The organism is Chitinophaga pendula, assembly GCF_020386615.1.
Classification (GTDB): Bacteria; Bacteroidota; Bacteroidia; order Chitinophagales; family Chitinophagaceae; genus Chitinophaga; species Chitinophaga pendula.
This window is the reverse complement of the sequence record NZ_CP077769.1, coordinates 6836271-6893941: the sequence shown is the minus strand read 5'-3', so window position 1 is coordinate 6893941 and position 57671 is coordinate 6836271. Positions and strand designations below refer to the sequence as shown.

48 protein-coding genes and 1 pseudogene (2 of these 49 cut by a window edge) are annotated in these 57671 nt (G+C 46.2%); 17 read left to right on the top strand and 32 right to left on the bottom strand.

The genetic code is table 11. The features are described from left to right. The 7 genes from KTO58_RS25975 to KTO58_RS25945 all read right to left on the bottom strand — a co-directional run. Positions 1–416: the 5' portion of a Dps family protein gene (locus tag KTO58_RS25975; RefSeq protein WP_095836610.1), read on the bottom strand. Its footprint begins 55 nt before the window's first position; 416 of the gene's 471 nt are visible here — the first part of the coding sequence; the start codon lies at positions 414–416; its stop codon lies beyond the left edge, outside the window. 39 nt (positions 417–455) lie between these two features. Next, positions 456–1166 (bottom strand): pirin family protein, encoded by a 711-nt coding sequence (locus tag KTO58_RS25970; RefSeq protein ID WP_198315107.1) that lies wholly within the window; start codon positions 1164–1166, stop codon positions 456–458. Between the two features lie 141 nt (positions 1167–1307). Further along, entirely contained in the window at positions 1308–1718 is a 411-nt protein-coding gene (locus KTO58_RS25965; protein WP_095836611.1) for an OsmC family protein, read from the bottom strand. A gap of 150 nt (positions 1719–1868) precedes the next feature. Next, the gene (locus KTO58_RS25960) at positions 1869–2498 is read right to left on the bottom strand and encodes an NAD(P)H-dependent oxidoreductase (protein WP_095836612.1); all 630 of its coding nucleotides are present in this window, start codon (positions 2496–2498) and stop codon (positions 1869–1871) included. Positions 2499–2524: 26 nt separating this feature from the next. Beyond that, a complete protein-coding gene (locus KTO58_RS25955; RefSeq protein ID WP_198315108.1) occupies positions 2525–3052 on the bottom strand; it encodes a YceI family protein in 528 nt (175 codons plus the stop codon). 53 nt (positions 3053–3105) lie between these two features. Next, positions 3106–3963 (bottom strand): pirin family protein, encoded by an 858-nt coding sequence (locus tag KTO58_RS25950; protein ID WP_095836613.1) that lies wholly within the window; start codon positions 3961–3963, stop codon positions 3106–3108. Between the two features lie 833 nt (positions 3964–4796). Further along, positions 4797–5972, bottom strand: coding sequence for a lanthionine synthetase LanC family protein (locus tag KTO58_RS25945; protein ID WP_095836614.1), 1176 nt, complete (start codon positions 5970–5972; stop codon positions 4797–4799). 922 nt (positions 5973–6894) lie between these two features. Between KTO58_RS25945 and KTO58_RS25940 the strand changes: the two genes are divergently transcribed. From KTO58_RS25940 to KTO58_RS25930, 3 genes are all read left to right on the top strand, one after another. After that, complete coding sequence (locus KTO58_RS25940; RefSeq protein WP_157752731.1) at positions 6895–7683, top strand: sensor histidine kinase; 789 nt, start codon at positions 6895–6897, stop codon at positions 7681–7683. Positions 7684–7687: 4 nt separating this feature from the next. After that, positions 7688–8419, top strand: coding sequence for a LytR/AlgR family response regulator transcription factor (locus tag KTO58_RS25935; RefSeq protein WP_225859924.1), 732 nt, complete (start codon positions 7688–7690; stop codon positions 8417–8419). 144 nt (positions 8420–8563) lie between these two features. Beyond that, complete coding sequence (locus KTO58_RS25930; protein ID WP_095836619.1) at positions 8564–11671, top strand: lantibiotic dehydratase; 3108 nt, start codon at positions 8564–8566, stop codon at positions 11669–11671. Here the strand turns inward: KTO58_RS25930 and KTO58_RS25925 are convergent, their stop codons facing one another. The 5 genes from KTO58_RS25925 to KTO58_RS25905 all read right to left on the bottom strand — a co-directional run bounded on the left by KTO58_RS25925 (position 11672) and on the right by KTO58_RS25905 (position 15830). Next, positions 11672–12589, bottom strand: coding sequence for a helix-turn-helix domain-containing protein (locus KTO58_RS25925; RefSeq protein WP_095836620.1), 918 nt, complete (start codon positions 12587–12589; stop codon positions 11672–11674). Between the two features lie 6 nt (positions 12590–12595). Next, positions 12596–13378 carry a segregation and condensation protein A gene (locus tag KTO58_RS25920; protein ID WP_095836621.1) on the bottom strand — a complete coding sequence of 261 codons (783 nt, stop codon included), beginning with the start codon at positions 13376–13378 and terminating at the stop codon, positions 12596–12598. Between the two features lie 96 nt (positions 13379–13474). Continuing rightward, positions 13475–14419 carry a DUF3078 domain-containing protein gene (locus KTO58_RS25915; protein WP_095836622.1) on the bottom strand — a complete coding sequence of 315 codons (945 nt, stop codon included), beginning with the start codon at positions 14417–14419 and terminating at the stop codon, positions 13475–13477. A gap of 154 nt (positions 14420–14573) precedes the next feature. Continuing rightward, complete coding sequence (mscL, locus tag KTO58_RS25910; protein WP_095836623.1) at positions 14574–15005, bottom strand: large conductance mechanosensitive channel protein MscL; 432 nt, start codon at positions 15003–15005, stop codon at positions 14574–14576. A gap of 75 nt (positions 15006–15080) precedes the next feature. Next, complete coding sequence (locus KTO58_RS25905; protein ID WP_095836624.1) at positions 15081–15830, bottom strand: PPK2 family polyphosphate kinase; 750 nt, start codon at positions 15828–15830, stop codon at positions 15081–15083. A 149-nt stretch (positions 15831–15979) separates the two neighbouring features. Here KTO58_RS25905 and KTO58_RS25900 point away from each other — a divergent pair, with 149 nt between their 5' ends. Further along, complete coding sequence (locus KTO58_RS25900; protein ID WP_198315109.1) at positions 15980–16846, top strand: DMT family transporter; 867 nt, start codon at positions 15980–15982, stop codon at positions 16844–16846. A gap of 65 nt (positions 16847–16911) precedes the next feature. On the opposite strand, the gene frr is transcribed toward KTO58_RS25900, so the two are convergent. Beyond that, positions 16912–17475 carry a ribosome recycling factor gene (gene frr, locus KTO58_RS25895; protein WP_095836626.1) on the bottom strand — a complete coding sequence of 188 codons (564 nt, stop codon included), beginning with the start codon at positions 17473–17475 and terminating at the stop codon, positions 16912–16914. 147 nt (positions 17476–17622) lie between these two features. Next, a complete protein-coding gene (locus KTO58_RS25890) occupies positions 17623–18792 on the bottom strand; it encodes a glycosyltransferase family 4 protein (RefSeq protein ID WP_095836627.1) in 1170 nt (389 codons plus the stop codon). A 162-nt stretch (positions 18793–18954) separates the two neighbouring features. On the opposite strand from KTO58_RS25890, the gene KTO58_RS25885 reads away from it, so the two are divergent. Continuing rightward, the gene (locus KTO58_RS25885) at positions 18955–19794 is read left to right on the top strand and encodes a transketolase (RefSeq protein ID WP_095836628.1); all 840 of its coding nucleotides are present in this window, start codon (positions 18955–18957) and stop codon (positions 19792–19794) included. A gap of 94 nt (positions 19795–19888) precedes the next feature. Here KTO58_RS25885 and KTO58_RS25880 read toward each other — a convergent pair whose 3' ends face one another. Together KTO58_RS25880 and rbfA are read right to left on the bottom strand one after the other, a co-directional pair. Beyond that, positions 19889–21112, bottom strand: a complete 1224-nt coding sequence (locus tag KTO58_RS25880; protein WP_095836629.1) for an FtsX-like permease family protein — start codon at positions 21110–21112, stop codon at positions 19889–19891. 35 nt (positions 21113–21147) lie between these two features. Next, complete coding sequence (rbfA, locus tag KTO58_RS25875; protein WP_095836630.1) at positions 21148–21522, bottom strand: 30S ribosome-binding factor RbfA; 375 nt, start codon at positions 21520–21522, stop codon at positions 21148–21150. Positions 21523–21738: 216 nt separating this feature from the next. Between rbfA and KTO58_RS25870 the strand changes: the two genes are divergently transcribed. After that, positions 21739–23565 carry an ABC transporter ATP-binding protein gene (locus KTO58_RS25870; RefSeq protein ID WP_095836631.1) on the top strand — a complete coding sequence of 609 codons (1827 nt, stop codon included), beginning with the start codon at positions 21739–21741 and terminating at the stop codon, positions 23563–23565. A 227-nt stretch (positions 23566–23792) separates the two neighbouring features. Here KTO58_RS25870 and KTO58_RS25865 read toward each other — a convergent pair whose 3' ends face one another. The 3 genes from KTO58_RS25865 to KTO58_RS25855 form a co-directional block, all read right to left on the bottom strand. Further along, complete coding sequence (locus KTO58_RS25865; RefSeq protein ID WP_157752732.1) at positions 23793–23954, bottom strand: hypothetical protein; 162 nt, start codon at positions 23952–23954, stop codon at positions 23793–23795. Positions 23955–25064: 1110 nt separating this feature from the next. Next, a complete protein-coding gene (locus KTO58_RS25860; RefSeq protein ID WP_095836633.1) occupies positions 25065–25526 on the bottom strand; it encodes a spermine/spermidine synthase domain-containing protein in 462 nt (153 codons plus the stop codon). Then, positions 25505–25663, bottom strand: a complete 159-nt coding sequence (locus KTO58_RS25855) for a hypothetical protein (protein WP_157752733.1) — start codon at positions 25661–25663, stop codon at positions 25505–25507. The genes KTO58_RS25860 and KTO58_RS25855 overlap by 22 nt, the downstream gene beginning before the upstream one ends. Positions 25664–26040: 377 nt before the next feature. On the opposite strand from KTO58_RS25855, the gene KTO58_RS25850 reads away from it, so the two are divergent. Next, the gene (locus KTO58_RS25850; RefSeq protein ID WP_095836634.1) at positions 26041–27591 is read left to right on the top strand and encodes a glycosyltransferase; all 1551 of its coding nucleotides are present in this window, start codon (positions 26041–26043) and stop codon (positions 27589–27591) included. Between the two features lie 278 nt (positions 27592–27869). Here KTO58_RS25850 and KTO58_RS28830 read toward each other — a convergent pair whose 3' ends face one another. Then, positions 27870–28913 carry a TraR/DksA C4-type zinc finger protein gene (locus KTO58_RS28830; RefSeq protein ID WP_157752734.1) on the bottom strand — a complete coding sequence of 348 codons (1044 nt, stop codon included), beginning with the start codon at positions 28911–28913 and terminating at the stop codon, positions 27870–27872. A 5-nt stretch (positions 28914–28918) separates the two neighbouring features. After that, the gene (gene ileS, locus KTO58_RS25840; RefSeq protein WP_095836635.1) at positions 28919–32245 is read right to left on the bottom strand and encodes an isoleucine--tRNA ligase; all 3327 of its coding nucleotides are present in this window, start codon (positions 32243–32245) and stop codon (positions 28919–28921) included. A 248-nt stretch (positions 32246–32493) separates the two neighbouring features. Between ileS and KTO58_RS25835 the strand changes: the two genes are divergently transcribed. After that, positions 32494–32955, top strand: a complete 462-nt coding sequence (locus KTO58_RS25835; protein ID WP_225859923.1) for a PepSY-like domain-containing protein — start codon at positions 32494–32496, stop codon at positions 32953–32955. A 528-nt stretch (positions 32956–33483) separates the two neighbouring features. Here the strand turns inward: KTO58_RS25835 and KTO58_RS25830 are convergent. Beyond that, a complete protein-coding gene (locus tag KTO58_RS25830) occupies positions 33484–34401 on the bottom strand; it encodes a helix-turn-helix domain-containing protein (protein WP_095836637.1) in 918 nt (305 codons plus the stop codon). A gap of 199 nt (positions 34402–34600) precedes the next feature. Here KTO58_RS25830 and KTO58_RS25825 point away from each other — a divergent pair, with 199 nt between their 5' ends. The 3 genes from KTO58_RS25825 to KTO58_RS25815 all read left to right on the top strand — a co-directional run bounded on the left by KTO58_RS25825 (position 34601) and on the right by KTO58_RS25815 (position 39249). Beyond that, on the top strand, positions 34601–36277 hold the full coding sequence (locus KTO58_RS25825; protein WP_157752736.1) for a hypothetical protein: 1677 nt from the start codon (positions 34601–34603) through the stop codon (positions 36275–36277). A gap of 170 nt (positions 36278–36447) precedes the next feature. Beyond that, a complete protein-coding gene (gene gyrB / locus KTO58_RS25820) occupies positions 36448–38430 on the top strand; it encodes a DNA topoisomerase (ATP-hydrolyzing) subunit B (protein WP_095836639.1) in 1983 nt (660 codons plus the stop codon). A 369-nt stretch (positions 38431–38799) separates the two neighbouring features. Then, on the top strand, positions 38800–39249 hold the full coding sequence (locus tag KTO58_RS25815) for a hypothetical protein (protein ID WP_095836640.1): 450 nt from the start codon (positions 38800–38802) through the stop codon (positions 39247–39249). 84 nt (positions 39250–39333) lie between these two features. Here the strand turns inward: KTO58_RS25815 and KTO58_RS25810 are convergent, their stop codons facing one another. From KTO58_RS25810 to mfd, 3 genes are all read right to left on the bottom strand, one after another. Continuing rightward, a complete protein-coding gene (locus KTO58_RS25810) occupies positions 39334–39519 on the bottom strand; it encodes a hypothetical protein (RefSeq protein ID WP_157752737.1) in 186 nt (61 codons plus the stop codon). Between the two features lie 120 nt (positions 39520–39639). Beyond that, entirely contained in the window at positions 39640–40359 is a 720-nt protein-coding gene (locus KTO58_RS25805) for an SIMPL domain-containing protein (RefSeq protein WP_225859922.1), read from the bottom strand. Positions 40360–40618: 259 nt separating this feature from the next. Continuing rightward, positions 40619–43990: a transcription-repair coupling factor gene (gene mfd, locus KTO58_RS25800; protein WP_095836642.1), complete on the bottom strand. Its 3372-nt coding sequence runs from the start codon at positions 43988–43990 to the stop codon at positions 40619–40621. Between the two features lie 150 nt (positions 43991–44140). Between mfd and KTO58_RS25795 the strand changes: the two genes are divergently transcribed. After that, entirely contained in the window at positions 44141–44866 is a 726-nt protein-coding gene (locus KTO58_RS25795; protein WP_225859921.1) for a ferredoxin--NADP reductase, read from the top strand. Positions 44867–44940: 74 nt separating this feature from the next. Here the strand turns inward: KTO58_RS25795 and KTO58_RS25790 are convergent, their stop codons facing one another. After that, the gene (locus KTO58_RS25790) at positions 44941–46371 is read right to left on the bottom strand and encodes a glycine--tRNA ligase (RefSeq protein WP_095836643.1); all 1431 of its coding nucleotides are present in this window, start codon (positions 46369–46371) and stop codon (positions 44941–44943) included. A 178-nt stretch (positions 46372–46549) separates the two neighbouring features. Beyond that, the gene (locus tag KTO58_RS25785; protein WP_225859920.1) at positions 46550–47485 is read right to left on the bottom strand and encodes a YihY/virulence factor BrkB family protein; all 936 of its coding nucleotides are present in this window, start codon (positions 47483–47485) and stop codon (positions 46550–46552) included. Between the two features lie 141 nt (positions 47486–47626). Between KTO58_RS25785 and dtd the strand changes: the two genes are divergently transcribed. Both dtd and KTO58_RS25775 read left to right on the top strand, forming a co-directional pair. Beyond that, positions 47627–48079, top strand: a complete 453-nt coding sequence (gene dtd, locus KTO58_RS25780) for a D-aminoacyl-tRNA deacylase (protein ID WP_225859919.1) — start codon at positions 47627–47629, stop codon at positions 48077–48079. A gap of 10 nt (positions 48080–48089) precedes the next feature. Then, on the top strand, positions 48090–48419 hold the full coding sequence (locus KTO58_RS25775) for a nucleotide pyrophosphohydrolase (protein ID WP_095836646.1): 330 nt from the start codon (positions 48090–48092) through the stop codon (positions 48417–48419). 3 nt (positions 48420–48422) lie between these two features. Here KTO58_RS25775 and KTO58_RS25770 read toward each other — a convergent pair whose 3' ends face one another. Further along, entirely contained in the window at positions 48423–49700 is a 1278-nt protein-coding gene (locus KTO58_RS25770; RefSeq protein WP_157752738.1) for a hypothetical protein, read from the bottom strand. Between the two features lie 163 nt (positions 49701–49863). Between KTO58_RS25770 and arfB the strand changes: the two are divergent. Then, positions 49864–50241 (top strand): annotated as a pseudogene (gene arfB / locus KTO58_RS25765) (alternative ribosome rescue aminoacyl-tRNA hydrolase ArfB); the annotation flags it as partial. An 83-nt stretch (positions 50242–50324) separates the two neighbouring features. Next, a complete protein-coding gene (locus KTO58_RS25760; protein WP_095836649.1) occupies positions 50325–51857 on the top strand; it encodes an oligosaccharide flippase family protein in 1533 nt (510 codons plus the stop codon). A gap of 34 nt (positions 51858–51891) precedes the next feature. Here the strand turns inward: KTO58_RS25760 and KTO58_RS25755 are convergent, their stop codons facing one another. Then, on the bottom strand, positions 51892–52530 hold the full coding sequence (locus tag KTO58_RS25755) for an MBL fold metallo-hydrolase (protein WP_095836650.1): 639 nt from the start codon (positions 52528–52530) through the stop codon (positions 51892–51894). A 57-nt stretch (positions 52531–52587) separates the two neighbouring features. Here KTO58_RS25755 and KTO58_RS25750 point away from each other — a divergent pair, with 57 nt between their 5' ends. Further along, entirely contained in the window at positions 52588–55962 is a 3375-nt protein-coding gene (locus KTO58_RS25750; protein WP_095836651.1) for a hypothetical protein, read from the top strand. A gap of 91 nt (positions 55963–56053) precedes the next feature. On the opposite strand, the gene KTO58_RS25745 is transcribed toward KTO58_RS25750, so the two are convergent. The 3 genes in view from KTO58_RS25745 to creD are tightly spaced (at most 52 nt apart) and all read right to left on the bottom strand, a layout consistent with a single transcriptional unit that may run on beyond the window. Beyond that, positions 56054–56737: a DUF1361 domain-containing protein gene (locus KTO58_RS25745; protein ID WP_095836652.1), complete on the bottom strand. Its 684-nt coding sequence runs from the start codon at positions 56735–56737 to the stop codon at positions 56054–56056. A 52-nt stretch (positions 56738–56789) separates the two neighbouring features. Then, positions 56790–57158 carry a diacylglycerol kinase family protein gene (locus KTO58_RS25740; RefSeq protein ID WP_095836653.1) on the bottom strand — a complete coding sequence of 123 codons (369 nt, stop codon included), beginning with the start codon at positions 57156–57158 and terminating at the stop codon, positions 56790–56792. Positions 57159–57205: 47 nt separating this feature from the next. Then, positions 57206–57671, bottom strand: partial view of a cell envelope integrity protein CreD gene (gene creD / locus KTO58_RS25735; protein WP_095836654.1) — the 3' portion only. 878 nt of this gene lie beyond the right edge of the window; 466 of the gene's 1344 nt are visible here — the last part of the coding sequence; its start codon lies off the right edge, out of view — the gene reads right to left on this strand; it ends in the stop codon at positions 57206–57208.

Sequence of the window (57671 nt, the reverse complement as noted above, 5' to 3'; positions counted from 1 at the left end):
GTAGTGATAAGGTCATTTGTGCCATCATCTCCTACTTCATTACTCAATGCTGACACTTCTCTTTCTATTTCTATCAATGTCTGTAAACCTGCTACTATAGCCTGGACACAAGCAGTGTCCTTCCCTTCGTTTTTTATCTCACGTATAGACGAATGACTAACATAGTCTGAAAATGTATGTGTTGGAGTGAACCCAAGTGTAAGGATACGTTCTGCGATCTCATCTATTTTTGCGAGTGCATCTGTGTATATCTCTTCAAACTTTACATGCAGAGTGAAAAATTTGTCTCCTTTTATATTCCAATGAAATCCGCGCGTATTCATATAAAACACCTGATAAGCAGAAAGTAGTACATTCAATTTTTCTGCTAATTCCTTAGAAGTTTTTTTCTCCAATCCAATAGTGGTAGTACTCATATATCACGATATTTATTGGTGATAGTAATGTTTTTTCTATTAATTCAAAGGAACATCAATGATCAAAAACTCTGCCGCTTTTGTTGCTGTAATATTAGCTTGTGTATAGTCTGAAAGGCCTATTGCATCACGCCGTTTGAGGGTTTCGCCACCAACCTGCAGCTCTCCTTCCAACACAAAAATATAGCTACCATGTCCTGTTAATTTAGGTGTTATGCTCAGCGAACCATCCTGATCTAATTGTCCAAGAGAGAACCACGCATCCTGATTGATCCATAACGCGTCGGTATCTTTATCAGGAGATACTACTACTTGTAATGTATTTTTCCGGGCAGCAGGATCAAATGTCAACTGTTGATATCGTGGGGCGATATTCCTCACTTTGGGGAACACCCATATCTGCAGAAAACTAACCGGATCTGTTTTAGAAGCATTATACTCTGCATGTGTGATACCAGTTCCGGCGCTCATGATCTGTACATCATTACTTCGGATGATTTCGTTACGTCCTGTGTTATCCTTGTGTTCTAATGCACCACTGAGTGGAATAGAAACGATCTCCATATTTTCATGGGGATGTGCGCCAAAGCCCATACCACCTTTTACCCAGTCATCATTCAGCACACGTAGTGCGCCGAACTGCATAGCTTCCGGGTTATAATAACCTGCAAAACTAAAAGTATGATAACTCTGTAACCAGCCATGATTTGCATAGCCTCTGCTGTTTGCCCGATGAATGATCTTGTTCATAATATTTACTCCTTTTGTAACACAAAGGTCCGTCAACAGCGGGGGATATACAATGGATGGAATAAAGGAAAACGTGGACTAAAAAACAATGCCGGTGTATCCATTCAGAACACACCGGCATTGTGTATTATGCGAAGTCATTTATACTAGTTGCGCATCAAGTGTAATTGTCGTATTAAGCAATTTGGAGATAGGACAATTAGCCCGGGCATCTTCTGCCAGCTTCGTGAATCTATCACTTTCTATTCCTGGTATATTGGCTCTTAATTCCAGATGGCTCTCGGTTACTGCACCATTCTCAAACTTCACCGTGGCTTTGGTATCTAGCGAACCTGGTGTAAACCCGGCATCTGTAATGAGAAAGCTTAACTTCATAGTAAAGCAACCTGCATGCGCGGCAGCAATAAGCTCTTCCGGGTTAGTACCTGCCCCATCTTCAAAACGGCTGCTGAAAGAATAGGGTGTACTTTGCAATACACCTGTTTCTGTAGTCAGCGTACCTTTACCTTCTTTACCGGTACCCTGCCAATTAGCGCTAGCAAATCTTTTCATAGTGTATCTTTTTGTATGATTATAATTAGTATGTGATATCAGTAAGCTACAAAATTCTGGCCAGTTCACACCTGGCCCCCACAAGGATATAAAACAGAAAAGCCAACAGATAATTATCTGCTGGCTTTTACATTCCTGACAACCTGATACTTAAATTACTTCAACTAATTCATCTAATGATTTCCTTACTTTCTTTGCATGTTGCATTTCGTCCTCCGCCGATCTATAACCTAGTGCAACGATTACTACGGAAGCCAGGTTCCTATCTTTTAGTCCCAATATCTCATCGTATTGAGCTGGATCAAATCCTTCCATAGGAGCAGCATCTACACCTTCCGCCGCAGCAGCTGTCAATAGTGTACCCAGTGCTAAGTAAGCCTGTTTTGATGTCCATATTCCTGCTTTTGTTTCATCCAGGTTTGATACGACCTGTTTCATAAGGCCGGCGTATCCAGCCAACGTTTCCACTCCTATACTGCGGGTCGTTGCGATATTATTGATGTATTGATCCACATGATTCTCCGACAGATCCCTATATCTTACAAATACGATTAGCTGAGATGCATCTGTAACCTGCGGTTGCCCATAAGAAGCCGCTTTTAATTTCTCACGTACTTCAGCATCCTCTATCACCAATACCTTATATGGTTGCAAACCGTAAGAAGAAGCAGAGAGACTTGTAGCACGGAGGATACGATTCAGTTTATCTTTATCTAACTTTTTAGTAGCGTCGAATTTCTTGGTCGCGTAACGCCACTCCAGTTTTTCTAAAATGTCCATTGTTATATCGCGTTATTAGTATCTGATTATTGTTTTATCATCTGTACGTTTGCCAACAGTTTCACTTCATCTCCCAGCACTACACCACCTGTATCGGTAGTGGCATTAAAGGAAAGACCAAAGTCTTTTCTGCTGATCTTACCAGTAAGTTCAAAACCAGCCTTAGTCTGCCCCCATGGGTCTTTCATGGTACCACCATACTCTACTTTCAGTTCTACCGGTTTAGTATGTTCACGGATGGTAAGATCGCCGGTGAGGGTGTAGGTCTCGTCATCTACTTTTTTGAATTCTTTTGATCTGAAGGAAAGTTTAGGATATTTAGCAGCATCAAAGAAATCTTCCGCGAGCAGGTGTTGATCGCGTTGCTCATTCTTTGTGCTTACGCTATTAATATCTGCTTCGAAATTGATCTGTGCTCCGGCAAATCCGTCTTCTGTGGTTGTTTGCATGGTTGCGTCAAAAGCTGCGAATTGTCCGGTAACCGTGGTGATCATCAGGTGTTTTACCTTAAACTGTATGTCGCTATGTGCGGAATCTATTTTCCAGGTTGTCATTGTTATCAATTTTAGTTTTATAAATGTATATTGTCAGTGAATTTATTCAAGGATTAAAGGAAGCCCATCTTACCGCTATTATAATCTTCGATGGCTTCGGCGATCTCTTCCTGAGAGTTCATTACAAAAGGTCCATAAGCAAATACAGGCTCATTGATAGGTTCGCCGCTTAAAAGGATTAAACTGGTATCTGTCGTAGCTTTTATGGCGATCTCTTCGCCGTTAGGATCAAATACTACCAATTGTATTCCTTTTGCTGTTTCAGCTTCGTTGAAACTTGCGTCACCTTTCAATACTACGATACCTGTATTATGTCCTTCCGGAAGAGAAATAGTTGTTGCTTGTCCAGCCTTTAGCTGTATATCCCAAAGATTAAGCGGAGAGAATGTTTGGGCCGCCCCGGCCTGTTGTTGGTATTGACCGGCTATAATACGTATATAGCTCTCGTCTCCGACTGGTACTACCGGTATCTGGTCTTTCAGCAAGGTTTGATATCCAGGTGCGGACATTTTATATGCTTTGGGAAGGTTCACCCAGATTTGGGCCATTTCCACTTTACCCCCCGTCTTGCTGAATGCTTCACTATGTTTTTCTTCGTGTACAACTCCCGACGCAGCAGTCATCCATTGTACGTCGCCGGGGCCGATCTTTCCGTGTCCGCCATTAGAATCCCGGTGCTCCAGTTCGCCCTGGTATACTACCGTTACCGTTTCAAAGCCCCGGTGCGGGTGTTGATCTACGCCTCTGGGTCTATTAGTAGGAGGGAAGTACGCGGGCGCTGCATAATCCATCAGGAAAAAAGGGCTCAGCTTTTTCGTACTGTGAAATATACTGCTTACCCTGAATCCGTCGCCGACCATGTGAGGGGCGGCTACATTTGCTACTTCTATGACTTTTTTACGTGTTTTCATATTAACCTCCGAAATACAACACAAAAATAGTTGTTGCAACATATTTTGTGAATGGATTAATTGTTGTAAGTGATGGACTTTTTTTCGCCAGTAGGAGAGGGGGGAGGCAATTCGCGCTACATCTTATTGTTTATGAAATAGTTATAAAAAAAGGGCCGCCCTCTTCATCAGAAAGGCGGCCCTTGGGGGTCTTCGTTGGACATAAGTACGAACACCAGGGCACTCTTTTTGGGGTGGGGGGACAGAGGTACTGTGAGTGCCCTGGTAATGTTTTTTATAGGAAAATGGCTCAAATTTTGTCGTATCCTTCAACGCGTCAAAAGCGCGGAGCCAGGTTCCAATGCGTTTTTATGAAGTAATGTTTTATTAGCTGATATCGTACAGCCTGGCCTATTCGTTCTGTTAGCATAGCATTTCTGCAGGCAACTGTTGGCAAATCTTACACGCAATAGTCAGTCTATCATATTTACTACTATGCCACTACCTTTCTTTAATCGTCCTAACTGTTATCATTTTGACAATGTAAGCGGAATAATCTTACGGGATTATATATTCCTCTTACGTCAGGAGGCCGGCTGATGCCCCCTTGTTGTATATAATGAAATGGATGAAAGCCATGACTGTCCTCAGTCATTTGGGTTACTGACCTGATACTTGGCACCTAAAAACAGCTTTGAAAGTTGTAAAAGGGCTTTGGGTATCGAGGTTTGGTCTAAAATATCTTTGAAACTTGGTATTTACACGTTGATTCTGGCTGATAAAATGTTAGGCCTACACTGCCAATACAAACACGATGAATAAAAGTGGTCACACGCACACGCTACTCTTTTATCTCATATTAGCAAAACGTCACTCCAGGAAGTTGTCATTCCGTATTCGCTGAAGGCAAGTGTCAAGCCAATACCGGTTAGTCCATCCAGGACACCGACCCCTCTCGAATACCAACGGCCTTCGGAAACCTCCTTTTCCAGCAATCGCTCTGTTTCGGATATCCAATAATGGTATCCATCCAGCAATTGGGTATTTCCCATCAGGTGAAAAAGCTTGCGGTATAACTCTGCTACGCCAGCTGCTCCTTCTTCTATTGTGGCATTTTCGATATTCGTATGTTGCGGCACTTTGCGCATTAGCGTGTTCAGGGCTACGAGGAGCGCTGTACGGGCTTGATGATCATTATGTTGCAGCTGTCCATTCCGGTAGAGTAACAGTACCTGTCCTAGGTCTCCACTTTTCCACCATAGGCGATTATCGTAATGGGCCTCTCTTTTCGTTCTGTCAATCATGAAAGGAAAGAAAGAACATTTTGAAGCGGTCTGATCTACCTCTTGGCGCCATTGTAGCAGCTGTCGAACATTTTCTTCCAGCAAAGTAGCTAATAAAGGATTACCAGTTGCTGTTGCCAGTCGCTCCAATACTGTTAAGATGCCAGTGATGCCACTTCCAAGACCAACTTCCACCAGGGGTCTTTGCCGGAACGGTAAACCTGGGTATTGTCCGAAACTTGTTAATATCCACTCGTCAGGTACCTGGTCCAGTCGCTTCAGGAAAGCGGCTCTAGAGGAGAACTCCTTGGGCAATTCCAGATAATAGTTGGCCATTCCTGCCCATCCATCCAGATACCCCCAGTTGGACCATTCTTTCGTGATCCAACCTTCGTTGAGTAACTCGTGGCTAAATTGGTTTACACTGTCATAAAGAGCGGGGGAGTTTTCTTCATTACGATACATCCCCTTTATTACATTAGCCAGGCAATTCATCAGGAACGGCCCTTGTGGGGTTCCCATTATACCTGCTAATCCTTCCACTTTTATCTTCCGCACTATTTGCTCCAATATCTGATCCCTTTTTCCCTTATATATCACGTTCTCTTCCAAATAGAAAAGGTGATGATAAAAGAGTGCCAAAGAGAGATCTTCCAACGAAAACGTTGACTTCCGGCCAAAATACCTATTGATAGTTGTGATAATGTTGGCTAACTGTCTACGATGGATGATATTGGCATTTATCATGAAGTTATTTTCTTAAAGTATCATGGCCGGCCGGTGACAGATATAGTACAAAGTGCATCCATTGATTTTTCACCACCAGTAGGATCGACAAATGTAGGAATCCCCATACCCTTGACAGGTATCTGATTATTCACTACTTTTAATATAATTTTTTTCTTGAGTTGCAATCTGTTGTTAGCATTTACTAAATTGGGATAATTCATTTCTATGACGTTTATTTTCAATAAAACATTTTCAACACCGTGGAAAACCAATATCAATTTTCGACAGGTAACGCTCCACTAGTTGTAAGTGTAATTATCGTCGTGATTGGATCTGTCACAGTCGTCGGTTGAGTTGGCATTTTCGCGTAAATCTTAAAAGAAGTATTTGCAACGTCAACTTTCATTATAACTTTCTTTCCAAGTTGCAAACAACCTAAATGATTAATAGTAAATTTATTCATATATAAAAAATTACCGAATTCCAAGTGATCCATTCATGTAAAAACTAAGAAACTTATTCCAGACCTAGTAAAATTCGAAATCCTAACTAACTTATAGAAATTCATTACACGAAATGGGCTAATCAATACACAAAAGCTGTTTTTTCCATGAAAAAAAATTCTCCTTACCATGCCTTCCAAATTAAAAGTATACTAGCTGACAGAAAAAATGGGTATTTGCAGAAATTTTACATACATCTGTTAATATGGGTAATTTATTTTCTATATGAAAACGGAGTTATCATTATTATAGATCCGGCTCGACTAACACTCACCTCCACATTATTATTCTTCTTATTAAATGCACTGATATTTTATATCAACAGTTTTCTATTAATACCATTGTTTGCTTTCACAAGAAAGTATAATCAACTAGCCATAGCAACATTACTGCTAATTGTCTTTTATATGCTTTTGAATTATTCTCTAACAGAATACATGAAGGTTGCTAAGATTCCAACAATGTATTCTTTTCTCACTTTAAAACATTTTTTAGCAATAAGAGGTACACGCTTTCTCTATTTTGCCTCTCTCAGTTATGCTTATTCTTTTACAACCCATACTATTCAAATTAATAAGGAATTAGTACACCTTGAGAAATTGAGGAACGAGGAATTGCAAAAAAGGAATCAGCTCGAAAAAGAAATACTTATTTCAAATCTAAACTATCTAAGATACCAAATTCAACCGCATTTTTTATTCAATACACTCAGCTTTATCTATACGCAGGTAATGAAATGCTCTCAAAGTGCATCCCGCAGTGTCATGCTATTATCAGATATCATGCGCTATGCATTACATGATCATGACGATGGCAAAACCGCGCTGGAAACCGAAGTTCAACATATTCACAATCTGATAGAAATACACCAATTGCGATTCAATAACAGTCTTTATATTGAATTTGAGCCCGAAAATGACTATGCTTTTAAATACAGACGTATAGTCCCTATGCTCCTGATCACTTTTGTAGAGAATCTCTTTAAGTACGGAGATGTCAATGATCCTGAGCACCCCGCCACGATAAAAATCGATGTTTTAGATGATGAGCTCCATTTTCATACCTTTAATAAAAAGAAAACGAGCGCTACCAATATGATCAGTAGCGGAATTGGCCTGGTCAATGTCAAAAAGCGACTGGATCTTGCTTATGGCAATAATAAGTATCAACTGCTAATAGACGATAAAGATGAATTTTATACAGTAGACCTAACCTTAAAACTATGAACCTATGTTAACGTGTGTAATAATAGACGACGAGCAGCACGCCCTTGACCTATTACGCGATTACGTCTCACAAGTATCCTTTCTGGATTTGAAAGGTGCTTTCAACAATCCACTGGAAGCATTACACTATGTTAATGAGCAAGCTATCGATCTTATTTTCGTAGATATCCAGATGCCGCAACTAACCGGACTGGATTTTATCAAATTAGTCAAACGCAAGACAAACATCATCATTACCTCCGCATTTAAGGAATATGCCTTGGAAGGTTTTGAATACGAAGTCGTAGACTATCTCCTAAAACCTATTTCTTATGACCGCTTCTTCAGAGCCGTACAAAAAGTCATGAACCAATTGGCCTTTGAAGAAGAAAAGCAACAGGAAAAACAAACTGACTTTATAGTTGTAAAAACCGATGCAAAAAATAAATTACAAAAGATAGAACTGAATGAGATCTCACATATTGAAGGTCTCAAAAACTATGTAGCCATCCATACTGACCAACAGAGAATCGTTACCTTGTTAAATATGAACGATTTGGAGGAAGGCCTTCCAAGGGATCAGTTTATCAGAGTTCACAAATCATATATCATCGCGATTGAACGTATCAAATCCATAGATGGGAATCAAATTTACCTGAAAAATGTAAAAGATGGTATTCAATTAAGCGATACTTATAAAACAGCATTTTTTAACATCCTTAAACAAAGTTTAGTAGGTAACAAACGTAAGATATAATTATTCCAATCCGCAAGTAGCAAAAATTCCGTTTATATTAGAGATACAGCCAGGTTAATTGTCATGTGATATTCCACAAGGAATCCATCTGTCACGCACTATAAATATAATTGATGACATGTCATCAATTTTCAAATTGTCTAAATGAATGTATCATTTTTCCCTAAGCTAATGCTCAGGCTGCCTACTTTGCCATTCATCCGGGATCATGAGCAACTACCGGAGATGAGCGCACTACTGGAAAATTCAACCTTTCTCGAAGCTCTCCGTATAGCATCCGCTAACCTTTATGAAGAATGCCAACGATGGAAAGCAGGAGATATCCAGGATATCAGGAAAATCAAAAAATTAAAGCTGACAGTCAGCAAATACTATAATCGGATGCGCAGCCGGGCAACCCCCTTTGGCGCCTTCTCTGGTTATTCGCTAGCGACCTGGGCAGATCAAACTGATATTAATATTAACGAGAAGCAAAGACAAGTCCGCTTGGATATGGACTTCCTCTGTATCCTGGTACAACATATACAGCAGGATCCCGCCATCCGTCGTTGCCTCTATTATCATGTTAATACTTCGCTTTATGATCTGGGAGGAGAATATCGGTATTATGAATGTTACTTCGAGGAATTGCATAAAAAATACCAGGTTAGTGCCATCACCGGTTCTGTATTATTGGAAAAGATACTTGACGGCTGTAGCCAACATCAAAACGGTTTGAGTTTCACTACAATATCAACTTTCATTCGCGATAGTGGACAGGTCGAAATAGAAGAAGCTACCGCCTTCACAGAGGAACTGATACAACATCAAATATTGGTAAGCAACCTCACTGTACAGATTACAGGAAGAGATTATTTACATCAAATCATTGAGGCACTGAGCAATGTTCCGACATCTTACGCCCCAGGACAAACACTACTAAAAACGCTACAGCAAATACATCATATCTGTAGTGTTTCAACAGCAAACATCTTTGCCACAATCGATGAAATCACCACGCTGATAACAGCCACAGGAATTCCATTTGATCACAACAAATTAATACAAGTAGATACACGCATAACTTTACACAACACCTCCGTAAGCCAAGGGCTTCAGCAAGACATCGCTGAAGCTATCCAAGTACTACATATTCTCTGTGGTAAGACCAAGCAGTTACTTTGGCTAGCATCTTTTAAAGAACAATTTGCTGAAAGATATGAATCACGTCCAGTGCCACTACCACAGGTTATTGATCCGGATACCGGTATTCCTGATGCTAATGGTCCTTATCACCTGGACTACGATGATCCATTCTTAAATCAACTTAATAATTACAATACCTCCATTCCTCCGATGACCGCACCACGGGAAGAGCATCCAGTCAAAGATTTACTTGCGGCTAAGCTACTGCAAGCCTATAAAGACGATACATATACTGTACAGGTCACTGCTGATGAATTGGGAAAACTAAAAGGTACTGAAAGCAAAGTGCCCATGACAGATACCTTCCCGGTTATCTTCCAGTTAATAGACGATGAAGATGCTTCTCTTTATATCGAAGTAGTAGGTGGGATTACAGGAACATCGTTATTAGGGAGATTTGCCAGAACAGGCGATGAAACACATCAACTTCTACGAGAGATAGCCGAATACGAGCAGCAACAACATCCCAACCAAGTCCTCGCAGATGTGGTGTATCTACCGGAGGACCGGGTAGGAAACATATTACTACATCCCGTTACCCGCCAATTTGAAATACCTTACCTAGCGCAGTCCTCATTGCCCTTAGCACAGCAGCTACCCATTGAAGATCTTTATCTTCGTATGGAAAACCAGATCCTACAGCTATTCTCCAAAAAGCTCGGTAAGCAGGTATTACCACGCATCGATAATGCACACAATTTCCAGTATAAAACACTCCCTTTGTATCGTCTGTTAGGAGCCATACAAGGAGAAAACTGTACACACTCTCTCGGCTTCTCTTGGAACGCCACCCTACCTGGAATCTATTTCTTCCCCAGGCTACAGTATAAACATATTATCCTGTCTGCCGCAGAATGGAAACTACCGGCAGACAAATGGAATAGCCTACTAACTACTTCAGCAGCTAAGCTACCGGCTGCTTTTGCTGCTTTCTGTAAGGAATGGCGATTACCCAGATACTTTGTACTGGTAGAAGGTGACAAGACCATGTTGGTTGATCAAGAGGAGCCCATAACGATCGATACCTTCCTCGCAGAGATCAAACGTAAAGAAACTATCCATTTAAGAGAATACTTGTTACCAGCTCCTGTTGTTCACAATGCAGCCGGACAAATACATGCACACCAGTTTGTCGCAATCGCTAAAGTAGCACCTACCAATATTGCTGCCGACGATATTCAACAAGCACTGGTAGATACGCCCCGCGACTTCCCTCCAGGTTCCGAATGGGCATATTATAAGCTATACTGCAACAATAGAAAAGCCAATGAAATACTGGAAGAACTAATACTTCCGCTTGCCAATGAACTATTGGCTACCTCACAGATCGATAAGTGGTTCTTTATCCGCTACAACGATCCGCAACCTCATTTAAGAGTGCGCTTCCATTTGCGGGACGAGCAATTTACCGGTACATTAGAAAGGCTGCTTAATGAAAGATTGGCAACCGTCTTTCAGCAACATATCATCTGGAAAATCCAAACAGATACCTATAACCGTGAACTGGAACGCTACGGTGCTCAAACAATTACAGAGACAGAAACCTTATTCTGGATGGACAGCTGCTATGTAATAAAGCTGACCGACTTATTACAGGAGACACCACAAAAATCATTACTGCTAATGCTGGCGGCCTTGAAATATGCGGATGATATAATGACCCTCTGCAAACTACCGCTGCATCAAAAAAGTGAATGGACACAGGTATCACAAGACTTATTCGATAAAGAGTTCAATACCGGAAAAGAAGAGAAAGAGATCATCAATCAATACTTCAGGAATAACAGCACGCAGCTGAATGCCTGGCTACAACCAGATGCTTACATCAGCGAGTATCCGGAGATCATGACATTGATCAGATGGAAGCAACGACAGATGAAACCATTGCTGACACTTATCTGGAAACATACGACATCATCCAATAAGCCACAGCTGATCAGCAGTTTGATACACATGCATTTCAACCGCCTGTTCCCTGCAGGACAACGACGTTATGAAATGATCGCTTACAATCTCTTAAGTAAGTATTACAAAAGTCAAATAGCAAGACAGATGTCCTACAAATAATTATGGATGTAAAGCCGGCACTGGGCTCTTAGCAGCCTCTTTGAACTCTGAAGGGCTCTGGTTGGTATATTTCTTGAAAAAGCGGCTAAAGTAATGGGGATCATCAAATCCCAGTTTATAGGCGATTTCTTTAGCGGAGAGATCTGTATTATACAAGTAGCGCTGTGCCTCCAGGATGATCCGGTTACGGATATGTTCGCCGGCAGTGATACCGGATAACTGTTTGCTGATCTCATTAAGCAAGATAGGTTTGATATGCAGTAAGGCCGCATAATCAGACACATTCTTCAAGGAGTGATATTGCTTCTCAATAAGTGCTTTGAATTGCAGGAATAGCGAACTGTTGTGCGTGGCATGCTGTCCGGGTCCTACCTGTACACTGGAGCCCTTGATACGTGCTGCCAATACCAGGAAATAGCGTAACAGTCCATGCAAAGCCGTCTCATATTCATTCTCCTGCATCTCCACCTCTTTCATCATCAGTTTCACAACTGCCTCTAAATCCCGTTCATCATCCTTCTGCAAGGTTATGATGCTACTGAACTGGCTGTTGAAAAACAGCCCGGAATTAATACCTACAGTACTGCTATCCTGATCTTTCAGACACATGAAAGATTCCTGAAAAGCAATCATGTAGCCTTCTACCTTTTCGCTAAAGGTCATTTTATGCACCTGGCCAGGTGCCAACAGGAAAAGAGTATTCTTCTCTACCGGATAAGTAGTGGTGTCGATGGTATGTACCATCTTCCCTTTTTTGATCCAATACACGGTATAGAAATCGTGCCGGTGAGGAGATTCGCTATTGCTAAAAAAATCCTCTCCCAGTTCACATAATCCGGATACAATCACGGATGGCGCTTTTGCCGGCAGATAAGCCGGCAGCGACACTACTTCTATATGTTCTTTTTTTCCTGCCATTACTACTTAAAATTCACCCGCCACATCTTCTTCCCGGTCTTCCGGTTCGATGTAGTCGATAATAAAGTTATTCCGACCTTCTCCGACCATGATCCCCAGGCATTTCTGCTGCACCAGTTCCAACATACTGAGGAATAGGAAGATCGCATGTACCCTGTCTTTACAATGGTCAAATATCTTTTCGAAAGAAAGCGTTTTTTCGTTACCTGCCAGCTCCATCATGTACATTCTGGAGCCTTCCATGGTATAGTCATATTTGTATACAACGTGCTGAGGCTTATTTTCCCGCTCTTTTACACGCTGCATGATCTTTTCAAAAGTCTTGGTCAGTTTGAACAATGTCAGCGTCTGTACTTCCGTACCTTCACTGGTTGCTTCTCCGATCATAGCTAATTCCTTGGCAATATTACCCCGCTTGATCTGCAACATGCGGTCCGCTTCCTTTTCTGCTAACTCAGCGGCCGCCTGCTTGTACCGTTTGTATTCCAATATCTTATCGATCAGCTCCTGGCGGGGATCTATCTCGTTACCCTGCTCATCTATTTCTTTCCTGGGTAGCAACATTTTAGCTTTGATCCGCATCAATGTGGATACAAATAAGATGAATTCGCTCGCCAGTTCAATGTTAAGCGATTCCAGCTCATGTATATAGACCAGGAAATCCTGTGTGATCTTTGTAATAGGGATATTGTAAATATCCAGCTCATCACGCTCTATGAAAAATAGCAGCAGATCAAAAGGTCCCTCGAACTGAGGCAGTTTTATCTTATATGTTACTTGTTCACTCATATGTGGGTATCTGGCCGCATTCCATTTCGGTCAGAAATAGTACGGCGGTATTCAAAAATACTAAAAATCCGCCAGAGACCTATGTCCCGCCGGGTATCATATCTTAAGCGAAAACCCGACCCCTATGACCTGTTTGAGTTGTAACCGTGGCCCCAATACACCCGTCTTGCTATTTGCAAATACCCTTACATCGTCGTCATAGATCATATCTACTGATACGTTGGCAGAAATATACTTGTTCACCTTCATTACCAGCATATTCGTCCAGAACACATCAATATTCTGCGGGTTGTGTTTGTAATCAGAGAACAGATCCAGCCGGGTTTTATAAGATATATTTTTCAATATCTCTTTCCCGAAGTTAACACTCATATAAGCACCTATCTCTGTTTTCACGTGTCTGCCGGTGTCTACGCCATAAGCGCCTTTCGCGGCCAGTGTATTATCCATTACCACTACAAAACGGCTTGTGATCGGAGAGAGAAATACAGACAAGGCTGTATTGGGTTTGTAATCAAAACCCGGTGATACCAAAATATAAGCAGGAGCAAAGAATCGCGATACCCGATCGGGTACAGTATCCGCCGGGTAAAGGTAACCATCAGAGAACTGGGTACGAATATTCACTAACCCGCTTACATACCAGTTACGGCCTATATCATATCCATATTTGGTAGTCACATCAATCCTGTCATCGCTTTTACGTCCTCCCAGACTGGTGGTGTTTACATAACCGTAAGCTAGGTCCAGTACGTTATCCCAGGAATGACGCCCTTTTTTGTAAAAAGCAAAACCGTTAAAAGTAGACGCTATAGAGAAAGAGAACTTGTCACCGCCGGCAGCCCAGTTCGTAAGAGATCCCTGGTTGATATTTACGTTAAATAAAGCTCCTTTTTTCCAGACAGCCGGTACCGTGTCCTTATCATCTTTTTTGATCTTTTTACTCACCTCTTCCCTAGATGTTTTCATCCAGTCCGTCTGTGCCTGTGCGGTGAAAAATAACAGTAGGCTGCCTACCAGGGAGAATAGAAACTTTTTCATTAGTCGTTTTGTTTGGACGATTAACTGTTTTAATATGTTGATGAAAGGGTATTGCTATTAATAATAGAAACCGGCAGCAGGGCATAGATCGTATGAATATACCATACGCTCAGTGCGCCAGCTGCCGGGGATAAGTTTAAGAGCGAGTGGAAAATTACCTGGACTTCAGGGCATCACGGATCTCCATCAGTAGTTTTTCCTGGGTGCTAGGCTCTGCAGGTGCTGCGGGTGACTCTTCTTTCTTACGGCTCAGACGATTCATAAATTTCACCAGCAGAAATATACAGAATGCAATAATAATAAAATCAAGGATACTCTGAATAAAAGCACCGTAAGCAAATGCCGGGGCACCAGCCGCCTTCGCTTCTGCTAAAGATTTAAAACCAGTTCCCTTGCTGTCATTCAGCAATACAAAACTATCAGTGAAATTGGCGCCTCCTGTAAATACACCAATAACAGGCATCAGGATATTATCTACCAGCGATGTAACGATCTTGCCGAAAGCACCGCCTATGATCACACCCACTGCCAGGTCCATTACGTTGCCTTTCACGGCAAACTCTTTGAATTCTTTGAAGAATGACATAATGAAAGGTTTATTGGTTAATACTATATGCGCAAAATTAACTCTTTGATTCAGAACGTTCTCATTCTGAACCGATTATTTAACATCCAACTTAGGATATTTCATCTTTAACCCCCTCAATGTATCCCGCAGTATCCGCGCCACCAGGTATTCTTTATACCAGTTATGATCAGCAGGAACGATCGTCCAGGGGATATCACTACAATGTTTGAAAACATCGTCATAGGCCTCCATATATTTTTTCCAGAATTTAGCCTCTACTTCGTCATTTTTATTATACTTCCACATCTTCCGCGGGTTGGTTGTACGCTCCTTTAACCGCTGCTGCTGCTCCTCCGGAGAGATATGCAGATAAAATTTCAATATTTGCGTGTTATTATGTTCCGCCAGTAAGTGCTCAAAAGCATTGATCGCCTCCATACGTTTGTAAATCGTCTTTTCATCTACCCACTTATGTACCCGCTGTACCAGTACGTCCTCATAGTGAGAGCGGTTAAATACCTGGATATAGCCCTTTGGGGGGGCATGCTGGTGTACCCGCCAAAGGAAATCATGCCCCAGCTCTTGTGCCGTCGGCGCCTTAAACGACTGAACATCCACCCCCTGAGGATTAAGATGACTCATCACATTTCGGATCAGGCCATCTTTCCCGCTGGCATCCATCCCCTGCAACACAATCAGCACACTGTGTTGCTGCTGTGCATATAACAGGTTTTGTAATTCATCCAATTCCTGCAGGATCATGCTGGTCTCCTCTTTGATATGTTCTTTGTCCAGCTTTTTAGGTGGTAAAGTGCTTATTTCTGACAGTTTGATCTTTGCCATCGTGTATACATGCTATTTATGATTCATTTAATGTAACAAAATAATCGGAGAAGGGTTCTAAAATGCCCAACATTGCAAATACCATTCCTCACTGTCGATATGGTTTGCTTCATTCTTTTTCTCAACTTTGCTGTGCAAAACCGCCTAAATTGAACCATCGCTTATCTCATTGGGGAATATTTCTCCTCCTATCGCTCACCTGGGGTAGTTCCTTCATATTGATGAAACTGGGCATGGAAGCCCTCTCACCCTATCAAGTAGCCAGCCTTCGACTTGTCACTGCCGGCTTAGCCCTGTCACCCTTCTTTTTTAAATTCATCCGCCAGACACCCGCCTCCAAGATCCCGACCATTATTCTTTCGGGGATATTAGGCAACGGGCTCCCCGCCTTCCTGTTTTGCTGGGCCGAAACCCGCATAGATAGCTCGCTGGCCGGGATACTTAATGCACTCGCCCCCCTCATGGCCCTCCTGGCGGGACTACTGTTTTTCAAAGCACCCATCAAAAGACAACAGCTGCTGGGTGTTACGATAGGGCTGATCGGTGTAGTAGGGCTTTTCGCCGCAAAAGGACTGGATGCCGGCTACTGGGAATATGGCCTGCTGGTCGTACTGGCCACCGTCTGCTATGGAGTCAATATCAGCCTGGTACACCATCACCTGGTAGGATATGGCTCCTTACAGCTGGGCTCCATTGCCCTCGCATTCTGTGCACTCTGTGGCCTTCCCATATTGATATTCACCGGTTTCTTCCAGTTGCTGAGCGGACCAGACATTCCCTGGAAGTCCATTGCCGCCTCCAGTACGCTGGGCATCGTCGGTAGCGGCATCGCCTCCGTACTCTTTTATGTGCTGATCCGCAAGGCAGGAGGCATGTTTGCCTCTATGGTTACCTATGCATTGCCCGTAGTGGCAATCGGATGGGGACTGGTCGCCGGAGAATCTATCTCTTGGCTGCAGGTAGTCTGCCTGGGTATCATCCTGATCGGCGTCTACCTGGTCAACAAATTCAAATAATAGGTACATAAATAAAAAAGCGGCCCTTAAAAGCCGCTTTTTTATTTATGTACCTGGTTGTCAGACTATACAACCATGATCTCTTTCTCTTTAGCAACACAGTGCTTGTCAACCAATGCAATATGTTTGTCGGTCAACACCTGTACATCCGCCTCTGCATCCTTCGCCACATCTTCACTCAGGCCATCTTTCTGTAACTTTTTAATCCCCTCTATCGCATCACGACGGATATTACGAACTGATACCTTGGCTTGCTCTCCCTCTCCATTTACACGTTTTACTAGCTCACGTCTCCTTTCTTCTGTCAGCGGCGGCAGGAACAAACGAATGATGATACCATCATTCTGCGGATTGATCCCGATATTAGAAGCAATAATAGCCCGCTCTATCGGCTGCAGCATATTTTTCTCCCAGGGTTGAATTGATAAGGTACGCGCATCTACCACACTTACGTTGGCAACCTGGTTAAGCGGTGTATGCGCTCCGTAATAATCCACAGTGATACCATCCAATATCTGCGGATTGGCTTTCCCGGCGCGGATTTTGGTCAATTCCACCTCCAGGTGTTTGATAGCCTTCTCCATAGATTCGGTGGCATCATCCATTATTAGTGTAAGATCATCTTGCATAACATATAATAGTTAAGTGCCTGCAAACCTACAGGATTTCTTTTAATCATCAAAGGAGGGAAGTGGGAGAATATAAGGGAATCGATACCCCAGCCTTGCCAACCAGGGTAAACTAATTGATGTACACTATATTAGGAAATATAACTATTACTTGTCCTGTAATACTCCATCTGTATTGACGAGCAATACTTTGGCCTTAGGCAACTGAGCATCCTGGTACTGTTCCGTAGTAGATAATACCGATACTGGAGCAGGAGACGGCACCGGCGCCAATTTCGCCTCCGTTGCACGCTTCTTCAACATGTACAGGAGACCCGTGAACAAGCTGGCAGACCCTACCACTAGCAACATTAACCAGGTCGTACCAATAGATTGCAACGCAAATGCAGCTGCAATATATAGTGCATTTATAGTTACTGTCATTAACGTCGTCTGTCTGTGATTCAGTTTCAACTCCAATAGATAGTGATGTACGTGATTCCGGTCAGCAGAAAAAGGAGATCTGCCGTGCATCATACGGATAGCGAATACACGCAAAGTATCGAACAAAGGCACTACCAGGATAGCAAACGCCACCGCAGGTACAGCAGATACCGGCATCTTAGCCGCCGGACTGCCCGCCACATTAATAAATTTAATAATCAAAATCGCATTGATAATACCTATCAGCAATGACCCGGTATCACCCATAAAAATCCGGGCTGGCGTAATATTGTAAATCAGGAATGCCGCCAATCCTCCTGCCAGCGCAAACCCTATCACTGCATAAATCAACTCTCCCGCCTGCAGGAAATAAGCACCTAATACCGCAGCCACCAGCATACCAATACTGCCGGCCTGACCATCTACCCCGTCTATCAGGTTAAATGCATTGATAATTACTAGGAACGTAAAATACGTGAGTAATAGACTGAAATGAATAGGTAATTCATTGATACCTAAAAATCCATACATGCTATTTATCTGGATGTTACCCAAGTAAATAACAGCAAAAGAGGCCATCAGCTGACCGATCAGTTTCTTCAACGGAGACAATCCAACAAGATCATCTTTCAATCCCACCACGAACATGATGAAAAAAGCCGCTACCATATATTGAAAAGGAGAGTCCGCAGAAGCGGGCACACAAATAGAAGACGCCAGCAGGAATCCAAAGAAGAATCCCAATCCACCAAGCGTAGGTATCCTTGATTTATGTGCTTTGCGCTCATCTGGTTCGTCGTACAAGTGCTTCAGTTCCGCTACCCTGATCAGGATCGGAATAGCAAAATAGGTTACAACAAAACTTAGCGCTGTTGCAATTAATACATTCTCCATCAGTGGGGGTTGTGAGTGCAAAGATATTAATTTCAGTTAAATGTGTATCGTTGAAATACAAAAACTGTTAACTTTTCGATCTCAAAGCAGCAAAAAAAGAGAAATACTCCGTATTCTTAGTAAATTCTATTAGTTTTGCGACTATACAAAATAACAACTATCATGCCACAGCTGAACGAGATAGCAACACAAATCAGGAGAGACATAGTACGCATGGTACATGGCGTGCAAAGCGGCCACCCTGGAGGTTCTCTGGGATGTACAGATTTCTTCACCGCCTTATACTTTAAGGTGATGCAGCACAATCCCCAGCCGTTTGATATGGACGCAAAGAATGAAGACGTCTTCTTTCTTTCCAATGGTCACATTTCACCCGTTTTCTACAGCGCGTTGGCAAGATCAGGATACTTCCCAGTATCAGAACTCAGCACCTTCCGCAAACTGAACTCCAGACTGCAAGGGCACCCTACCACACATGAACACCTCCCCGGCATACGCGTCGCCTCCGGCTCCCTCGGCCAGGGCCTCAGCGTAGCTATCGGCGCAGCGCTCACCAAAAAACTCAACGGCGACAAACATATCGTATACTCCCTCCATGGCGATGGCGAATTACAAGAAGGCCAGATATGGGAGGCAGCCATGTTCGCACCTCACCATAAAGTAGATAATCTCATCTCTACCGTAGACTGGAACGGCCAGCAAATCGATGGCCCTACAGAAGAAGTAGGCGGCCTCGGCGACCTGGACGCTAAATTCACCGCCTTCGGCTGGCACGTACTCCACATGAACGGTAACGATATGGACGAAGTAGTAGCCACCCTCGAAAAAGCAAAAAGCCTCACCGGACAAGGCAAACCTATCATGATCCTCATGAAAACAATCATGGGTAAAGGAGTTGACTTCATGGAAGGCCACCACGAATGGCATGGCATCGCTCCCAACGACGAACAACTGGCTAAAGCCCTCCAGCAACTACCCGAGACTACCCTCGGCGACTATTAATCCACCTCCGCTAAATAAGAAAGTTCCCATTTATATAGCCTCCGCTATGAAAATGGGAACTTTCCTTTTATACTAGCTGGCAGTACCAGTAATACTACGTCGCCTTCAATTCAATCACCTGCCGGGCCGCACGATGCGCAGGATACCACCCCGCCGCTAACCCAATCACCACAATCGTCATACTCACCAACACAAAATCCCCCCAATACATACTCACCGGGTAAGCATCCACCAGGAAAGAAGCCCCTTCCAGCTTGATCAGACCAAACTGCTGTTGCACCACACAAACCAATATCCCGATACCAAACCCTAACAACGTCCCCACACCAGCAATGATAAGCCCCTCTGCCAGGAATATCCGACGTATCAACCGCTGCCGGGCTCCCATCGCTTTCAGAATGGTAATGTCCTTCCGCTTCTCAATCACTAACATCGATAAAGATCCGACCATATTAAAGGCCGCGATCACCAATATAAAACTGAAGATCACATATACCGCCCATTTCTCTGTCTGCATGATCGCATACAAAGCCTGGTTCTGTTCATAACGGGTTTGCACCTTATAACGCCCACCCAGCAAACGCTCCAGCTGTACCTTCAACTGCCGGTCGTCCGCACCCGGGCGGATACGTATCTCCAATGCCGACAACTCATCCGGCCCCAGCTCCAGCAACTTGCGCATGAAATCAATATGCGTGATAACATATTTACTGTTGAATTCCTGCTGTATCGCAAAAGTACCGGCAGGGTAGAGGATGCCATTATTCAATGCCTCCTCCGGCAACACAAAAGAAGTCGTGTTCCGCCGGGGCACATATACCGTCAATGGCACCATACTATGCGCTACATCTACCCCCAACGCCCCCTCCAGGTCCAAACCAAGCACCGCACGATAAGCCAGATCGTCGCCAATGTCAAACCGGCCACGCACAATCTTGTCCTGCACCGTCGTCACCCGCGTATAACCACTATCTACACCCTTCAGGATAGCAATCGTAGGCTCCTGCCCCGACCGCAATACCGCCTTCTCCTCTATAATACGCGCATAATTAGCAACACCTGCTACCTGACCGACCTGCTGTAATTGCGCCGGCGTCAGCAACATCGTCTTACCCGCCGCAGGCACGACCTTCACATCAGGATAAAAAGAGGAATATAAAGACTTTACCAGGCCCTCAAAACCATTGAAAACACTGAGTATGATCACCAGCGCACCAGCACCTACCGCAATAGCTGCCACACTCACCCAGGCGATGATGTTAATCGCATTGGTGGATTTTTTTGCCAGAAAATATCGGGATGCAAACTGCCAGATCATGTGGGAAATATAACTACCTGTCCCGGTATATGAAACTATTGATTTTCCTTGCCGGAATCTTCGTCCTTGATCTTCTTAAACAATTCCTCCATACGGAAGATATAATCCAGCGTATCGTCCTGGAAAAAAGACAACTCCGGCATACGACGCAGTTGCTTGCCTACCCGTTGCCCCAATTCCTTCTTGATCTCCCCCGTACGCTCCTTGATACGCCCTATCATCTCAGCAGGCTGGCTGATCTGGAACAGACTCAGATATACCCTCGCCTCCAACAAATCCGGCGTCATCTTTACAGAGGATATAGAAATCATCCCCCCCTCTATCACATTGAAACCCATCCGCTGGAATATGTCGCTCAGCTCCTGCTGCAGCATCTGTCCTATTTGCTTTTGCCTTTTACTTTCCTGCATAATCTATCAACTATTAACTATTTAATAAATACGAACGACTCACTACCTACCCTCACATCAGCAATATAACCAATACAAGGCTATTTATTAGTAACTTGCGCTCTTATTTGAACACGTATATTCAGCAAAGATACATGAAACCGGATTGAGCAGCTAGTCATACGCAAGAATAGCCCTCCGGCGTTAAGCTGGCATATTAAAGACAAATCTTAAAAAATGAAAACGTTCTTTCGGCTGCTGGGTTTATCAAAGCCTTATCACCACTACGTTCCAGAGTACATCATCTATATTTTCCTGTACACCGTCCTCGGCATCGCCAACTTCGCATTGCTGATGCCTCTCATGGACGTACTCTTCGATACCGGCAAACAACAAGTTGTCACCACACTACCCGACTTTAACCTGAGCGCAGAATACCTCAAACAGGTATTCTACTTCTACATGAAACCCTATCTCGACAATGGCAACCAGTTCGGCGTACTCCTGTATGTCTGCGCTATCATATTCATTTCTATCCTCCTCAAAAACATATTCGGATTCCTCGCCCAGAAAGTACTCACCCGCATGCGCGTCAACCTCGTTCGCAAACTGCGGGAAAGACTGTTCATACAATATAGCACACAGTCACTCCGCTTCTTCCATAACGAACGCAAAGGTGACCTCCTGTCCACCATCAGCGGCGATGTCGGCGAAGTAGAAAACTCAGTAGTCACCTCGATACAAACCATCTTCCGCGACCCACTGGTCATTATATCCACCTTCATCACCCTATTCATCATCTCTAAAGAGCTCACCCTCTTTACCCTGGTGTTCTTCCCGGTGTCAGGATTTCTGATATCCAACCTCTCCCGCAAACTGAAGAAAAAAGCCAGCATGAGCCAAAACCTGCTGGGCAATATCCTCAACGTCGCTGAAGAAAGCCTCTCCGGTATCCGTATCATCAAAGCTTTCAACGCCGAAAATTTCATGCGTAAAAAGTTCGATAAAGAGAACAACGAATTCAGCTACACCGTTAAATCCATCCAAAACCAACGCGAGCTGGCCTCCCCCATCTCCGAAGTACTGGGTGTACTCGTCATAGTAGTGATCATCGTATATGGCGGCCGCCTCATCCTCAACGGACAAAGCACCCTCTCCGCCTCCGCCTTTATCGCCTATATCGCACTTTACTTCCAGATCATCACCCCCGCTAAAAATATCGCAGGCGCCTTCACCGTCATGCAACGCGGCCTCGCCGCCGGCGAAAGAGTACTGCGCATCATCGATATCGACAATCCAATCAAAGACAAACCCGACGCCAAAAGCATCCAGGGCTTTGAAAGAGAGATCAAATACAACAACGTTACCTTCGGATACGAACAAACAAACGTACTCAAAGATGTCAACCTCACCATCCACAAAGGCCGCATGATCGCACTCGTCGGCAAAAGCGGTGCAGGTAAATCCACTATGGTCGACCTCCTCCCCCGTTTCTACGACGTAACCGCCGGCGCTATCACCATCGACGGGCACGATATCAGAGACCTCAAAACCCATGACCTCCGCCAGCAAATGGGTATGGTATCACAGGAAGCCATCCTTTTCAACGACTCCGTATTAAACAACATCGCCTTCGGCCAACCCAACCCCGACCCCGAAGCCGTCATACGGGCCGCCAAGATCGCCAACGCCCACGAATTCATCGCGCAACTGGAAAACGGATACGATACCGTCATAGGTGAAAGAGGCTCCAAACTAAGCGGTGGCCAACGCCAACGCCTGACCATCGCTCGCGCCATCTTCAAAAATCCCCCCATCCTCATCCTCGACGAAGCCACCTCCGCACTGGATACCGAGTCAGAAAAACTCGTACAGGAAGCCCTCGATAAACTGATGGAAAATAGAACCACCATCGTAATCGCTCACCGACTCTCCACCATCCAGCACGCACACGAGATCATCGTACTCGACAAAGGAGAAATCAAAGAAAGAGGTAACCACGAAGCACTCATCGCACAAAATGGTATCTACAAAAGATTGGTGGAAATGCAGGAATTCAAATAATCACACGGCCTATAAAAAAGAAAAACGACTACCCTCCAAAACAAGGTAGTCGCTTTTCTTTTTTGCACAATCACACCCAAGAGAGCGCATTTATGACACACTTAAATATGCGGAAAATGCTTTGTAATCAACTGATTATTAAATAGATACACCCTCACGTCCACCTCTCCCATAATTAACCTATAGTTATCCTATATCATTCCTATACCCAAACGTATATCCGGCCCCTACTGATGCAACACCCCAACGCCATCTCGCTTCTTCCAGATAAAACCATCCAGGATATAATGCGTCAACTGAGGCAGGGCTAATAATGGCACCACCACCGCCAGCCAGGCTTCCCCGGCAACTGGCTCGCCCAACTGAAAATACCGGCATGTTCCCGCCATACCAGCCCATCCCACAACCCTTCCTCTACATAAGCCAGGAAAACCACAATACCCAGGAACAACACAACACCGTATTGGCGCTATCCAGCCAGCGGCTATAGCCGGACTGCCCCTCCCTACGACTGTAGATACGCAGAAATCCATATTGCTGCCGCACAAAGTGAAGGTGGCAATAATATAAACCAGCCATCCAGCCAACGGGCATAGATCCAGGGTTGCTCACAACACGGGCCCTTAGAGAGAACGGATAACTGCTCTCGCAGCATTGTTGCCATGATAAAATGCTTCTTCAAATATGGAGATCCCACTCAGATCAGAATGGGCAAAAAAATACGGTCCCCCTTGCTCTGCTGCGCCTCCATACGTGCTGCCCAGCTGATAAAGCCAGGTATCGACCGTATCATCCCATGCCCCCAGATCCAGATATTGATCTCCTGTATAACCTGATGAATACCAGGATGCACCTTTTCCAGCTCATCAGTGATCAATTGCACCCAATGCGTAGGTGCCAGTTGTAAGGCGTGTTTCCGGCAAGCAACAGGGTCCAGCTGATCCAGCGGCAGGTAATAGGTCACCACTGCCGGCTCCGGCGGCTGCTGCGTCAGCAACTGATGCTGTGCACAAACATATCCTAGAGAAGGATGCTGATAAAATACATTATCCCAGCTGATAGCCTGACCAGTAGATTCCGGTATATGCGATAGCGTGATATTGTCCACCGTCCAGGGAGAATAGGTAAATGCGGGTGCAGGTACCGCTCCCAGTAAACACTGGGTTATAAATTGAAGAGTAGCCATCATACACCGGTCGGCAATCATGCGTTTAGTCGTATAGGTGCGTACATCGTAATAATCCACCCATACCGTTCCTTCCTGTAGCTGTACCTGGTAAGCCAACGCCCCTGTCAATGTCTCCTGTTGACTATAAGGTTGCAATAACTTGACCAGCCGGCCATTACCTTCCGGCCAGGTAAGCTGTGTATGCGACTCCGCATTGGCAGCACGCTCCTTCCTGCCGGCAAAATAATGGATGCCTGCCCAGGCCGACACCTGCTCAATACCCGCCCCATAGCCATCCCGGCAGTAATAGTCGATATACCAGCGTAATCCTTCAGCAGTAAATCCCTCCCGCCGCATTAAGTCTGGGAAAGACCCGTATCCCATCACACTCTGCTCGCCATAAGCAGCATTGCCACCGGTATGTCCCTCCAACTCCAGCAGCCGGAAGTCCTGTATGTAGTGTATTATTGACACACCAAAAAGATCGCGGCGCCACATAAGGAGAGGTCGACTGTATCACCACAATACTCTCTTCGTGTAATACACTCCGTAATTGTTTGTAAAATGTAGTCGTATATAACTTACCCACCGCATAATTGGAAGGAGCAGGAAAGTCCACGATCACAACATCGTAGGGCGTATGCTGCTGCTTTAACCATTGAAAAGCATCTGCATTTACAACCCTCACCTTCGGCGACAACAACGCACTCTTGTTCAACTGCAACAACATGCTGTTCTGTTTGAACAACAACGTCACCTCTTTGTCCAGGTCTACCAGCCTCCCGGCTTCCATTCCTCCGTCGTCTTACAATGGCAGATACGCCTGCCACCCCAGACGCCATATCCATATAGCAGTAGTAATACACCCGCTATGATCAGGAATAACCGATCTTTCCTTCGCCGCTGTAACATATCAATTGTCATATTCATAAGGTGAATAATCGCTGTGGTACCAGCGGTTCTTTTCAGATGACTGCTCCCTCCGATATAGCAGATTTCCATAATTGCTCCCAGGGAGCGTATGAGGAAAGCAGTGAAATTTCATCGGTATAGATAGTTGCCAGAGATAGTAGCCTGCAAATGTCTGCCAGGAGTATAGGTCATGCCACAATGTTAATGAGTGGAGCAGATTCTGTGAAAGCAATAATATCCTAAATACAATACTTCTCCAAATGAGAGGATATTAATATTTCATGATATCCGCTTCCAGCCTTTATTATATCGCCTTCTTTGGTATCATTTTTGGGCGTTATTGCTCTCACAAGCTATTGCAGTTCTTTTTTATATACTATTATTTAACCATATAAATGATCGCAACCGCTATGATCTCTATCATTATTCCTGTTCTCAACGAAGGAGCAACTATACGCCAGGTTATTAAGACGATAAAGAAAACATCCCGTAAGGCAGAGATCATTGTTGTAGATGATAATTCCAGCGATAATACCGTAGAAGAAGCACTGAAAGAAAGTGTAAGGGTCATCACCAGCAGCCAGCGGGGCAAAGGCATCTCCATGAGAGAAGGCCTGATGGCTGCCAAACACGATGTGGTAATGTATGTAGATGGAGATATCCTCACCTACCCGGAAGATATCGTAGAACGACTCACCAATCCCATTGTAACAGACGAAGCCGATTTTGTCAAATCATATTTCGAAAGACAGGCAGGACGCGTTACCCAATTGGTAGCCAAACCCCTGTTGAGTATTTTATTCCCCGATCTGGCCCATTTTCAACAACCCCTCAGCGGTATGATCGCAGGACGAAAGTCCTTCCTCTCCAAAGTGCAGTTCGAAAATGACTACGGCGTAGACATAGGCCTGCTCATCGACATGCACATGCTGGGCGCCCGCATCAAAGAAGCCAATATAGGCCGCGTGGAAAATGCCATGCAGACCTGGGAACAACTGAGCAAAATGTCCCGGGAAGTCTCCCGCACCATCCTCAGTAAAGCAGAAAACATCCCGATGGAGAACCTGGAAACATTAGGTAATATCAACCTGATCCGCGAACAGATGGAATATTCCATCCTGGAATCCATCGACAAACTACAGAAGATGGTCATCTTTAACCTGGACACTGCCATCTTCACCGAAAGTTATATGGACCTGGCCGCAGCCGCCTTCGATCGGGAAGAATCCCTGCGCCAGATCAGAGAACACTACGCCGACCCGGTTACCATCCTCGAACGCACCGCCGCACTCTTCCGCGATCGTAATCTCGCCGAACTGCTCGAAGTGGCAGATGCCATCCCCGTTACCCCGGATATCAAATCCGTGATCCGGGAACTGAAGAAAAGAGGATATGCCTGCGGTATCGTAACCGAAGGTTTCGAATGCGTAGCCCGCCATATTAAGAACAAACTGGGTATGGACTTCGCATTCGCCAACCGCCTCCACCTGTTCGACAGCGTGGCCACCGGCGAAGTCACCATCCCCGAATACTTCCTGGCCGATGCCGAACACACAGATGCACCGCCAGCCTACGACCGATACCATATATTACAATACATCGCATCCAAATACCATGTGCCCGCTCAGAATATTATCTATGTAGGCAGCGGCTATCCGGACCTTAAATTGTTGCAGTCCGCTGGTATCGGTGTCGCCTACGGACACGCTAATTTCGTCGTGCAAAAAGTGGCAGACAAACTGATCCCTGGCCCTTGGATGGCACCACTGCTGGATATCGCACAAGCCAGCCCCGCCCGCTTCAAATTGCGTATGCCCGCCATCAGTAAAAAACAGGCCCGCCGCATAGGAATGGGCAGCCTGGTAGGGCTCGCCTCCGCCGGACTGGTATACCTGGCCGTCAGACAGATCAAAAAGTCGATGAACGCCAAAACCGAAATGGCCTAACGGCCTGATCCCCCGATAAGTCCTTTAATGTATATTTCAAAAGCTGGCCTGTTTATGCAGGCTGGCTTTTTTTTGCGGGTTGGCCACGGTAGGCTGGCTTAGGATAGGGGGCTTAGAATAGGCTTAGAGTAGACTACCAGAGTAGGCTGGCTTAGAGCAGGCTGCCAGGGTAGGCCGGACTTTTGCAGCCTGTCCTTTTTGCGAGGTCGATAACAGACAGGCAAAAAAAGCCCGGTACTGTCGTACCGGGCCTGCAATATGATAAGAAACAATTATGCTTATTTGCTCTTCGCCAGTTTAGCTTCGATGCTCAACGTAGCGTGAGGTACTGCTCTCAGGCGAGCCTTGTCGATCAGTTTACCCGTTACACGGCAGATACCATAAGTTTTGTTCTCAATACGCACCATGGCTTTCTCCAGGTGGTCAATGAACTGGATCTGACGGCTGGCCATCTGGTTAAGTTGCTCTCTTTCCTGAGAACCACTACCATCTTCCATGCTCATGTATTTATTTTCAGTATCATCTGTACCTGCTTCATCTTTACGGGTGATCAGGCCCTGCAGATATACCAATTCTTTCTTCGCAGCTTCCAGCTTTTTCTGTATCAGCTCCCGGAATTCCTGTAATTCCACATCGCTATAACGATAAATAGGGCCAGTCGGCTGGTCCGGTTGATCCAATACAGATTTAGTAAACTCAGGCTGATAAGAAACCACCGCAGTGGACTTAGCACCCTTCTTTTCGGCCCTCTCGGCTTTCTCAGCCTTCACAGCTTTCTCAACTTTTTCGGTTTTTTCTGCTGTTACTTTTTTGCCGGCCTCTTTGGCTACTGCTTTTTCCTTTTCGGCTTTATTCTTTACTGGCATTGTTTTTACTTCTTTTTCTTCTGTCTTGGGAAATGGTTTTTCTCTTTCAGCCGGTATAGCCCTCGTTGCTGCTTTCTCTTTTACTATCGGACTCTTCTTCTCAATCGTCTTTACAGATGCAACGGGTTTTACCGCCTTCTTCATCACCTGTGGCGCTGGTACTTGCTTGGCGCCAGGTCGCTGTGCACTAGTACCCGCCTTCGCTACAGGAGCTTTGGCGCTTGTCACAGCAGCTTTACCCACGGCCTTCTTTGCTACCGGCACCTGCTTAGTGACCGGTTTAGCAGCTGCTTTGGGAACAGCTTTTTTGGCAGTCACCTTTTTAGGAGCAACTACTTCCTTCTTGGCAACCGGTTTGGCGTTGATTTTTGCTGCAGTTGGTTTCTGCGCCGCAGTTTTCTTTTCCGGTACTGCCTTCTGGGCCTTCTTACTAGCAACTTTCTTTTTTGTTGCCATGGGGATTAGCTTTTTTTGTTAACTAATACATTAAATTTGAGATCGTTGACCTCGATTTCTATACCATCCTGTAATTGCGGCACTAACTGCAAACTTTCTGCCAAAATTTCCGTGCAAATATAATCATTATAGTTAATAATTGCCGATTTCAGCGCCGCCACCTCAGCTACCGTAACCCTTATCCTGTCAGTCAATTCAAATCCACTATCCTTTCTGATTTTTTGTATCCGGTTCACCAGTTCGCGGGCATTACCTTCTTCCTGCAACTCCTGTGAAATAGTAATATCCAGGGCCACCGTAAGGGCGCCCTTATTCGCAACTGTCCATCCCGGAATATCTTCTGAAATAATATCTACATCGGAGAGCTGTATTGCCAGTTTTTCATCATCCACTACAACATCCACACTGCCGTGGCGCTCGATTGCTGCTATCTCTGCTTCGGTAAATGCACCTATCGCAGCCGCTACCGCTTTCATCTTCGCACCCATCTTGCTACCCAGCGATTTATAATTTGGTTTGATCTTTTTCTTAATGAAACCTTCCGTTTCGGTAAGATACTCAATACCTTTGACATTTACCTCACTTTTTATCAAATGCTCCACTTTTTGTATCTGCGTCTGCATGTGAGGATCTAACACCGGAATTAATACCTTCTGTAACGGTTGTCTCACCTTAATGTTCACTTTTTTCCTCAAAGACAATACTAAAGATGAAATATCCTGCGCCAACTGCATCCGCTCCTCCAGCTCGCTATCCATTGCCGCCATATCCGCCACCGGGAAATCCGTATGATGCACCGACCCTACCTGCAAACGGCCACTCACCTTGTTCAGGTTGCCAAACAGCCAATCCGTAAAGAAAGGAGATACCGGCGCCATCAATCTGGCCAACGTCTCCAAACACTCATACAAAGTCTGATAAGCTGAAATTTTGTCCTGCTCATAATCCCCTTTCCAGAAACGACGACGACATAAACGTACATACCAGTTACTCAGGTGCTCATCCACAAACTCTTGTACCGCACGACCTGCCTGCGTAGGCTCATAATCATCCATATAAGCCGTCACATCCTTCACTAGCGTATTCAGCAGGGAAATGATCCATCGATCGATCTCCGGACGCTCCGCTAACGGAATATAAGCCTCCTTGAACGTGAAATTGTCCAGGTTGGCATACATCGCGAAGAAGTTATAAGTATTATACAGGGTAGAGAACAACTTACGCTGCGCCTCCTTAATACCCTCCATATCAAATTTCAAACTATCCCAGGGAGACGCATTAGTGATCAGGTACCAACGCGTAGCATCAGCCCCGAACTGATCGATCGTCTGGAACGGATCCACAATATTCCCCAATCGCTTACTCATCTTCACACCGTTCTTATCCAACACCAGGCCATTGGACACCACTGTCTTGTACGCTACCTTGTCGAATAACATGGCGCCCAGTACATGCAGCGTGTAAAACCAACCCCTCGTCTGGTCAACACCCTCCGCAATAAAGTCTGCAGGAAAAGCCTCTCCGCTATCCAACAGCGCTTTGTTCTCAAAAGGATAGTGCAGCTGCGCATATGGCATCGCTCCACTGTCAAACCACACATCTATCAGGTCTGGCTCACGACGCATCGGCTTGCCGCTGTCGCTAACCAGGATAATGTCATCTACATAAGGCTTATGCAGGTCCAGGATACCTTCATGCAGGTAATGTTTATTAACATCCCCACCCAGCACTTCACTGGCCTTCCTGATCTCCGCATTCAACTCGGCAATACTGCCAATACATCTTTCTTCACTGCCATCTTCAGTACGCCAGATAGGCAGCGGAGTACCCCAGAACCGGCTACGGCTCAGATTCCAGTCCACCATATTCTCCAGCCAGTTACCAAAACGACCGGTACCCGTAAAAGCAGGTTTCCAATTGATTGTCTTGTTCAGCTCGATGATACGATCCTTAATAGCCGTAGTACGGATAAACCAGGCATCCAGCGGATAGTACAGCACCGGCTTGTCAGTACGCCAGCAATGCGGATAGCTGTGCTCGTATTTTTCTACCTTGAAAGCACGGTTCTCTTTCTTCAGTTTTACCGCAATATCAACGTCAACGTCTTTATAAGCAGGATCATCTTTATAATTCTTCACATAACGACCGGCAAACTCACCTACACCATCTATAAATTTACCACTACGGTCTACCAGGGTCAGTATCCCTATACCGTATTTTTTACCTACCCGGTTGTCGTCTGCACCAAATGCAGGAGCAGTATGTACGATACCGGTACCGTCTTCCGTGGTCACAAAGTCGCCCAGCAATATGCGGAAAGGGTCTCCCTCTTCCGGCTGTACATAAGGCAGCAATTGCTCATACCGGAGGTTCTCCAGCTGGCTGCCACGGCATACGCCCAGTATCTGCCAGGGGATCAGTTTGTCACCTTCCTGGTAAGCAGCGAAATCGCCGTCTTCCCCTTCCGGTTTGAAGTATTTACCCAATAGGTCTTTGGCTAATACCACAGTAATAGGCAAATGTGTGTATTGGTTGATGGTACGTACCACCGCATATTCGATGTTCGCACCTACCGTCAGCCCCAGGTTGGAAGGAAGGGTCCAGGGAGTCGTGGTCCAGGCCAGGAAGAAGACCTCTTCCGCACCTGCTATTTCAAATAAGAAGGCAGACTGTTCACTGCGGATCGCTTTGAACATAGCTACGATCGTCGTATCCTTTACATCTTTATACGTACCCGGCATGTTCAGCTCGGCAGAACTGAGGCCGGTACCGGCAGCAGGGGAGTAGGGCTGTATGCTGACACTTTTGTACAGGAATCCTTTATTGTACAGCTGCTGCAGGCTCCACCACAGACTCTCGATGTAGCTATTGTCGAAGGTGATATAAGGATGCTCAAGGTCTACCCAATAACCCATCTTACGGGTCAGTTCATCCCATTTGTCTTTATATTTCAATACCTCCCGGCGGCAAGTATCGTTGTATGCAGCGATCGATATCTTTTTGCCAATGTCCTCTTTGGTAATACCCAGACTTTTCTCTACCCCCAGCTCTACCGGAAGCCCGTGCGTATCCCAGCCGCCTTTCCGCTTTACCTGGAATCCACGCATAGTCTTGTACCGGCACACCAGATCCTTCAGGGTACGGGAAATCACGTGGTGAATGCCTGGCATGCCGTTGGCGCTGGGTGGCCCTTCATAAAATACGAATGGCGTAGCTCCTTCACGTACCTCCACACTCTTCTCAAATGCCTGGTGCTCTTCCCATTGCTGTAGTATATCCTTTTCTATTTGCGGTAGATTCAACTGGTGGTATTCCTGATATTTGCTGGACATAAAACAAAACTGCGCCCTTTGGCGTTATTTAGACAATTATTTATTAAAATTGTGCGAAGTTACGAAAATAGGCTGGGACCAGGAAAAGTGAAGTTTAGCCGAAAAAGATGTTTTACTGAAAAAATAAAATAAATTTTAGTACTTTTACAACATCGGGCAAACATTCTGCGTTTTTGGCATTGTTTTGGCTCAGTTACTGGAAGAAAAACCTAATTAAAACTTAACCCAACACAGAAACCATATCGTATATGAAGAAGTTGACGTTATTTTTTTGTGCGGTGTTGTTTACTTCCGGCATAACTTTTGCACAACAGAAAAAATCTTTAAAAAAATCAAAGATCGTTGCAAACAAAACAGCAGCACCCACTGTAGTTAATGATGCATTTAAGCAGAATTTCGAAACTACAGAGGCGAACTGGACAAAAACAAGTGCAGGTCACTGGGTCGCCAAGTTTGTAAAAGACGAAGTGAAAACTTCGGCAGAATACGATAAAGATGGCAGTTGGGTCGCTACCCGTAGTCAATACGAAGCCGACAAATTGCCGGAAACTGTAACTGCTACGATTAAGACGAAGTATCCGGACGCCACTATCAAAGATGGATGGAAGATTGAAAGAGCCGATATAGCAGCTTACTACAAAGTAAATATTCAGGAAAATGGTGCGGAAAAAGCAGTGCTGATCAACGAAACTGGCACGATTACTGAATAACACTTTTCACAAATTAGTATTTCATAGGTATAGGGATAAATAGGACAGACCCTGCTCTTTTGGGCGGGGTTTTTCATTTTTTATACCGCGCCATGTATCAGCATCTACCCACTGCCTTCCCCCTCCCACCACACACATAAAAAAAGCCATCGCCTGAAATCAGGCAACGGCTTATAAAAAAATTAAGGTAGAAAACTTACCGACAATTTTGCACTTTAAGGTCAATGGTGTTTGATAAAAAATGCAGTATAACTTATGGCTTTACTTACTTCTTGCCGGTAAGCTTTCTCCCAATGGTCAAATCTGATAAGGAAGCTTATAAGGTAAGATCAGGATCGATATCCTTGCATCGTGATACAAAGTTGCAGCAATATTTTTCCCTGGGCTTACGAATTTGGGAAAAGAAATGATCAAATGAGGAAAAAGCCCTTACCTTATTTACAAACACCTCATAGCCAATTTATTACACAAAAAAAATGCCCGCATTACTGCAGGCAACTATTATTTATCATTAAACATTTACGACTACTATCTCAGCAGCAGCTCACAAGGCTTAAGCCCTGTATGTTTCTTAAAGGCAGTGGAGAAATGAGAGATACAGGAATACCCCATCAGTATAGCCACCTCAGATACTGACATTCCCTTTTCATAGAGCAGGCTTTTCGCCTTTTCCATACGCTCTTTCTGGAAATAATCATAGATGGTAGTGCCATACATCGCTTTGAAACCCTTCTTAAGGTAACACTCATTCATAGCCACCCGGCGTGCCAGATCACGGATAGTGATAGGTGCATCCAGTTGCTCCAGCAGGATACCACGCGCTTTCTCGATCTTTTCACGGTCTTCCAGCTGTGTCAGGAACCGGCAACCATAACGCTCATCCGGGTCATTCTGGATGAACTGGTCAGAGCTGAACAACAACAACTCCAGCGCCTTGCTCTGCAGGAAGATATTTTTCAGCGCACCTTCGTAATTATGATGCACCATCTGCTCCAGTACTGATTTGGATTTAGTACAGGGCTGAATGGTCTTCATGAACGGCTTGCGGGATTGCAATTCGAAAAGGGGAGCAGAAGTAGAAGTAGCTCCTTTTTGTAAAGATTGGATAAAAGCAGGTTGAAACCTTACAGTGATGATATCTACAGAAGGTATCCGCTCATTACAGTTGCCTTTACCTTCCGAGCAAAGTTGATCTGTGCAGGAAGGATTCTGACAATACTTGCTGCCAGCCACACAATAGCGCAACTCCACAGCGGCCGATTGGCCCCGCTTCGCCGGCTGATACACGACCATCGCAACATCTTCTACCGGCAAAGGCTTTTCATATGTAAAGCGCTGCAGCGTATAATCCAGGCAGTCCGGCACAGCAACCGCATCATGTTCGGCCAGTTGTAACTGGTCGCTCATGGCCGGCTGCGGTATCGCCAGGGTCAATATATCTTGCATATCCTTCAAAGCAACTGTAATTAAAATCCTCACAAAATTAGGGATTCAAAGTTACTTTATAAAGGTTTTGACATTCCATAGACAATAGCGCGCTCATCCTGCCCCTCCACAAATAGTAACATTCCCTGATAACGGCCGCGGACGTATGAAACCGCATATTTACACCATCATTGGTATGAATTTGGCAACAAGCCCATATATGCAATTACTACTATTTATCCGCAAGCACTGGAAAAAACTCCTGTCGATCATCGGAATATTAATATTTCTCCTTATCGGTACCAATTGGTACCTCAACCAGCGATGGAACCGCACCTTGCGTATCCAGCTGAGAGAGTACGTCACCGCCATGTCCGACAGCCTCTATACTCTTAAATACGCCAACCTCCAATTGAATATACTAACCGGTAGCCTCACCCTCGACCAGGTAAGCCTCGTGCCCGACACTACAGTATATGCACGGCTGCAATCCGGCCACCGGGCGCCTTCCCTCGTCTATACGATCAGCATGGACCAACTGCAGCTCCGGCATTTCCGGGTATGGCGATATTTCCTCTTTAAAGAACTCAATGCCGGCTCCCTTTCATTCATCAATCCCAATGTGCTGCTGGAAGAACACCGGGATAATATCGACTCCAGCCAGCATAAATCCGCTTACGAAAACATCTCCGGCAAGATCAGGCAAATAGCAATAGGCGACCTGCAGCTGGACAATACCAATCTGAAATACCTGCTTTACCAAAAGGGAAAACACCAGGTGATCACCCAGTTGCAGGAACTGCGTATACGTATCCGCGACCTGCTGATCGATGCCGCCTCCCTGGAAGACCCTACCCGGTACCTCTATGCCCGCAATTATGAGTTTAACCTGAAACATTATCGCTACCCGTCAGCAGACAGCCTCTACCTGATCGGGGTCCGCGACATCAGTTATAATGCTGCCGATCAGGAACTTACCCTCGGCTCCTGCTATGTAAAGCCCCGCTATGAGCAAGCAGCATTCGACCGGCTCGCAGTGACCCAGCGGGATCGTTTTGACGTCAATCTCCGGCATATCGTGATCCACCAGCTACATCCCAAAAAACTGCTGCAAGACCAGCAAATATGGGCACGTTCTGTCCATATCGGAAACGGTAGCATAGATATATACCGCAACCGGTCGCTGCCAATGCCCCCTGGCAACAAACTAGGGCAATACCCTAACCAGTTGCTGCATAAGCTGGACCTGCCGGTCATGATAGATAGCCTGATCGGCCGGAAAGTGACCGTTCAATACACAGAACTCAGCCCGGTATCACAACAATTAGGTAAACTGGAATTGAACGAGGTAAATGGCACATTTACCAATATCACTAATATTGACTCCATGGTCAGTAAGAATAACCATTGTATTGCCCGATTCGATGCCCTGGCCATGAAAAACGGCAAGCTGCGGGCCACCTTCGACTTCCTCCTGGCAGATAAGAGCGGACGTTTCGCAGTCGATGGCCAGATCAAAAGTATGGACGGCCGTACACTCAACCCCGTGACCAAACCATTGGGTATGGTAGAAGTAAAGTCCTGCAACATACAGGACCTGACCTTTAAGATCCGGGGAGACGAACACCGGGCCAGCGGGGAGGTGAAGCTGATATATGACCACCTGAAGATCGCCATCCTGAAAACGGATGAAAAGACCCATGAATTCAAACGAAAGGGACTATTGAGCCTTTTTGCCAATGCACTTGTCATTGACGACAGCAACCCCTTGCCAGGCCAAGCAGTCCGTGTAACCCACCCTAAGTTTACCCGGGATATCCGGAAGTCGTTTTTCAACCTGGTCTGGAAGACCCTGTTCACTGGCGTAAAAGAGACAGTAGGAGCAGGTAATATATAATAAGGAAGCAATGGACCGATGCAGTCACATGACAGGTTATTGCGCACTGCAGAAATCGCCTTTCCCATCCACCATTAATAAAGGCTTGTTTTTATGGAATTTAGCCCCAATTTTCGTATTTTTGCACGATTCACGACTGTTTTAATCTAACTAGTATTTTACACCCGAATATGAGCGAAGAATTAGCGCAAACTACCACTAACCCGAGCAACGGATATGATGCTGGGAGCATACAGATATTGGAAGGACTCGAAGCTGTGCGTAAGCGTCCTGCGATGTACATCGGTGATATCGGCATTAAAGGTTTACACCACCTGGTATACGAGGTAGTCGACAACTCCATCGATGAAGCGCTAGCTGGTTACTGTAAAAACATTGAAGTTACAATTTGTGAAGATAACTCTATCCGTGTAAGGGACGACGGACGTGGTATCCCAACTGGTATTATACCAAAAGAAAACCGTTCTGCACTGGAGGTAGTAATGACCGTGCTACACGCCGGTGGTAAGTTCGACAAGAATACTTACAAAGTGTCCGGTGGTTTGCACGGGGTGGGTGTAAGTTGTGTGAATGCACTGAGCAGCCAGGTACATGTTACCGTACAAAGAGAAGGAAAAATATTTGAACAAGAATATAGAAGAGGTATCCCTCAGTATCCTGTACGCGAGATCGGAGATTCTGAACTCACGGGTACGACTACGCATTTCCGCCCGGATAATGAAATATTTAAAGAGACTACCTATAACCGGGAAATCCTGGCCAGCCGCCTTCGTGAACTGGCTTACCTGAACCGTCGTATCAACATCACCCTTACGGATGAACGTGAAAAAGATGATAATGGTACCTTCCTGCAGGAAATCTTCTATAGTGAAGGTGGTATCAGGGAGTTCGTGCAGATGCTGGACAAAAACAGCCGTCGTAATCCCTTGCTGCCTCATCCTATCTTCATTGAAGCCCACGACGATGCAGCCAATGTAGAAGTGGAAGTAGCCCTGGTATACAACGACTCCTTCAATGAGAACATATTCTCTTACGTTAATAATATCAATACGATAGAAGGTGGTACGCACGTAGCAGGTTTCCGAAGGGCTATCACCCGTGTATTCAAATCTTATGGCGATAAGAACAAACTGTTTGAGAAATCTAAGATAGAAGTAACGGGAGATGACTTCCGGGAAGGTCTCAGCGCTATCATCAGCGTAAAAGTACCTGAGCCTCAATTTGAAGGACAGACCAAAACCAAACTCGGTAACTCCGATGTAATGGGGGTGGTAGACAGCGCCGTAGCTAACGTATTGGAGTCCTACCTGGAAGAACATCCTAAAGAAGCCAAGACCGTCATCAATAAAGTGGTATTGGCGGCACAAGCCCGTGAGGCAGCCCGTAAAGCCCGTCAGATGGTACAGCGTAAGAGCGTGATGTCCGGTAGCGGCTTACCCGGTAAACTGGCAGACTGCTCCGACAACGACCCTCAAAAATGCGAGTTGTACCTGGTAGAGGGTGATTCGGCAGGTGGTACGGCCAAACAAGGACGTAACCGTAACTTCCAGGCCATCCTCCCGCTGCGTGGTAAGATCCTGAACGTGGAGAAAGCCATGGAACACAAGATCTACGAAAGTGAGGAGATCAAAAATATCTTCACCGCGCTGGGAGTAACTATCGGTACCGAAGAAGATGACAAAGCACTGAACTTAAGCAAGTTAAGATATCACAAGCTGATCATCATGACGGATGCCGACGTGGATGGCAGCCACATCGCCACACTGATCCTGACATTCGTATTCCGTTATATGAAAGCGATGGTAGAACAAGGCTATGTATACATCGCACAGCCTCCTTTATACCTGGTTAAAAAAGGCAAGGAGCAGATATACGCCTGGACAGAAGAACAACGTAAAGCAGCTATCGCCAAGCTGGCAGGCGCCGGTAAAGAAGATAGTGTAAACGTACAGCGTTATAAGGGTCTTGGAGAGATGAATGCAGAGCAACTTTGGGATACTACTATGAACCCTGAGAACCGGACCTTGAAACAGGTAACTATTGAAAGCGCCGCAGAAGCCGATCGCATCTTCAGCATGCTGATGGGTGACGAAGTACCTCCCCGCCGCGAATTCATTGAATCTCATGCTAAATACGCCAAGATTGATGCATAACGCCGCATAATCTTGCTATAACATAAAAGGGAAGGGCAACACATGATGTGTTGCCCTTCCCTTTTATGTTATCCATTGTTGCCTATATTCCACATACTGAGGAAATCCTCCCTGTGACCGCTGGTGTTTCCCCCGCACAAAAACAGGAGCTATTCAAATCTTATAAAGAATTATCATAATTTAACATTTTTTATATATCTTGCATATGTATTTATCCCTATACCTAACTATATCCTATGCCAACAAACTCATCTACCGAAACGGGATTAAACCGTTTCGGTATTTTAAGTCCTGACTATTCACCTATAACTGTTGCGGCCCGTTATTCCTATATATGTTGCAAAAAGGCTTAACCAAACCACTTTACCTATGAAATTAGCGAATCTGACCACTGCACTGGTATTTAGTATGGCAGTCATTTCCTGTAAAAAAGAAGACAAACCAGTGGTACAACAGCCGACCATGTCATTTGCATTAGAAGGCAAGTCGCAGGTGGCTCACCACGTTGAAGCCGTATTTGACACTGCTTCAACCGGACAGATCACTTTACAGGTAGATGGGGTGATGAATAATTTTACGCAGCACATGGGACTCACCCTGACCTTTTCTGACAAAGGGGTACAACCGGGGACCTTTACTACCGCAACCTTTACATTTATGAATACGACGGGACAGGGAGGCTATAGTAGTAAAGCACTCAAAGTGAGTATTACCAACATCAATAATAAATATGCCGAAGGAACATTCTTCGGTATTTTATCAGATGGTGATATTGATAAGCAGTTAACGGACGGGACTTTTAAAGTCAACATTCAGTAAACATCATTGTAAAATCTTTCCAAACAAAGCCCCGCCTGTTGAGGCGGGGCTAATAGTTTTATGATCGACAGTAGTATGCCGTCTTTATTTCACCGGTACTGATTCAGGCCATCTCTGCCCTTTTCGGTTCCAATCTGTTCCCATACCATGGGCATCTCTTTTTCGTTTCTGCATCCATTTCCAACCTATTAAACCGGCGCATACACTAAGTACTACACCTACTGCCGGTAATAATGCAGTCCTTCTGTGATCTTTAGTTAGTGTCAGCATAACCTTACGTTTTTGTTCCATTTATTACTTTAAATGCTGTGCCAAAAAAGCTTAATAAAATGAAAAAATCCCGGAACCTGACGGCCCCGGGACTTCACGTAATGCTATAGCAGAGTGCGTTTATTTAATAAAAAATACCGCTCTTACTTCTGCACGTACCTTAATGGTCTTGAAGTCAATGTTGGATGCTGCAGCAGTATCCATCTCTCTTGATTTAGCAAACATCACATTGGCCATCTCAGGACGAACATCGGTATAGTTGTCTGTATTGATCTCCTGTACTTCGAGTATCCCGGCAATCTTCTCATCGATAGCGGTCAGCATGTAATCTGCTTTTGCTTTAGCAGCCTGCAGTGCTTTTATCTTCGCTTCTTTACGATACTCTTCCATTTTGCTGTGTGTGAATGAACCGATGTTCACACTTTCAATACCTTCTTCATCTACAGCTGCCAATATCAGGTTGATCTTGTCCAGGCGATTTAATTTCAGACGGTACTGTTTGCGGGCAAGGAAGTCCTGGTCATTTTTCTTTTTCTTCCACCACATGTCATAATTAGTACCAAAAACATTTTCGATGGTGAAATTCTCCTTAGGGATACCAGCATCTGTTACTGCCTTTTGCAGCTGTTTTTCCAAGGTGCTGATATCTACTTTACCGGACTTATTCTTATATTCTCTTAAGGCTATATTCAGGTATATCTCATCCGGAGTGATCTCGATCTCCGCAGAGCCATTTACTTCTATTTTCTTAACGGGAGGCTTGTTGTCTACCTGCTGTGCAAAAGTGGTGATCGCTAAGAATAATCCTGCCAATAATAACATTCCCTTTTTCATTTTCATATCGGTTTACTTTTAAAAAATAATTTTTTGTTTTTTATACCAGCATGATGCGCACTTACCAATCCATTCCATAAACGATCTGAAAAATTTTTCTTCATGCTCCCGGATGCTCACTGGTGCTGCCTTAAACGTTTATCAGACCAATATGTTACAGGTAATGTGATTCGTTAAAATTTTCTTAATGAAGTATGGTCTTAAAAGTAAAAAGGCCTGATCGATTATAATCGATCAGGCCTTTTCCTTTCAGGATATTATGTTATTAGTTCCTTGCATCTTCCATAGCACGCAGGAACTTGTAGAGGTCAGTCATAGAGCGTATCCGGTCTACTACCAGCATGAAGTTTTTACCTACCTGTTTAAGGCGTGCATTATTCACCCTGGTTTGCACATAAGTAAGAATGTGATTGAAAGTAGGGGATTCAAAGTAGGGAGAATCCGGGTTGTTGATAAAGTAGCAGCGTAGTTTTTCTTCTTTCAGCATCATCTTTTCGAAGCCCAGGGCTATTGCCATCCAACGGCAACGGATAGTGGTGAGCAAGTCCTCTACCGGCTCAGGAAGTGGGCCAAAACGATCTTTCAGCTCTTCCGCGAAAGCGGTCAGTTTTGCTTCTTGTGTGGTATTGTCCAGCTCCTGGTACAAGTTCAGACGTTCCTGGATACTTTCTACATAGCTGTCGGGGATCAGTATTTCCAGGTCGGTATCGATGGTACAGTCGCTCACGAAGTCTTTTTTCTGCTCCAGTTGTTCTTTGAACAGGTCGCGGAATTCGGTTTGTTTCAGTTCGCGAATTGCTTCATCGAGGATCTTCTGGTACATATCAAACCCTATCTCCGACATGAAGCCACTTTGTTCGCCACCCAGCAGGTTACCCGCTCCACGTATATCAAGGTCACGCATAGCGATCTGGAAACCGCTACCCAGTTCACTGTGTTGCTCCAGGGTCTGCAGTCGTTTGCGGCTATCTGCCGGCAATGTGCTGACAGGTGGGGCCAACAGGTAGCAAAATGCTTTCTTGTTACTACGCCCTACACGCCCTCTCAGCTGGTGGAGATCGCTGAGTCCGAAGTGGTGTGCATTGTTGATGATGATGGTATTAGCGTTAGGAATATCCACACCGCTTTCCACGATGTTCGTACATACCAGTACATCAAATTTGCGATCGATGAAATCGAGGATCACTTCTTCCAGTTTATGCCCCTCCAGCTGTCCGTGAGCAGTAGATACCGAGAGGTCCGGGCATAGGCCCTGTATGAGGCCTGCAATCTCCTGCAGGCCTTTAATACGGTTATGTATGAAGTATACCTGCCCGCCACGTTCTGTTTCATAATAGATCGCGTCGCGGATGAGGTCATGGTCGAAGACATGCACTTCTGTTTCGATCGGCTGCCTGTTTGGCGGCGGCGTGTTGATGATGGAAAGATCTCTTGCTCCCATTAATGAGAACTGCAACGTTCTTGGTATAGGCGTAGCAGTTAGAGTAAGCGTATCTACATTCACCTTCAGTTGCTTTAGCTTTTCCTTTGCGGATACACCGAATTTCTGTTCCTCATCTACTACGAGTACGCCCAGGTCTTTGAACTTCACTTCTTTACCCAACAGCGCATGTGTACCGATGATGATATCTATCTTACCATCTGCCAGTTTCTGCAGGGTTTCTTTTTTCTCTTTGGATGATTTAAACCGGTTAAGGTAGTCGACGGTACAAGGGAAATCCTTCAGACGCTCGGAGAAGGTCTTGAAGTGCTGGAAAGCCAGGATAGTAGTAGGTACCAGTACGGCTGCCTGTTTACCATCTACTATGCTTTTGAATGCTGCACGTACGGCTACTTCCGTTTTGCCGAATCCCACATCTCCGCAGACGAGTCTGTCCATCGGTGCAGGCGCTTCCATGTCGCGTTTCACATCGGCGGTAGCTTTGCTCTGATCGGGGGTATCTTCGTAAATGAAGGATGCCTCCAGTTCTGTCTGCAGGTAGGTATCCGGCGTGTGTGTGAAGCCTTGTTGGGCTTTACGCGCAGCATATAAACGTATCAGGTCTTTAGCGATATCTTTTACCTGTGTTTTCGCTTTTTCTTTCAGCTTATCCCAGGCATCACTACCTAATTTATTTACTCTTGGTTCTACGCCTTCCTTCCCGGTGTATTTACTGATTTTATGAAGGGAGTTGATATTGACATACAGCAGGTCGTTGTTTTTGTAGATGATGCGGATCGCTTCCTGCATTTTACCACCTACTTCGATCTTTTGTAAGCCGCTGTACATACCTACACCATGATCGATATGTGTCACGAAGTCGCCTGACTGCAGTTCGCGCAGGGTCTTCATGGTAATAGCCTTATTTTTATTATAGGCCTGTTTTACTTTGTATTTATGATACCGCTGGAAGATCTGGTGGTCTGTATAACAGATCATTTTCAGGCCATGATCTATGAATCCGTTGCTGATGGCAACGGGTATGGGATAGAAGGTGAAGGTGGCCTTGAGATCTTCGAAGATGCTGCGCAGGCGTTCCAGCTGGCGGGCATTTTCTGCGAAAATAAACAGGGAGTAGTTCCTCGTGTTGTGTTGGGAGAGGTCTTTGATGAGCAGATCAAACTGCCGGTTGAACACGGGTTGTTCCTGTGTTTCGAAGTTGACCGGTTGTGCGTCGCGGTTGGTTTCCTGCCACCAGTTGCGATGTCCGAACAGGACGCAATGGCGTTGTAACAATTCTTGCAGGAGGGTGTGTGCGGGTACGAAGTCATCTGCGGTGATGGTCATTTCTTCATCGTCGCCCACCCGTACTTTCTGTCCACCTTCCAGCCAGGCCGCCAGTCGTTCTTCCATCTGGGAGACAACTTCCTGAATATATCCAGGATCTTTGAACCAGACTACGGTATTTTCAGGCAGGAACTCCAGCAGGGAGGTCTTTTTATGACCGGATACGTGGGCGTCCATGTTGGCAATGAGGGTCACCTGGGTGAGTTTACGTTCGCTCAGCTGGGTCTCCGCATCGAAGAGGCGGATGGAGTCTATATCTTCTCCAAACAGCTCTATACGATAGGGTTTCTCATTTCCGAAGGAATATATGTCGAGTATGCCACCTCTGACGGCATACTGTCCTGGCTCGTATACGAAATCTGTCGCCTTGAATCCCCATCCGACCAATTTCTCGAGCAGTGCATCTACTTTGAGGACGTCGCCGACCTTGAGCTGAACCATGTTGCTGTTGAACTCGATGGCGCCGGCTACTTTTTCCCACAAGGCTTCCGGGTAGGTTACCATCGCTTTCTTGCGGATGGTATGACCGGAGAATTTCATCAGGGCTTCGGTGCGCAGCATGCTATGGCTGCTGTTGAGCTCTGCGAAGTGGCCGGTCTTTTTGAAGGAGTCCGGGAAGTAAAAGATATCGAGGGCCTCGGTGAGATGTTCGAGGTCATTATGAAAATAAGCGGCCTCTTCTCTATCGTTGAGGATAAAGAGATGGTTGGCCTCTGCATGTGCCCATGCTGCTGCTGTAACAAAACTAACTGCGCTGCCCGTGAGGCCTGTTAACTGAAAATAATGCGGGGCAGGCAATTGGAATCCCTTCACCAGCTGTTGCAGGCGGGGATCACGTTGGTACAGTTGTAATATACCCTGTAAGTTCATGAAGGTTGCAAAGATACAAAATTGTTGATAGTTGGATACTTATACTACATTATCGGGGGTAGCTGCCGGCAGGTGGCAGGCAACGGTTACGCTGGACTATTTTCCTTATATTTAGTATGTTATATATCCGTACGACCAAACACTAACTGCATGGAACAATGGTACACCGGCAGGGTTACCCGTATTGTGGATGAGACCTACAATACCCGCCGTTTTTGGATACAGGTTCCCGAAAAAGACCCCTTTGATTTCAAACCGGGACAATTTGTTACGCTGGATCTCCCCATCCACGAGAAAAAGAACAAGCGCTGGCGTAGTTACAGTATTGCTTCTGCCCCTGATGGCACTGCTACGATCGAATTAGTGATCGTATTGCTGGAGGGGGGGGCCGGGACTACCTATCTTTTTAATGAGGTCCGGGAGGGCAGCGAGTTGACCCTGCGGGGGCCGCTGGGCTTGTTTACTTTACCGGAGCCGATGGAGAAGGAGCTGTTCCTGATCTGTACCGGTACCGGGATTGCTCCGTTCCGCTCTATGGCGCACTATATCAAGGCACATGGTACTCCGCATGCGCCCATACACCTGATATATGGCAGCCGGTATGAGAAAGACCTGTTGTATGCAGCAGAGATGCGCGAGCTGCAGGCACAGCTGCCGGACTTTAATTACATCCCAACCTTATCGCGGGAAGACGCCGTCGGCTGGACCGGGCGTAAGGGTTATGTACACCAGATATACGAGGAGTTGCTGGCCAATGACCGGCGGCCGGCCCATTTCTTCCTGTGCGGGTGGAAAGCGATGATCGACGAGGCAAAACAGCGTATACTGGCGATGGGATACGACCGGCACGACATTCACCTGGAATTATACGGTTAGTTGTATATAAAAAGCCAGCGCCGGTAGTGTCAGTACTACCGGCGCTGTATGTGTTGCCATTCGGCAGAATGATACTATTCCATGATCTTGTTCATCACTATTTCCCGCACTTTAGACAGCGGAATCCGCTCCTGCTCCATACTGTCGCGATAACGGATCGTTACAGTGTTATCTTCCTTCGTCTGATGATCAACGGTCACGCAGAAAGGTGTACCGATGGCATCCTGGCGGCGATAGCGTTTACCGATCGCATCTTTCTCTTCATAGAAGCAATAGAAATGCGGTTTACATTGATCCATCAGCTCACGGGCGATCTCCGGTAATCCGTCCTTTTTGGTCAGCGGGAAGATGGCCAGTTTGATCGGAGCCAGTTTTGCCGGGAATTTGAGTACTACACGGCTATCCTCCTTACCCTCTATGGACAAGTCCTGTTCTTCGTAGGCATTGCATACGGTCAGCAGGAACATACGGTCCAGACCGATGGAGGTTTCGATCACATACGGTGTGTAGTTCTGGTTGATCTCCGTATCGAAGTATTGTATTTTCTTCCGGCTGTATTCCTGGTGCTGTTTCAGATCGAAATCGGTGCGGGAGTGGATACCTTCCACCTCTTTGAAACCGATCGGGAACTCGTATTCGATATCCACGGCAGCATCGGCGTAGTGGGCCAGTTTGATATGATCCTTGAAGTGATACCTGTCAGGATCAACGCCCAGGCTGAGGTGCCATTTCATCCGTTCTTCCTTCCAGTACTGGTACCATTCTTTCTGAGTGCCAGGGCGGATAAAGAACTGCATTTCCATCTGTTCAAATTCTCTCATACGGAAGATGAACTGACGGGCTACGATCTCGTTACGGAAGGCTTTACCTATCTGTGCGATACCGAAGGGTATTTTCATACGGCCGGTCTTCTGCACGTTCAGGAAGTTAACGAAGATACCCTGTGCTGTTTCGGGACGCAGGTAGATCTCGCTGGCTTCGTCGGTTACGCTACCCAGTTGGGTAGAGAACATGAGGTTAAACTGACGGATATCGGTCCAGTTACCGGTACCGCTAACGGCGCATTTTATTTTGTTGTCTTCAATGAGTTGTTTGAGACCAGCGAAGTCATTTTCTTTCAGCAGCGCTTCCATTTTATCCAGGAGTGCTTTTCCTGCTGCTTCGGGTAATGTTTCGGCATGAGCTTCCAGGAGGTGATCTACACGGTAGCGTTTTTTGCTGTCCTTGTTATCGATCATGGGATCGCTGAAGTTATCCACGTGACCGGAAGCTTTCCAGGTAGTGGGGTGCATAAAGATGGCTGCATCGATCCCGACGATGTTTTCATGCATCTGGGTCATACTTTTCCACCAGTAGTCACGTATGTTTTTCTTCAGTTCTGCCCCGTACTGACCATAATCGTATACAGCGCTGAGCCCGTCATATATTTCGCTGGACTGAAAAACGAATCCGTATTCTTTACAATGCGATATGATCGCCTGGAATTTATTCTGATCTGTACTCATAGTGGCGCAAATATAATAATGCCGGGTGGAATTCTAAACGGCAGAAATGGCCGTTAGGCGCAAAAAACTGCTTCTTTTACGCCAAATCTGTTAGAAAAGGACCAATACGATACAAAAAGACATTATTCCTGCTACCGGTATTCCTGTTACGGTATTCCTGCTGCCGGTGAGGTGTTGGTTATCCGGGGGGTAGATCGCCGGGGTTGATTTCTTCGGGTACATCGGCGATGGCATTGGGGCTGTCATGCCCGGTGACCTCTACCTGCCTGATCCAGACGGCATAGTCGTTTGGATAGATCTGGGCGCCCAGATGCTGTACGTACACGCGCGTAAAGACGGCACCGAAGTAAAGGATGGCAGCCGAGTAGTATATCCATAGCAGGATGATCACGATGGAGCCCGCGGCGCCATAGCTGGAGCTGATCTTGCTGGCGCCGAGGTAATAGCCGATGGCGAATTTCCCCAACATGAACAATACGGCAGTAGTGAGAGCGCCTCTGATCACACTTCTCCACTTAATGCGGGCATCCGGCAACACTTTGAAGATAATAGCAAACAGCAGGGTGATGACAACGAGGGTAATGGCCAGGTTGACCAGGTATATGACGATGACAGCCATACCTGGGAACAGGGTTTGCAGGCGGGTATTGAATATTTCCATCAATCCGTTAATCACGAGGGAAACCAGCAGGATGAATCCCATACTGACTACCAGTGAAAATGACAGGAGCCGGTTGACCAGCATTTTGATCAGTCCTTTTTTGGGTTTGGCTTTGATACGCCATATCTGGTTGATGGAATCTTGTATTTCGGCGAATACCCCGGTGGCACCGATGATGAGGGTAACGACCCCGACAATGGTAGCCCAGTTCATATCACCGGAAAGAGAGGCATTTTTGATCATCTGCTGGAGTTGTACGGCAGCAGCGTCGCCTACAAGGCCGCGTATCTGTCCGTACAGGCTGCCTTCTATTGCCTCTTTACCATAGAACAGGTCGCAGAGGTAAATGATCACTATCAGCATAGGAGCGATAGAAAAGATAGTATAGTATGCCAGTGCTGCACTGAGTTTCAGCACCTTGTCATCTATAAAATCATTGACTGATTGTTTCATGATCAGCCACCAGGTTTTCATTTTTCCTTGTAGTTGCATATTCCGAAAATAACAAAAATCCTGCCTGCTCAGCCATATCTGGGATGCTATTGGCAGGAGGAGGGGGTGGCCCTACCATCTTTTTTACTAATTTCAGCGCCTATGAGAGTATTGATACAACGCGTTACGCACGCTTCGGTGACGGTAGACGGCACTGTCACAGGCCGTATTGGCGCCGGCATGCTGATATTGGTAGGTATTGAGGATACGGACGGGGAAGAAGACATCTCCTGGTTAAGCAGCAAGATCACGCAGCTGCGGATATTTGCTGACGGGGAGGGTGTTATGAACCTTTCGGTGAAAGATATAGATGGAGAGATATTGTTGGTAAGCCAGTTTACGTTGCATGCGGCCGTGAAGAAAGGTAATCGCCCTTCTTATATCCGTGCCAGCAAGCCAGATATTGCCATTCCGCTGTATGAACAGCTGATTGCCAGGCTGGGGCAGGACCTGGGTAAGCCGGTAGCAACGGGCATCTTTGGCGCTGACATGAAGGTACAATTGTTAAACGATGGTCCTGTGACCATCTGGATAGACAGTAAAAACAAGGAATAAATCTCAATACATGACGATACAGGAGTTACAGGCGCAGATCGACCAGTGGATCAAGACCACGGGAGTACGATACTTCAGTGAGTTAACCAATATGGCTATACTGACGGAAGAGGTAGGAGAGGTAGCGCGTATTATATCCAGGCAATACGGTGATCAGTCGTTTAAGGCCAGCGACCGGCAGAAAGAGCTGGGAGACGAGCTGGCGGATGTATTATGGGTGCTATTGTGTATTGCCAATCAGACCGGCATTGATATGACGGCGGCATTGGAGAAGAACCTGGAGAAAAAGAATATCCGGGATGCTACCCGTCACCAGGAGAATGACAAGTTACAATCGTAGTGGTCAGCTGTCGGCATATGCTTCGATCACGAAGGACCTGTCGTCTGATGCCAGCTGCGGGTAATATATTTCCCGGAGGAGGTAGTATCCGAGGTAGGTGAAGGCCAGGTAGAGCAGGAAGAAATCGCTTAAAGTGAAGGTGATGGATGCAGCCTGTAAGATAATGACGGCCCAGAGCGCCTGCTTGTATTTAGGCAAGGCAATATAGGCCGCTATTTTCAGCAGGTATATCAATCCGAGGCAACCGAAGGCCGGCCATCGCATACCGGTGGGTACTGTCAGTAGTTCATACACCTGATATATGGTGAGTAATATGCCGGTCCATATCAGCATTTTGCCGGGCCAGTTGTCGAAGGTCTGCCGGTAGGCATCGATGTTTTTCTCTACTGTATCATTTTCCTCCGGTGTGGTGGCTAGTATCCATACCGGTATCACATTTACCACTGGTATATAATGCAGTATGTACAGCCAGGTCTGCCGGCGGTTGATAGTCAGGGAGCGGCTGACGATGATATTTCTCAGTAGGGCTGCGCCGGTATAGATGAACAAACCAGCTGCGAGCGAGGAGCTGATGGCAAAGAAAGCACTGTGTCTGAGCTGTAAAAATCCTGGTTCGGATAATTCGCGGATATTGTTGGCCAGTTCGGCGACGCCTGCCATAAAGACCCACCAGGTGGTGAAGAACAGGGGCAGGTATTCCCAGGTGGTCAATACCTGTACTTTGGAGAACAGGCGTTCTATGTACAAGCGGCTTACCAGTATCTGTTCGGTCAGGAATATGATGACGTAGTAGCTGAGTGCTTTATAGAATGTCAATACGAGGATGGTGATATATGGCCATAGGTCGGCCAGGAAGTTTGTCCTGGACCAGTCGAGCAACCAGCTGCCGACATGGCTGTTGATCCTGGGGAACAGGAAATAGATCATCCCGGTGATGAGTCCTGCTTTAATGGCCTTTCTGCTGCCGGCGAGATAGAATCTGACCGTGAGGATCAGGACGTATACGAGCAGGTTATAGGCTTCCAGCCAGAAGCGTCGTCCGTCTTCGCGGCCGATATAGCCTTCGAGATCGGGTAGCATCTGCAGGCCGAAGGTCAGTGTAGAGACCAGCAGTATAATAGCTGCGGCGCTATACCGTTTGCTGACGAGGAATTCCCAGGCGGCGATGCCGCCAAAGCCGATACCATATATTGCCGAGGCGTACCAGGCATTCTGAAAAAAGGTAAGTGTTGAGCTAAGGCTAAAATACAGTGCTACAGGCATCCAAATGGATCTGAACACATTAGATTGGTTGTGAGTGAAAATGTTCATAGGCTGGCGGATATGTTCATTCTAATCTAAACAATTTAGTGACGCGAGGCGAGGATGCCGGAGCGTTTTAACAGATTTATAAATAATTTGCTTACTGAATAAAAAGTCAAGATCCATGAAAGTAGATCTCTCGTCCGAGATCAGTTTCCGTACGGCACGGAGTGGTGGTAAAGGCGGACAGAACGTAAACAAGGTAGAAACGATGGTGGAGGGATATTTTGATATCCATGCCTCGGTCTTGCTGACGCCGGATCAAAAGCGCCTGTTATTGGAGCGACTGACCAGCCGGATCAATGCGGAGGGGGTGTTGCAGGTGAAGTCGCAGGAGGAGCGGACACAGCTGGGCAATAAGCAGCTGGTAGTAAAAAAGATGAATGAGTTGGTGGGGAAGGCGTTGGCGCCCCGGAAGAAACGTATTGCCACCAAGCCCTCGAAGGCGGCAAAGGAGAAAAGGATACAATTTAAGAAGCGGCTTTCTGAAAAGAAACAGCAGCGGCGGGGTGATTTCTGAGCGAGGAACAGCTGTTTGGCGGCCCCTATCTTTGCCGGTAGGGGATTCGTTATTTACCTTTAATTTTGATCAAAATATAGGCATTGAGTATAAAAGCATTGGCAGGACAGACGGTCTATTATGGGCTAAGTAATATCGTGAGCAAGCTGCTCAATTATTTTCTCACTCCGTTTTACCTGGGTATTCTGACCCAGGCTACGTTCGGGGGGATGTCCAACATATATGCGTATATTCCTTTTGCCAATGTCATCCTTACCTATGGGATGGAGACAGCCTACTTCCGTTATGCCAAAAAAGAGAACCAGGCGGCAGTACTCAGTACGAGTACGATATCGCTGTTGGTGACGACACTGATCACTACGGTACTGTTGCTGGCGCTTACCAATCCTATCATTAACTCCAGCCAGGGAGAGCTGGCGGGGGTGACGGGTCATCCTGCTATTTACTTCTATGTGGTACTGACGATGGCCTTTGATGCGCTGGCGGCGATTCCTTTTGCGCAATTGCGGCAGGAGGGGCGGCCGAAGCGTTATGCGGCGGTGCGGCTGGCGGGTATTGTAACGACGATATTCTTCAATATATTTTTCCTATCAGTATGTCCGAAGCTACATGCAGCCGGTTATAGCTGGTTGCCGGCGGCGGATACGAGCAGCAGTCAGCTGGCATTCATATTCCTGTCGGGTATGCTGGGGAGCGGGGTGAGTTTCCTGTTGTTTCTTCCACAGATACTCCGTATCCAGTGGCGGTTTGACGCTGGTTTGTGGCGGGAGATGATCGCATATGCGCTACCGTTGGTGATTGTGGGGATGGCAGGGATGGTGAATGAGACCTTTGACCGGGCATTCTTTTTACCTGAGTTTTTGCCGGGGCATGACATGGAGGCAAAAAAGGCAATCATCGGATTATATAGTGCGAATTACAAGTTAGCGATCCTGATCACGATGTTTATCCAGGCTTTCCGGCTGGGAGCGGAACCTTATTTCTTCAAGCAAGCGGAGGGGCAAAACCCGCAGAAGATATATGCCCGGATCATGAAGTTGTTCGTAGTGCTGTTATGTTTCATGTTCCTGGTGGTAAGCTTGTACCTGAACATCTGGAAGATATTTTTGCGCCGGCCCAATTACTATGAGGGGATGAAGATTGTGCCGTTACTATTGCTGGGGAATATATTCCTGGGTATTTACTACAACCTTACGATCTGGTTCAAGCTGACGAACCGTACGCGGGCGGGGGCCGTGATCACGCTGATCACGGCAGTCTTTGCCTGTTTGCTGAACTGGTGGCTGATACCGATACTCGGGTATTACGGTGCGGCCCTGGCGACGATGGTGTGTTATTTCATACAGATGGTGGTGTGTTATGTGTGGGGGCAGCGGCATTATCCGGTGCCTTACCATCTGCCAAAGATCATCACTTATATAGTGCTGGCGGTGTTGGCCTACTATTTATTTGACCTTTTGAACAAACATTTCTTATCTCCCGGCGATATTTACGCCGTTACGATCCCTTCTCTGGGAGTGGCCACGCTGTTCCTGGTATTGTATGGCTGGTTCATTTTTAGGATGGAGAAGCGGGAGTTTGCCAAGTTACCATTTATCGGGAAGTACATCCGGTAGCGTTGTTACCAGGTGAGAGGGCCTCCTTCCTGCACTAGCGCAGGAAGGGGTTATGTACTTTTTCGTATCCGATCGTAGTGGCGGGACCGTGTCCCGGGTATACTTTTACTTCATCAGGCAATACGAACAGTTGTTCGCGGATGCTGCGCAACAGGGTTTCGTGGTTGCCTCCGGGGAGGTCTGTACGACCGATGCTCTGGTAGAACAGGACATCACCGGCGATGAGAAATTGTTCTTCTTTGCAGTAGAAAGAGACGCTGCCCGGAGAGTGGCCGGGTGTGAAGAGGACTTTGAAAGTAGACTGGCCGAAGGTGAACACTTCGTCGGTCTCCAGGTAGCGGGCCGGCATAGGAGAAGGTTCCATGGGCACGTTATACATGGCAGCAGACTGGGGGGCCCGGTCGAGTACGACCTGGTCGTCCTGGTGGATTTCGAGTCCTACTTTGTAGGTGGTTGCTACCAGTTTATTGCCCATGATGTGGTCGAGGTGGCAATGTGTATTTAGTAACCTGGTAACCTTTAGCCCCCTTTTTTCGATATACTGCAGTAATTCTTTTCTTTCTTCTTCAAAATAACAGCCGGGGTCTATAATTATACACTCCTTTTCTTCGTTTATGAGGAGATATGTGTTTTCCTGGAACGGATTGAAGGTGAAATATTGTATTTCAGTCATTGTTACCCGATTTTTGCTAATTTTAATTCAGATCACAATATTATCAATAGTTTCTGTATGAACCGATTTATTACCTGGTGTTTCTTAACCGGTACCCTATTACTTGGCACGTTACTATCGCAGGCACAGACTAATACGGTTGAATTCGGGCAAAACCGGGTGCAGCATAAGAACTTCAAGTGGCGTTACTATCAGACCAAACACTTTAACACTTATTTCAGCCAAAATGGGTTAGAATTGGGTAAATACGTGGCTCAGGCAGCGGAGAAGGAATTGCCGTCGCTGGAGCAATTTATGGAGTTCACTTTCCGTCAGCGGGTAAATATTGTGGTCTATAACAGCTTCGGGGAGATGAAACAATCCAATATCGGGATCGGGGTAGACTGGCAGAATACAGGAGGGGTAACGAAGCTGGTGGGTAATAAGATGCTGGTTTATTTTGACGGTAACCACCAGAACCTGTTGCGTCAGATCAGGCAGGGTATTGCGCGGGTGATGCTGGAAAGCCTGTTATTTGGGGAGGACATCGGGGAGTTTGCCGGTAATGCGGTGTTGATTGATTTTCCGAAGTGGTTTACAGACGGATTCATTGCTTATGCAGCGGAGAACTGGAATGCGCAGTTGGATGAGGAGTTGAAGACAGCCATACAATCGGGCAGATATGATAATTTTAATAAGCTGGCGTACGAGAAGCCTTTGCTGGCAGGCCATGCGTTCTGGTATTATGTAGAGAGTAAGTATGGTAAGGATGCGGTGCCTTACCTGATGTATATATCCCGTATCAATCGTGGGTTAAAGCGGGGTTTTGAGCAGGTGTTGAACCAGACCCCGAAAAATGCAACCAAAGACTTTATGACTTTTAATATCCGCCGCTATGCGGAGGATAACCGCCGTCGCCGCCAGGTGACAAAGGGTAGGACGATCGTGACCCGCGAGGTGACCAAGACTACAGACTACTATCGTTTCCAGGCAAATCCGAAGAACAACTCCTATGCGGTGGTGCAGTATAAGAAAGGGCTGTACCGGGTGCAGATAGAGCTGGGCTTCAACAAACCGAAGGTATTGCTGCGTAGCGGAGTGAAACAGCTGGCCAACCAGTTAGATCCTAACTATCCGCAGCTGGCGTGGAACCAGAAGGGTAATCGCCTGGCGATCGCGTATGAGCATGAGGGCAAGACAAAACTGATGATCTACGATCTGCTGACCCGTACGACTATCCGGCAGGATCTGAAACAATTTGACCGGGTGATCGATATGAAGTATTTCTTTGAGTTTGACAACACGCTATTGTTGTCTGCTGTGCGGAATGGTCATACGGATATCTTCACCTACAATATCAGCACTTCCAAGACGGAGCAGATCACGAACGACGTATATGACGACCTGGACCCTTCTTTTGTAGCTTTCCCTGGTAAGAGCGGTATTATCTACTCTTCCAACCGTCCCGGTCCTAAGGCGAAGAGTGCGGATACGGTATTGCCTAACGGGCGTTACAATATCTTCCTGATCGACAACTGGAATAAGACCTCTGAGAAGCAGATCTCACAGATGACGGATATGCAATATGGCAATGCGCGTAACCCGGCACAATACAACACGACCCACTTCACATTCGTTTCTGATGCTAACGGTATCCGTAACCGGTATGCCGGTTTCTTCAAAACGGAGCGTGCGGGTGTAGATAGTCTGGTATATGTAGGGTCTGAGATACTGCATAACCCTGACAAGGAAGAACTGGACTCTGCGTTGCTGGATTTCGGCACCACGGCGCCGGATTCTATTGCAGTGGTGACGTTGACGAAGGATTCCACTTATACTTTCCCGCTGACGAACTACCAGTTTGGCATCAAAGAGTCGCGGGCTGCCGGCGACCAGGGAGAGGTATCCGAGGTAATCGGTATCAACGAATACAAACGTCTTTACAAACTAAAGGTGGATACCAATACCCTGCGTAAGCGTAATGTAAGTACCCGTCCGACCCGTTACCGTGCTACCCAGATGCGGGAAGACAGTATCCGGATGGGGCTGCCTACCTATCAGCCGGGTAAGGCGAAGGATACCACCCATCATCCGGATTTCTTCCAAAGCGAATTTGGCAATGATCCAGCAGACAGTGTGGCGACCAATACGGGTATTCCTGCTATTCAGCTGATAAAATCCGAGCCTATCCTGAAGAAGGCCAAGTTATTCCCCTATAAACTTAAGTTCTCGACAGATTACCTGATAGCGCAGATCGACAACTCGATACTGGTGAACCGGTACCAGACCTTTACAGGGCCACCGAGCAGTCCGATCCGGCTGACCGATCCGGTAAATGGGTTGATCCGTATCGGGGTGAGTGACCTGATGGAGGACTATAAGTTCAGCGGAGGTTTCCGTGTACCATCTTCCCTGGATGGTAGCGAGTATTTCTTCTCTTTTGCTTATCTGAAGAAACGTTTTGATTATAAGTTCACCTACTACCGTAAGGTGGATAAGAACACGGTATTTGATTCTACCGGTGGTTATCCGGCGAAGCTGAAGACAAACCTGTACCAGATAGAGGTGCGTTATCCATTTGACCCGGTAAGAAGTTTGCGGCTGCAATTGGGTTATCGTACGGATCGTCTGGTGAAGCTGGCATCTGACAGTATCTCCTTACAAAGTAAGGACTTGAAGGAGCAATATGCGTTGGGACGCCTGGAGTATGTGTATGATAACACGATCAACCCGGCGATCAATATCTGGCATGGTACGCGTTATAAGGTATATGCGGAGATCAATGCCCAGTTGGGAGGTGATCTGAATGCTTTCTTCAATAACGGTACGATGGCTAACAAAGGCAAATTTACTTATAATATGGGGGTGGATTGGCGCCATTACGAGACGATCTTCCGGAATTTCATCTGGGCGACCCGTTTTGCGGCGGATATCTCCTGGGGTACGCGTAAGGTGATCTATTACCTGGGGGGTACTGACAACTGGCTGAACCCGAAGATCAACCCGAATACACCGGTGAATATGACGGAGAACTATGCGTTCCAGACGCTGGCGGTGAACCTGCGTGGTTACAAGCAGAATGCTAAAAACGGTAATAATGTGATGTTGATGAATACGGAGTTGCGTTTGCCCGTGTTTGCCACTTTCATTGACAAGCCTATTAATTCTGCGTTCCTGCGGAACTTCCAGGTGACCAGCTTTGTGGATATCGGTACTGCATGGAATCAGAAGTTGAGTTTTAAAGATGCGAATTACCAGTATTATACCAATCCTCAGAGTGGCGTGACGGTGAAGGTGAAGGAAGGTTTCCTGGGGCCTTTTGTAGCGGGCTATGGATTTGGCGCCCGTACGACGATTGCCGGTTATTTCCTGCGTGCTGATGCAGGCTGGCCGATGACTGGTTTCTTCCGGGGTAAACCGATCTGGTATTTTGGATTGGGTGTAGATTTCTAATCTTACTGTATTTACGATATATCATTGTGACTGAAAAGCGAAAGGGAATACCGGTGGGTATTCCCTTTCGCTTTTTATATGAGGTGATGCGTCAGGCTTTGCGGGCGGATATAACCAGCCTGATGATGGTCATAAATACGGCCATGCAGCAGGAGAAGGCCCATACGTCGATGTTTTGGATGGGATGGAATATGATATCGCTTAGGGTGCGGATGATCATGAAGGGGTCTGTGAGGACGTCCCAGGTATTCCAGCGGAGGTATCTGCCTACGTATACGCCGAGGCCGCAGAGTATGAGTACGGGGAAGGTGAAGAGCAGTAGTGGTTTGTCAGGGTAACGATCTGTCCAGCGTTGTTCCATATAGCGGAGGGAGAGATATCCGAGCCAGAGGCCGTTCCAGGCGAAGGAGAGGATGAGGAAGAGATCGAACCACATGGGGGCACCGCCCTGGGGGAGGTGGTATAGATCGGTGAGGATGTAGGGGGCGTTGGGCAGGAACAGCATCCACCATATGACGGCGACGATGCGAAGTGTTTTGAAGCCGTTGCGGGATTTATAGTGTTCGAACCGTTGCATCCAGGAGGTGATACCATAGGGTACCCAGGCTAGGAAGAGGTTCCAGAGCAGCCCGCTGTATTGCATGGTGCCTGTGATGCCGATACGGGCCAGGAGCAGGACGAGGCTAAAGCCGATAGACAGGAGCAGGACGGGCATGGTATCGCCTCTTCTGATGCGGCGTTCTATTAACAGCAAGTTTGTTTGTAGTGATTTCATATCATTTCTTTTTGCACGATGGTGTCTTATTTCTTTTACCGGGTTATGCTGTTCATAGTAGCGGGATAAATATGATCGCACCTACGGCGGCGGCGATGATAGCGGCTACCAATACTGCTCCGGCGGCAACATCCTTAATCCATTTGACTTTCGGGTGATAGTCGGGGGAGAGGTGGTCCATGATCTTTTCGACGACGGTGTTGAACATTTCGGTGGTCCATACCAGCCCGATGACGATGAGGATGTTGATCCAGTCTTTGGCGGGTAGTTTGCACCAGCAGCCTGCGGCGATGACGGCGACGGTGGCGATGGCATGCAGGCGGGCATGTGGTTCGGACTGAAGGAAGGCAGCGATACCCTGAAAGGCATACTTAAAGCTGTTGATACGCTGAGACAGGTATTTATTTTTAGGCTGAGACATACATTAAGTTAGTTAAAATCCAAGTTTCGCTTGCCTTCTGGAGGTGGTTATATGCGGGCTCCGAGGGTATCCCATTTTATTTTGCGGCTGAAGAACATGACGATGGCCAGGATGATGAACAGTCCGAGGCTACCCATGAGGAGGGCCTGATCTTCGGAGCGGATGATGATAAAGATGAATCCATAGAGGGTGAGCATGGCGCCACCTATGCCGAAGGATGTCCATTTGTTGGTGAACACGCTGGCGGTGTACAAGGTAACGAGGCCGATGGTGAGGCTGGCGGCGATGAGGTATGCGATGTTAAAGCCCAGTTGTTCGGCCAGGGCGATGAGTAACGTATAGAAGATACACAAGGCGAGGCCGATGAGGATGTATTGTAGCGGGTGTACGGATTGATGTTGGAGTAGTTCGATGAAGTAGAATACCAGGAAGGTGAGGCCGATGATGAGGATGGCGTATTTAACGGCTCTCATTGATTTCTGGTATCCATCTACGGACATGTATAATTTGACG

What these genes read in the sequence shown, in the direction of transcription:
- KTO58_RS28830 (WP_157752734.1), bottom strand. Translation starts at nt 28,913, where the DNA reads ATGGCAACAAAAAAGAAAGTTGCTAGTAAGAAGGCCCAGAAGGCAGTA.
- mscL (WP_095836623.1), bottom strand. Translation starts at nt 15,005, where the DNA reads ATGTCATTCTTCAAAGAATTCAAAGAGTTTGCCGTGAAAGGCAACGTA.
- KTO58_RS25885 (WP_095836628.1), top strand. Translation starts at nt 18,955, where the DNA reads ATGCCACAGCTGAACGAGATAGCAACACAAATCAGGAGAGACATAGTA.
- KTO58_RS25925 (WP_095836620.1), bottom strand. Translation starts at nt 12,589, where the DNA reads ATGGCAGGAAAAAAAGAACATATAGAAGTAGTGTCGCTGCCGGCTTAT.
- KTO58_RS25850 (WP_095836634.1), top strand. Translation starts at nt 26,041, where the DNA reads ATGATCGCAACCGCTATGATCTCTATCATTATTCCTGTTCTCAACGAA.
- KTO58_RS25785 (WP_225859920.1), bottom strand. Translation starts at nt 47,485, where the DNA reads ATGAAACAATCAGTCAATGATTTTATAGATGACAAGGTGCTGAAACTC.
- mfd (WP_095836642.1), bottom strand. Translation starts at nt 43,990, where the DNA reads ATGAACTTACAGGGTATATTACAACTGTACCAACGTGATCCCCGCCTG.
- KTO58_RS25755 (WP_095836650.1), bottom strand. Translation starts at nt 52,530, where the DNA reads ATGACTGAAATACAATATTTCACCTTCAATCCGTTCCAGGAAAACACA.
- ileS (WP_095836635.1), bottom strand. Translation starts at nt 32,245, where the DNA reads ATGTCCAGCAAATATCAGGAATACCACCAGTTGAATCTACCGCAAATA.
- KTO58_RS25835 (WP_225859923.1), top strand. Translation starts at nt 32,494, where the DNA reads ATGAAGAAGTTGACGTTATTTTTTTGTGCGGTGTTGTTTACTTCCGGC.
- KTO58_RS25750 (WP_095836651.1), top strand. Translation starts at nt 52,588, where the DNA reads ATGAACCGATTTATTACCTGGTGTTTCTTAACCGGTACCCTATTACTT.
- KTO58_RS25815 (WP_095836640.1), top strand. Translation starts at nt 38,800, where the DNA reads ATGAAATTAGCGAATCTGACCACTGCACTGGTATTTAGTATGGCAGTC.
- rbfA (WP_095836630.1), bottom strand. Translation starts at nt 21,522, where the DNA reads ATGCAGGAAAGTAAAAGGCAAAAGCAAATAGGACAGATGCTGCAGCAG.
- KTO58_RS25970 (WP_198315107.1), bottom strand. Translation starts at nt 1,166, where the DNA reads ATGAACAAGATCATTCATCGGGCAAACAGCAGAGGCTATGCAAATCAT.
- KTO58_RS25890 (WP_095836627.1), bottom strand. Translation starts at nt 18,792, where the DNA reads ATGGAGAATGTATTAATTGCAACAGCGCTAAGTTTTGTTGTAACCTAT.
- KTO58_RS25870 (WP_095836631.1), top strand. Translation starts at nt 21,739, where the DNA reads ATGAAAACGTTCTTTCGGCTGCTGGGTTTATCAAAGCCTTATCACCAC.
- KTO58_RS25935 (WP_225859924.1), top strand. Translation starts at nt 7,688, where the DNA reads ATGTTAACGTGTGTAATAATAGACGACGAGCAGCACGCCCTTGACCTA.
- KTO58_RS25905 (WP_095836624.1), bottom strand. Translation starts at nt 15,830, where the DNA reads ATGGCAAAGATCAAACTGTCAGAAATAAGCACTTTACCACCTAAAAAG.
- KTO58_RS25930 (WP_095836619.1), top strand. Translation starts at nt 8,564, where the DNA reads ATGAATGTATCATTTTTCCCTAAGCTAATGCTCAGGCTGCCTACTTTG.
- KTO58_RS25790 (WP_095836643.1), bottom strand. Translation starts at nt 46,371, where the DNA reads ATGAGTACAGATCAGAATAAATTCCAGGCGATCATATCGCATTGTAAA.
- KTO58_RS25855 (WP_157752733.1), bottom strand. Translation starts at nt 25,663, where the DNA reads ATGAATATGACAATTGATATGTTACAGCGGCGAAGGAAAGATCGGTTA.
- KTO58_RS25775 (WP_095836646.1), top strand. Translation starts at nt 48,090, where the DNA reads ATGACGATACAGGAGTTACAGGCGCAGATCGACCAGTGGATCAAGACC.
- KTO58_RS25795 (WP_225859921.1), top strand. Translation starts at nt 44,141, where the DNA reads ATGGAACAATGGTACACCGGCAGGGTTACCCGTATTGTGGATGAGACC.
- dtd (WP_225859919.1), top strand. Translation starts at nt 47,627, where the DNA reads ATGAGAGTATTGATACAACGCGTTACGCACGCTTCGGTGACGGTAGAC.
- KTO58_RS25810 (WP_157752737.1), bottom strand. Translation starts at nt 39,519, where the DNA reads ATGCTGACACTAACTAAAGATCACAGAAGGACTGCATTATTACCGGCA.
- KTO58_RS25950 (WP_095836613.1), bottom strand. Translation starts at nt 3,963, where the DNA reads ATGAAAACACGTAAAAAAGTCATAGAAGTAGCAAATGTAGCCGCCCCT.
- KTO58_RS25940 (WP_157752731.1), top strand. Translation starts at nt 6,895, where the DNA reads ATGAAGGTTGCTAAGATTCCAACAATGTATTCTTTTCTCACTTTAAAA.
- KTO58_RS25960 (WP_095836612.1), bottom strand. Translation starts at nt 2,498, where the DNA reads ATGGACATTTTAGAAAAACTGGAGTGGCGTTACGCGACCAAGAAATTC.
- KTO58_RS25945 (WP_095836614.1), bottom strand. Translation starts at nt 5,972, where the DNA reads ATGATAAATGCCAATATCATCCATCGTAGACAGTTAGCCAACATTATC.
- KTO58_RS25920 (WP_095836621.1), bottom strand. Translation starts at nt 13,378, where the DNA reads ATGAGTGAACAAGTAACATATAAGATAAAACTGCCTCAGTTCGAGGGA.
- KTO58_RS25955 (WP_198315108.1), bottom strand. Translation starts at nt 3,052, where the DNA reads ATGACAACCTGGAAAATAGATTCCGCACATAGCGACATACAGTTTAAG.
- frr (WP_095836626.1), bottom strand. Translation starts at nt 17,475, where the DNA reads ATGCAAGATGATCTTACACTAATAATGGATGATGCCACCGAATCTATG.
- gyrB (WP_095836639.1), top strand. Translation starts at nt 36,448, where the DNA reads ATGAGCGAAGAATTAGCGCAAACTACCACTAACCCGAGCAACGGATAT.
- KTO58_RS25880 (WP_095836629.1), bottom strand. Translation starts at nt 21,112, where the DNA reads ATGATCTGGCAGTTTGCATCCCGATATTTTCTGGCAAAAAAATCCACC.
- KTO58_RS25865 (WP_157752732.1), bottom strand. Translation starts at nt 23,954, where the DNA reads ATGGCGGGAACATGCCGGTATTTTCAGTTGGGCGAGCCAGTTGCCGGG.
- KTO58_RS25915 (WP_095836622.1), bottom strand. Translation starts at nt 14,419, where the DNA reads ATGAAAAAGTTTCTATTCTCCCTGGTAGGCAGCCTACTGTTATTTTTC.
- KTO58_RS25825 (WP_157752736.1), top strand. Translation starts at nt 34,601, where the DNA reads ATGCAATTACTACTATTTATCCGCAAGCACTGGAAAAAACTCCTGTCG.
- KTO58_RS25805 (WP_225859922.1), bottom strand. Translation starts at nt 40,359, where the DNA reads ATGAAAATGAAAAAGGGAATGTTATTATTGGCAGGATTATTCTTAGCG.
- KTO58_RS25740 (WP_095836653.1), bottom strand. Translation starts at nt 57,158, where the DNA reads ATGTCTCAGCCTAAAAATAAATACCTGTCTCAGCGTATCAACAGCTTT.
- KTO58_RS25745 (WP_095836652.1), bottom strand. Translation starts at nt 56,737, where the DNA reads ATGAAATCACTACAAACAAACTTGCTGTTAATAGAACGCCGCATCAGA.
- KTO58_RS25830 (WP_095836637.1), bottom strand. Translation starts at nt 34,401, where the DNA reads ATGCAAGATATATTGACCCTGGCGATACCGCAGCCGGCCATGAGCGAC.
- KTO58_RS25965 (WP_095836611.1), bottom strand. Translation starts at nt 1,718, where the DNA reads ATGAAAAGATTTGCTAGCGCTAATTGGCAGGGTACCGGTAAAGAAGGT.
- KTO58_RS25860 (WP_095836633.1), bottom strand. Translation starts at nt 25,526, where the DNA reads ATGGAAGCCGGGAGGCTGGTAGACCTGGACAAAGAGGTGACGTTGTTG.